This is a genomic window from Mycobacterium nebraskense, from assembly GCF_002102255.1.
Taxonomy (GTDB): domain Bacteria; phylum Actinomycetota; class Actinomycetes; order Mycobacteriales; family Mycobacteriaceae; genus Mycobacterium; species Mycobacterium nebraskense.
This window is the reverse complement of record NZ_LQPH01000126.1, coordinates 1-53838: the sequence shown is the minus strand read 5'-3', so window position 1 is coordinate 53838 and position 53838 is coordinate 1. Positions and strand designations below refer to the sequence as shown.

The window sequence follows — 53838 nt, the reverse complement described above, 5'->3', positions numbered from 1 at the left end:
CAGGATCACGATCAACAGCTCTGCCAACCGGATGAGTAAACCCACACGGCCAGGATGCCACCTGCGGCCGGCCGGTATGCCTCCAAGACGGGCGCCAGGGGCGAATTCCGGGCGGTTGCCGTACGTAGGGCCCACACTCGACGCCACCGGCGGAGGCTCGGATGCGGCCCTCATGTCGCGAGCTGTGGTTCGGGTGCGATCTTGAGCGCGTATGCGGGCCACGCGTCCAGCGCCTGCCTGGTGGGTGCAGACTCGAACACTTCCGCACGCTACCCAGTCCGGCGTGGCAGGCTGGCCTCCGTGACCATGGCCGATGCGGCACGGATTGCCTTCCAGATCAGCCTTTTCGTGGTGATCCTCGGTTACGGGTTGACCGTGCAGTTCGCAGACGTCACCTACCTGCTGCGCCGGCCGCATCTGCTGACCCGTTCACTGCTGTCCGTGCTGGTCGTTGCGCCGGTGATCGCCGCAGTACTGGTGGGCGTGTTGGACCTGCGGTCCGAGGTGGCCATCGCGCTTGTCACCCTGGCGATTTCACCTTTACCGCCGCTGCTGCCGCGGCGGGGAGAAAAGGCCGGCGGGCGCGCTCAATACGGGCTCGGCCTTGTCATGGTGCTCGCCGTTCTTGCCGTTCCGGTGATTTTTGTGGCGGCGTGTTTGATGGGGCGCGCGTTCGGGCGCCAGTATGTCGCAAGCCCTTTGGCCATCGCGGAACTCATGTTGATGTCGGTGTTGGCGCCGCTCGTCGCGGGGATGGTGATCCGAAAGCGCTGGCCGGCGACCGCCGCCCGTATCGAAGGTCCGATCGAGCGCGTGCAGCGGTTGGCCCTGCCGGTGGCCATGGTCGTTCTCCTGATCGCCGCGGCGCCGAGCATGTGGAAGCTCCTGGGCGAATCGACATTGGTGGCGATGGTGCTATTCGTGGGCAGCACGGTCGTCGTCGGGCATGTGCTGGGCGGGCCCGAACGCCAGTCATCCGCGGTGTTGGCATTCGCCAGCAGCTGCCGTCACCCCGCAACGGCGTTGACCATCGCATCGGCGAACTTTCCCAACGCGGACGAACACGGAGCCGTTGCGCTCTACGGTCTGGTCACCGCGGTGATCGGTGCGCTCTACTCCTTCTGGATGCGACGGCACGCAGCCACGCCACCCGCCTGACTACGGGGCTGCTACACAATCCCCAAGCCGCGCAGGGCTTTTATCCCGAACCAGATCCCGAAAATCAGGCCCACCACGATCACGATGGGCCGGTCGTGATCCTGTAGCCAGAGCAAGACGCGGTCCAGCAGGGAGCGTGATCGCTGCGGGAAAACAGCTGCCACACCGACGATGAGCAGGTTCACGGATGCGGCAAGCGCCACGAAAAGAACGTATGAACCGATATTGGCGGGCCGACTCAAATTCGCGTCGCCGATCACGCTAATCGCCGCCAGCGTGAAGACCCAGGCTTTTACCGACACGGTGATGACGCCGGCGCCGATGAAGAAGGCCTTGGTGGGCGTGGCCGAGGTCAGCATGGTCATCCACTTCGGCGGCGGGGTGTTGGGATCGTCATCGCTGAACAGCTCCCGCGCCGCGGTGACCAGAAACAGCACGGCCACCACCAACAGCACGGTGGACACGATCAAGCGGTGCGGATGATTCGCGTCGGCGCTGCGGGCTCCCCAATGCAGAATCGTGCCGAAGATGAGGCCTTGCAGCAGGCGCGTGCTGACGTGCCCTCCGACCCAGGCGCCGGCCGCTCGCACGCGCGACGGGGTGCCCAGCAGCATGATCGTGATGACGATCTCGACCGGTTCTAGTGCGCAACCAAAGATCAACGGGATAAGACTGCTCCACATGGCGAGCATCTACTGCGCCCCCAGCGCCGCGCGCATCTCCGCCTCGGCGATCGCCGCGGCCAGATCGGCGGGTTGCGGACATACGGTGGCGTCGATTCGGTCGATACGCCCCGTGAACCGAAAATCGTGCCCGTACGGCGCAACCGGGGACCCGGTGTCGGTGCCGATGTCCAACGTCTCCCCGCTCATCGAGAATCGGAACGGCACCGTGCGTTCGACGCGGCCGCCGGCCACCTCGAGGCCGTCGACGTGCAGCGACACCGAGGCGCCCTTGCCCAGTCCACCGCCGTCGTAGTCGAACGAAAGCCCCAGCGTGACTGGGCCTTCCGGCAGTGGCTCGGCCGCCGCAACAGTCGTGAGCTCATGCCCGAAATAGTTGTAAACAAAGTGCGGAATGCCATCACGCAGGTACATACTCCACCCGGACATCGCGCCACCGATGCTGATCACCACTCCCTGTGCGCCGCCCGTCGGTATGGCCAGTTGCGCCCGCAGCTCGAAGGACGTGCTGGTGTAGCCCAGCGTCACCGGTTCGGGGATGCGCACCTGCCCGGCGTAGTAGGTGACCGAGGTGCGCTCGGCCAGCAGGCTTGGCCGGTTGACGGGCAGCGCGCGGGCCAGCGTCGCGTCGCTGAGCGGATAGACATCGTATTTGCGCGCCTCGGCCTCGAACACCGCCTTCAGTTCGGCGAGCTTGTCGGGGTGCTGTGCGGCAAGGTCGACGCCCTGGCTGAAATCATCGGCAAGATGGTAGAGCTCCCAGCTTTCGGTGTCGCCGAACGGGGTTGCGCGCTGGGCGCGTACCCAGGGCAGCCGGCCGTGGAAACACGAGGCGATCCACCCATCGTGGTACACCGCGCGATTGCCGAAGATCTCGAAATACTGTGTGGTCCGCCGACTGGCCACGCCGGCGTCGTCGAACGAGTACCGCATGCTGACACCCTCGATCGGCTTCTGTTCGACGCCGTTGACACGCGCGGGCATCTCGATGCCGGCGGCTTCGAGGATGGTGGGAACGATGTCGATGACGTGGTGGAACTGGCTGCGCTGCTCCCCCGCCGCCGTGATGCCCCGCGGCCACGAGATCGCCAGTCCGTTACGGGTTCCGCCGAAATGCGACGCCACTTGCTTCATCCACTGAAACGGTGCGTCGAGCGCCCACGCCCAGCCGACGTTGTAATGGTTTTCGGATCGGGGCGTGCCGAAGTCGGCCACGTGGGCCAGCAGCCATTCGGGGTCTTCGGGCATCCCGTTCTGGAACGCCGGTGAGCTCCAGGCGCCGTGTATCGTTCCCTCCGCGGACGCGCCGTTGTCGCCGCACAGGTAGATGAATAACGTGTTGTCCCATTGTCCTAACCCATCGACGGCGTCGATGACCCGCCCGATCTGGGCGTCGGTGTGGGCCAGGAAGCCGGCGTAGACCTCCATCAGCCGCCGGGCCACCGGCTTGTAGCGGTCGTCGTAGTCGGTCCACGCGGGTATCTGCTCGGGTCGCGGTGTCAGCCTGGCGCCGGAGGGGATGACACCCATTTCGAGTTGGCGGGCATATGTGCGTTGCCGCAAGGCATCCCAGCCGTCGTCGAATTGGCCGGCGAACCGATCGGACCATTCCGGCCACACATGGTGGGGACTGTGGGTGGCGCCGGGCGCGAAGTAAAGAAAGAACGGCTTGTCCGGTGCCGACGTTTTCTGCAGCCGGATCCAGTCGATCGCCTTGTCGGCGAGGTCCTCGGTCAGGTGGTAGTCGTCGCGGCCAAGGTACGGCTCAACGGGTGTGATCTGGTCGTAGAGTGCCGGTTCGTACTGCGAAGTGTCCCCACCCAAGAAACCGTAGAAACGTTCGAATCCGAGCCCGGTCGGCCAGCGGTCGAACGGGCCGGCGGGTCCGGTCTCCCACGTCGGGGTGAAGTGTGCTTTGCCGAACAGCGCCGTGCTGTAGCCGTTCATCCGCAGCACCTGGGCGACGGTCGCGGTGCTCTGCGGTATCACGCTGTCGTAACCCGGGAATCCATAGGCGATCTCGCAGATGGTGCCCATGTGCGCGCTGTGGTGGTTGCGGCCGGTTAGCAGTGCGGCGCGCGTCGGAGAGCACAGCGCGGTCGTGTGGAATTGGTTGTAGCGCAACCCCGCACCGGCGACACGATCCAGCGCCGGTGTCGGGACCGGCCCGCCGAACGTCGATGCGGCACCGAACCCGACATCGTCGAGCAATACCACGACGACGTTGGGCGCGCCGTCGGGCGGATAGACGATCGACGGTCGTAACGGCGTGGAGTCGGCCGCCGACGGGTTGATGACGCCGTCGAACCGTTCGTTCTCGCGGGGCAGGTTGACCATCGCGCCTCCTGGTGCTGGTGAGCGGAATTCCCGGCCGTCCCCCACGCAACTCGGCGCCTTCACCGTAGTGGGCGGCGAATGCTTAGCGGCGTCACGTCTGTGGTCGCACCCCCAGCACGTCGCGAAACAGCGCCTGCCGCAACGCGAGTTCGCGCGGGTCGCTCCATAGGTGAAAGCCCAGCCGGTTCATGACGTACGCGAAGCCGACGCCGGTGTCCGGGTCGGCACAGCCGAACGACCCGCCAAAGCCGGGAGTTCCGAAGGCCTTATCCGAAGAGCCGAATGCGAAGTGCGGCACGGGTTTACAGAAGCCGAGCGAATATGACACGTCGACGTTCATCACCTTGTCGCGAACGCCCTGGCTTGGCGAGAGCGCCGGTGCCGTCAGCGCCTCGAGGGTGTCCCCGCCGAGGCCGAGCTCGGCTCCCCCGGTGGCCGCGCTGCCGTACATGCGCGCCACCGACCGTGCGGTGCCGATGCCGTTGGCAGATGGGATCTCGACCGCCCGCACATCGTCGCGGTTGTAGTCGCCGTTGAACGGATTGACGCCGCGCGGGACGGCGATGGCGCGCGCCGTCAGGCCGACCGGGTTGAGCGAGGCGCCCACGAATCCCGCCGGCATCACGTTCAGATGTAGCAGCGTTTCGGCGCGCACCCAGTTGTGGACGTGGGCGACCCGCTCGCGGTTCACCGAATCCGTCAGGCCGATGTGGAGGTCGAGCCCTAGCGGCCGGACGATCTCGTCGGCCATGAAGCGGCCCAGCGTGCGGCCGGTCGGGTCGGTCCGGCGGATCAGTTCGGATTCGTACCAGCCGAGCGTGATCGCGTGGTAACCGTGCCGCGAACCCGGTCGCCACGCCGGTGCTTGGCCTGCCAGGATCGGCGAGAGCCTGGCGGGGTCGGCGACGTCGGCCAGCGTCGGTTTCGGTTTGAGAGCGCACAGTCCGGCCTGATGCCCCAGGAGTTGGCGGACGGTCACATCGCCCTTGCCCGCCTGCGCGAATTCCGGCCAGTAATCGGCGACCTTGGCGTCATAGGAGACGAGTCCACGGGACACCGCGACGGCCACGACCAGAGCGGCGACCCCTTTGGTCGTGGAGAACATGTTGACCATCGTGTCGGGCTGCCACGGTTGTTTCGCCAAGCCGTCTCGGTAGCCGCCCCACAGGTCGACGACCTTGACCCCGTCGCGGTAGACGGCGACGGCCGCGCCCACTTCGGCGCCATCGCGGAAACTGGCGCGGAAGGCGTCGGCGACCTTTCCATAGCCGGCGTCCACGTCGCCGCCGATCAGGTCCGCCGACACCGCAACCTTGAGAACCATCGTCTTGCCTCCGAATGGAGACTAGGTCAGCCGCTTTCCGCGAGGGCCGCTTTTCGGGCGGTCCCGCCCCGGCCGGGTCAGTGGGCGCCCAGGCCGCCGCTCAGGTACTGGGCGCGGCAGGCCCGGCGCGCCAGCTTGCCGCTGGTGGTGCGAGGGATGGCGCCGGCGGGCAGGAAGCGCACGTCGGCGACGGGCAGCCCGTGGCGGTGCGAGACCGCGGCCCGGATGGCCTCGACGGCCGGCTGAGGGTCGGCGCGGCTGGTGCCCGTCGCCCGTTCGGCGATGATCACCAGTTGCTGATCGGTGTCCTCGCCCGGCACCGCGAAAGCGGTCACATATCCGCGCCGGACGATCGGCGACGCTTCGGCCACGGTCGCCTCGATGTCCTGCGGGTAGTGGTTGTGGCCGTCGACGGTGACCATGTCGGCGATCCGGCCCGTGACGTACAGCTCGCCGTCGAGATAGGTGCCGAGGTCCCCGGTCCGCAGCCACGCGCGTTCGACGGTCGAGCCCTCGGCGTGGCTGCCCTCGGCGAGCCGCGATTGCAGCCGGGCGCCGAATGCACGCCGGGTGTCGTCGGGCAGTCCCCAGTAGCCCCGGCCGACGTTGTTGCCCTGCAACCAGATCTCGCCGACATGACCGTCGGGCAGTTCGACTCCGGTGTCCGGGTCGACGATGACGGCCCATTCGCTGCGGCCCACCTGACCGCAGGAGACCTGCGGCACGGCTGTGGGGGCGTCCGCCGCGACGGCCACCGCGCGGCCGGCGCCCAGTTCGTCGCGGTCGAAGTAGACGGGGGTCGCCTCGGCGGTGGGCGCGATGGTCGCGACGAACAGGGTGGCCTCCGCGATGCCGTACGAAGGCTTGAACGCCGTCGGCGGCAACCCGTACGGGGCGAAGGCCTTGTTGAAGGTGGTGATCGCCTCGATGCTGACCGGTTCGGACCCGATGATCAGCACCACGTTGCTCAGGTCGACATCTTCACCCGGAGCGGGCAACCCCCGCTGGGCCGTCCATTCGTAGGCGAAGTTCGGCGCCGCGGTGACGGCGCGGCCCGCCTGGGCCGACAAAGCTTTGATCCAGCGCTGCGGCCGGCGGACGAACGCGGCGGGCGACATCAGCGTGGAGTGTCCGCCATACACCGCCGGGAAGCCGATCATCGACAACCCCATGTCGTGGTAGAGCGGCAACCAGCTCACACCGTGGGTGTTGCGGTCCAGCAGGTCGATCGAAAGGATCATCTGCACGAGGTTGGTGCCCACCGCTCGGTGCGTGATCTCGACGCCGACCGGGGGCCGCGTCGAGCCCGACGTGTATTGCAGGTGGGAAATGTCGTCGTGGCGCAGCTCGGTGCGGGCGAATGCGTCCCGCGCCGAGTCGGGGATCTCGTCGATGACGATGACGCGCGGCCGGTGCAGCTGCGGGAGGGTGCTCAGGAAATCCTCGACCGCGCCCCGTGCCGCCGTTGTCGTCAGCACGGCCGTCGGCTGCGAATCGCGCAGGGCGGTGTCCAGACGTTCCGCGTGGCCGGGCAACTCGGGGGCGAACAGCGGTACCGCGATGGTCCCGGCTTTGATCGCCGCGTAGAAACCCATCACATAGGCGAGGCCCTGCGGCGCCAGGACCGCGACCCGCTCGCCGTGGCCGGCGACCTGTTGGACGCGCGCGCCGATGGCTTCCAGCCGGACACCGAACTGATTCCACGTCACCTCTTCGACTAGCCCGTCGGCCGAACGGTTGTAGTCCAGGAAGCGATACGCCACGGTGTCACCGACGTTCGCGATGTTGCGGTCGATGAGTGAGATGAGCGTGACGTCCGGCGGCACCATGATATTGCCGTCGGCATCCAGGCAGTCCTCGATCTCGAGCAAGCCGGGGACACCTTTGGCGTGCTGCCGGGAACCGGATTCCATGGATCCCACTGTAGGCAAGGCGATGCGGCGATCGCCGTGCCGCGCGAAGGACGTTCAGTCGGAGGCGAATTGGGAGCCAGTCCGGGCGCGTCGGCGACGATCGTGCGTCCTCTCGCGGCGGCCGCCGAACCCCACCCGGGAGGTGCGCGGCGTGAGCGGTAGCCTACGCGCGAGCGGCATGCAGGGTCGTCGATGGATTTTCACCGGGAGTTGGTCATGTCAGGCAGGACGTTTTCATTCGAGATCAACCGCACCAGCACCGCGCCTGCCGCGACGCTGTTTCGGCTCGTGACCGACGGCGCCAACTGGTCGAAGTGGGCCAAGCCCATCGTTGTGCACTCGAGTTGGGCCCGGCAGGGCGATCCGGCGCCCGGCGGGATCGGGGCCGTTCGCAAGGTGGGGATGTGGCCCGTGTTGGTGCAGGAGGAGACCGTCGAGTACGAGCAGGATCGCCGGCACGCCTACAAGCTCGTCGGGCCCCCGACGCCGGCGAAGGATTACTCGGGTGAGGTGGTCTTCACGCCGAATCCGGCGGGCGGAACCGACATCCGCTGGACCGGTTCGTTCACCGAAGGAGTGCGCGGGACGGGTCCGGTGATGCGGGCCGTCATGGGCGGAGCGGTCCGGTTCTTTTCCGGCCGGCTGGTGAAGGCGGCCGAGCAGGAGTCGGACGGCCAGCGTTAGCTCTCATGCTTTGAGGCAGGGCCTACGGGTTGTTGGCCTGCTGCTCGTCGAGCTGAGCCTGCTGCATGCTCTGCTCGAACTGTTGCTCGGCCTGTTCGTTTTGTTGTTCGGCCTGCTGCATCGACTGCTGCAGCTGCTGCTGGGCGAGCTGCTGCTGAAGCTGGGCTTGGTCGTCGTCGTCATCGGCGGCAAAGCCGCCCCCGCCGGAAAGGTTCGGCGGTGTCTGGGGCGAAACGGCTACGTCCGTCAGGCGCACTGGTCTGTGCGCCGTGCCGATTGGGCCGAGCAGTGCGACGGTCGCGGCTCCCGCGAAAATGACTGGCACCAGTCGCAGCCGGTGGTAGTGAGGGGTGCTGGCGGTCATCCATCAGTCTGGCGCCGAGACTCTAGCTATCACCTGGGAGGCGGCTGTCGCTCGAATATGAATCCCCGCCGCCGCGAACTCCTCTTGGCGGCCACGCCGACGCCGACGAATTGCGCGCACCGCGTGACACCCGTGCGGCGCTTAGGCATCTGAGCCGCTACTTCGAGTCGATCTCGTCCTGGTATTTCTTCGTCATGTGCGCGACCGCGTCCAACTGCGATTGGGCCAAGCTCTCCCGGGCCTGGCCGGCACGCGCGGCGGCATCCAGCGTCGGCTGCGCCTGGCCCTGGAAATGCGGCATCACTTCGGCGGCAAACAATTCGGCGGACCGTTTGGTGGCGGCCGGGGTGGCCCACTCGTGGCCCATCTGCAGCATGCAGCCGAACCCGCCGGATTGATCCCACAGTCGCTGCACCTGTTCGCGGGCCCGCTCGGGCGTGCCGATGACGCCAGCCCCGTTGTCGTTGATGACGTCGATCATCTCGTCGAGCTGCTCACCCGGCATCGTCATCTGCGGGAAGGCGGCCACCTTCTGGAAGTAGCGGAACCACGGCTCGATGCCGAACTTGACCTCTTCGCGGGCCTGCTTTTCGGTTTCGGCGAGGTGGAACAGGCCGACCAGGCTCCAGTTCTTGCGGTCGACCTGGCTGCCGAAGGCCGCCGCCCGCTCCTCGACGATGCCCCAGTGATATGAGAGCGCGTTGAAGCCCTCGACGGTCAACGTCGCCCCGATGGACAGCAGGCCGATGCCGTGCTTGCCGGCCAGCCGCGCGCCCGTCGGCGACGCGACCGCGGCGACCGACAGCGGGATCCCGCCGTCGGAATACGGGGCGAGCTGCAACTTGGCGTCGAACAGCTGGTGCGTGGCCGTCTTGGCGCTCACCGTCTCCCCCGCCAGCAGTCGCACGACGATGTCGAGATTCGTTTCGAGCAGCTCGCGTGTGTCGGTGGGCGTGAGTCCGATCATGGACGAGTCGCTGGGCAGGGAGCCCGGCCCCACGCCGCCGATGATGCGGCCGTGGGTGAGGTGATCCAGCAGCATCAGCCGGTCGGCGACCCAGAGCGGGTTGTGGTACGAGAGCGAAATGACCCCGGTGCCAAAGCGAATGCGCTTCGCGCGCTCGGCCGCGGCGGCGATGAAGATCTCCGGTGAGCTGATGATCTCGCTGCCGGCCGAGTGGTGTTCGCCCAACCACACTTCGTCGAAGCCGAGGGCGTCGAGGTGCTCGATGAATTGGAGGTCACGCTGCAATGCGAGCGTCGGATTCGTGCCCGCCCGGTGGAACGGGGCGATGAAGTATCCAAACCTGAGCTTCGCCATCGAAGTCCCCTTGCATCCGAGTTGGCCAGAACCATAACTCGAATGCGGTGTCCGGCGTAGGCCGTCACGTCAGAACGCTCGGTGGGTATGGGTTTTCAGCCGGCGGGGCCAGGTACTCCCGGCCCCGCCGACTAGGGGGCAAGTCTTTGTTGTGGCGCGTTACCGCTGGCTCAGCGGACCGATCTCAGTAGCCGCCGCAGACGTTGCCGACGCAACCGCCGCCGCCACCCGGGCCGCCACCGCCACCCCCTACACCGGGGATGCTGCCGCTTCCGCCGCCCGGTCCCCCGCCGCCCGTGGGGCCGCCGGGGACGCCGCCGCCACCGCCACCGGGGCCGCCGCCGCCGGTCGGGCCGCCGGGGACGCCGCTACCCGTGGGGCCGCCCGGGGTGCCACCACCGCCGCCGGGTGTGGATGGAGCCACGCTGGACGAGGGCGTGGTCGTCGGCGTGGTGGTGGTGCTGCTTGGCCCCTTGTTGCCGCCGCCACCACAACCGACCGCTAGCACGAGCATGGCCGCACCGCCGAACAGCGCGACCGAGGTCCTGGCTGCCGATCTCATCGAAATCCCCAATCCCCACTTGAACCACGTGCAACTGGTCCACTTCTCCTTACCCCGGCACGAGCCCGTGCAAACGGGATTCGACGCGGGGACTTCTGCCCACGAAATGCCGATGGCCCATCACAGGGATGGGCCGTCGGAGGGCGCGTCTCATCGGCGGCAATCGGTGCGGTGGCAGCTGCGGGTGCAACAGAATCGCGGCGCGTGGGGGGCCGATGGCCCATCTCGGGCTAATGGACCATCGGCGACCAAAATCGTATCCGCAGACAACTGTTGCTATGCGGGAATTTACTTACGCGGCAATAAGAAGTTTTCTTATTCGTAAATGGGACATCGTTTCGCGGCATGACCGGGGCGGCCTCGAGCGCGAAGTGGCCGTACTGTCACAACCTTCGTCACCTGCGAACGGCCTCGGCTCGCGGACCGCTCTCTAGGCCTCCTTGGTGATCAACTTCCGTAGCGCCACCCGGTCCGGTGTCAGCAGCTCGGTGATGCGCGGCTTGTTCACCTCGGCGACGATGATCTCGCCGACCTCCTGATAGACCTCGCTGAAGATGCCGTGGGACTTCATCTTCTCGGTCTGATAGAGGTTGTCCTCGGTCGGCGTCACGTAGTACACCGCGTCCGCCTTGAACCGGTGCACCAGCCAGAGGTGAATCAGCGTCATCAGGCGCTTCTGGCGTAGCTTCTCGGCGAAGGTGTTCTGGTCACGCACCTGCAGGATGCTGCGGCCGTGCCGGTCCTTGATCGGATCGAGGACGACGTTCGCCAGCTGCTCGTCCCCGTTGCCGTAGATCCCGAGCTCGAGAACGTCCGAACCGGCGCGGCGGGGCCGCAGGGTCACCCGCAGCTTTTCGCCGAGCTGGTAGTTCTCGCTCCACAGCGCCAGCCACTCCTCCAGCAGCTTCTTTGGTACCTCGGTCTGCGCGAGGTGCTGATGCTGGGTCGAGCCCTTGCCCATCGCCTTGGTGGTCGCGGTGCGCCCGGAGGACGCCTGCAGCGCCGCGTCGCTGCGTGGCCCGCCGACCAGGGTCTGCGGTGTCCGGTATGGCGACTCGACCAGGCGCATCTTGCGCTGCAGCCGAGCCAGCGCCAGCATGCCGTCCTGCTGCAGCGACGTGGCGAATTCCTCGGCGGCGACGCCGTCGATCTGGTGGCCGCCGTAGGTGATGAAGTTGAAGACGAAGCCCATCTTGCCGAGCTCCTCGGGGAAGCGCTTCATCTCCTCGTCGGTCATCCCGGTGGTGTCCCAGTTGAATGACGGAGAGAGGTTGTAGGCCAGCATCTGGTCGGGGAATTCGGCGTGGATCGCGTCGGCGAACTCGCGGGCGTCGGCGAGATCGGCGGTCTTCGTCTCCATCCAGAGGATGTCGGCGAACGGCGCGGCCGCGAGCGACTTGGCGATCGCGTACGGAATGCCGCCGCGGATCTGGTAGTAGCCCTCCGGGGTCTTCGACAGTTCCGGGTCCCATGGCGGGTCGACGCCCAGTTCCTTCGCCTTCTCCCGGGCGATGAAGAGCGACGCGCGCGCCGCGAACTGTCGCCACTCGTCGGGGGTCAGGCTCGGTTGCTCGTCTTCGTGCTCGTCGAACGCGAGCACCTCCGCCACGGCCTCGCTGTAGGTCATCAGCCCGGCGTCGTCCTCCCACGCCGCCACGAACCGCGACTCGACCTGGTCGAAGAGGTCGTCGATCGAGTCTTGTCCGTCGTCCCGCCGGGCGTTCACGGCGTCGGAGATCAGGCCCTGGATGCCCTGGCGCTCGAGCCAGGCGGTGGCGGCGGCGTACTCGGAGTCGGCGAGAGCGTAGAGCAGGTGGCCGTTGAGCTCCTTGACTCCCAGCTCGTAGAAGCGCCGGACCAGCGCCAGGAAACAGGCCTTGTACGAAGGGATGTCGAGGTTGGTCGCGCCGAGCAGGAACGGCTGGTCGCGCTCGTCGGCGCGGCTGTCGATGAGGTTGGCCGCCTCGGCGTCGGTGCGGGCGACGATGATGCCGGGCACCTTCATGATGTCGAGTTGGAACCGCGCCGCGTTGAGGCGTTTGATCTGTTCGTCCGACGGCACCAGCACCTTGCCGCCCTGGTGGCCGCATTTCTTGGTACCCGGGCGCTGGTCCTCGATGTGGTAGCCCGCGACGCCGACCTCGACGAAGCGGCGGATCAGGTTGCGCACGTGCGGGTCACCGCCGTGGCCGGTGTCCGCGTCGGCGATGATGAACGGCCGGTAGTCGTACGCGGGGGTGGTGGCGCGCTGCCGCTCGCTCATGTGCAGCCGCTGGTACTGCTGGTTGCGGTCGGCGGTGAGCAGGGCGCGCACCAGTACTGCGGCGTCGTCGGGCACCTGGCTCAGCGGATAGCTGGCGAGGTCCGGGCCGGGGTCCTCGGTGGTGGAGCCCTTGGCCGACGTTGCCCAGCCGCCAAGGTAGATGCCCTCGATCCCCATCCGCTTCATGGCCACCGCCTGGCCGGGCGAGTAGGGGCCGAAGGTCGTGATGCTCTTCTTGGCGGCGAACAACTCGCGCAGCCGGTCGTAGAAGGCCGCCGCCGCGTTGCGTGCCACGGTGTAGTCGGCCGGGATGGTGCCGCGCTGCTCCACTACTTGGCGGGCCGTGTATAGGCGGGTGATGCCGGCGAAGCGCGGGCCGTCGATGTATCGCTGCGTGGCGGCGAGGTCGTCTTCAAACGATGTCCGGACTTCGGTGTCCGAGTCAATGATGGCCATGGCCTTATGCTCCTCTTCGCCCACGATTCCCTTGGACGAGAGTCTATCCCCGCAGAGGGCCGTTCAATCAGGGGTCGAAAGACCCGTGCCAAAACTGTTGCCGGACGCCTGAGTCCGATCCGCGTCGGCCGCTGGGACCGTCGGGGCACACAAAACCCTTTTGATCGCTGGCGGGGGTACTGCGGGCGCGGAAGATTCGATTCTGACGGGAAAATGTTGGCAGGCAATGCCTTTCAAAGCCACCCACGACCTGCCCGCGTCGGCCGCCTGAGCCGATTCAAGAAAAATCAGCGAGCCCAGCAAACAAGAGGTATGGTCGAGTGCCATGCCCATGGAATTGCGCTATGAGCGGTGGTACCTCCCCCTTTCGGTTGCCGTCGGACTGGGACCGAAGCGCAGCGAGGTGCGGGTGGAGGCGGGGACCTTACACGTGAAGATGGGCTGGGCATTCGACGCTCATATTCCCCTGGCGTCGATCACCAGTGCCGAAAGGGCGGACGACCGAGCCTTCACCCTGGGCGTGCACTACTCGCACGGGCGCTGGCTCGTCAATGGGTCTGGCAAGGGCCTGGTGGCGTTGACGATTGAGCCACCGGTAGAGGCGAAGGCCGTAACCCGATCGATATCCCTGCGCTCGTTATGCGTCAGCGTCACCGACCCGGACGCCCTCATTGCCGCCTGCAGCGGGCCGCGAGTCTAGCCGGGGTCGGCGGCCGCCCGACGGGTCAACCAATCCCGCTGGCGGCGGACGAACTCCGCGTCGACGACTCTTCCGTGGCCCGGGACGTAGATGGCATCGGGTCCGCCTGCCGCGAGGATCCGATCGAGGGTGGCCGGCCAGGCCGCTAAATCGGAATCGGCATCGATATAGGGGTCGGCGGATTCCTCGACGAGATCACCGGTGAAGAAGACAACCGGGTCATCTTCACCTTCTGCGCTGGGCGCAATGACGACGAGGTCCGCTGTGGTGTGTCCCCGGCCCAGGTGGGCGATCGTTACGGTGCGATCGCCGAGGTCGACAACGGCGTCGTGGATACCGTGCTGCGGCGGCTTCAGTGCCGCGATCGCGCGGTCGATCTCCGCGGCGTCGGCGCCATAACTCAGGGCATGCTCACGAAGGTGATCGACAGCCGACGATAAGTACTCGACAACGTCTGGTGCGCAGTAGATTTCAGCTTCACCGAACGCCGAGGAGCCCAGGACATGGTCGAAGTGCTTGTGCGTCAACACGACATGCGTTACTGGTCGTCCCGCAATCTGGCGGGCGTCGGCGTCGATCGCGTCGGCTTCGGCCAGGGTGGTGCCGGTGTCGACGAGCAGCGCCCCGGTTCGGCCCCGCACCAGCCCGATAGTGACGTCGCAGAACGCCAGCCGACAGCGGTGCACGCTGGGCGTCAGCCGCTCCCAGGCGAAATGCATAGGGAGGAAGATATCGGTCACCAGGGCACGCTGTCAGCACACGTCGGAAATGGTTGACATGTCGGAAATCGCCGACATAGAAACTGCTGGAGACCCTTGTCCTGCGACCGGATGGGCCGGCTGGCGTGACGCCGTCACGCAGGTCTGAGCGGGGAGAGAAGGAATTCGCGATGCGCGCAGTCGTCATCACCAAGCGCGGCGATCCGTCGGTGCTGCGGGTCCAGCAGCGGCCCGATCCGCCGCCGCCGGGCCCAGGGCAGCTGCGGGTCGGGGTGCGCGCGGCGGGCGTGAACTTCGCCGATCATCTCGCCCGCGTCGGCATGTACCCCGATGCGCCAAAACTCCCGGCGGTCGTTGGCTACGAAGTCGCCGGGATCGTTGAGGCGGTTGGCGACGGTGTCGACCCCGGCCGTGTCGGCGACCGGGTGCTGGCGGGAACCCGGTTCGGCGGCTACGCCGAGATCGTCAATGTGGCGGCGAGCGACTCCGTGCCGCTGCCGGACGCGATGACCTTCGAACAGGGCGCGGCCGTCCCGGTCAACTACGCGACCGCGTGGGCCGCGCTGCACGGTTACGGGTCGCTGCGCGCCGGTGAACGGGTGCTGGTGCACGCCGCGGCCGGCGGGGTCGGCATCGCGGCCATCCAGTTCGCGAAGGCCGCCGGGGCCGAGGTGCATGGCACCGCGTCGCCCGCAAAGCATCAGAAGCTGGCCGCACTGGGGGTGGACCGAGCGATCGACTACCGCCGAGACGGCTGGTGGCATGGCCTGGAGCCGTACGATCTGGTGCTCGACGCGCTGGGCGGCACGTCGCTGCGGCGGTCCTACGCGCTGTTGCGGCCGGGCGGAAGGCTTGTGGGATACGGGGTTTCGAACCTTCAGCACGGCGAGAAGCGCTCGCTGCGGGCGGCCGCCCCGCACGCGCTGGCGATGCTGCGCGGGTTCAACCTGATCGACCAGCTCTCCGAGTCCAAGGCCGTGATCGGCCTCAACATGCTGCGGCTGTGGGACGACCGCGGCACGCTCGAGCCGTGGATCACTCCGCTCGCCAAGGCGCTCGGGGACGGGACGATCGCTCCGGTCGTCCACGCCGCGGTGCCATTCGCCGAAGCGCCGGAGGCGCACCGCATCCTGGCGGCGCGGGAGAATATCGGCAAGGTGGTCCTGGTCCCGTGAGTTTTTAGCGGCGCTGCAGTGGTTATCTATCCTCCATGGCTGTCACCGAATCCCGCGAGGTCGTCATCGAAGCGACACCGGATGAGATCCTGGATGTGCTGTTCGACATCGAATCGCTGCCGGAGTGGTCCTCGGTTCATCAAAAGGTGGAGGTTCTCGAGCGGGACGATCAGGGCCACCCCACCAGGTCGAAGCAAGTGGTCAAACTTGTCGGGGTCAGCGACGAGCAGGAGCTGGCGTACACCGCTCACGACGACGGCGTGAGCTGGACTCTGGTCAGCGCCAAACAGCAACGCGCGCAGGATGGCCGCTACACGCTGACGCCCGACGGCGACTCCACCCGGGTGAGCTTCGATCTCACCGTCGACCTGTTGATGCCAGTGCCCGGGTTCTTGATCAAGCGCGGGTCCAAAAGCCTCATGGACACCGCCACCAAGGGACTGCGTAAACGGGTACTGGAGTTGAAGAAGCGCGGCTCGTAGCGGCAAATTAGGTGCTTCCGGACGGCCGCTGCGCGCGCCACACTGTCCTTATGGAATCGACACCCGTGAGCTATTTCCACCGGGTCGCATCGGTCATCGGCGGGCTGGCGGTCCTCGTCGCGCTCGCCGGCTGCGGCGGCCACGGCGACACCCGCATGACGGCGCCGTCGACGCCGAAGGTGACGACCCTCGGGCGCACGGCCCCGGCCGCGCCCGCCGGCGGGCCGTTGACCATCAGCAGCCCGGCGTTCACCGACGGTGCGCCGATCCCCGTGCAGTACACCTGCAAGGGGGCCAACGTCGCGCCGCCGCTGACATGGTCGGCGCCGTTGGGCGCGGCACTCGTACTCGACGACCCGGACGCCGTCAACGGGCTATACGTGCACTGGGTCGTGATCGGAATCGCGCCCGGTTCGGGCAGCACAAGCGATGGTCAGACACCGGCCGGCGCGACGACGCTGCCGAACACAGGCGGGCAGCCCAGATACCAAGGACCCTGCCCGCCGACGGGAACCGGCACGCACCACTACCGGTTCACCCTCTATCAGCTTCCCAACGATTACCAGTTGCCCGGCGGCCTCGCCGGCGTCCAGGCGGCGCAGACGATCGCCGGCAGCGCGACCGCGCAGGCACAGCTCACCGGAACCTTCGGAGGCTGAGGCCGCGTTTTCAGGCCTTGTCGTCGAGCGCCTGATAAGCGGCGTTGTAGCCGGGGGTGAACGTGATTCCCGGCCCGCCGTGACATCCCGCGCCGCCGAGGTAGAGGCCGTCGATGGGAATCTGGAAGTCGAGGAATCCCTTCGGCCCGGGCCTGTTGGGACCCATCAAGTCTGGGTGCAGCAGGCCATGGCAGAAGTCGCCGGCGGGCGCGCCGAACATCGTGTTCATGTGGTAGGGCGCGAAGGTGATGTGGCGGATCACGATGTCTTTGAAGTTCGGGGCCAGCCGGGTGATCTTGTCGATAACACGTTGTGCCATCTCGTTTTTGAGTCGACCATGATCTTGGCGGTCGCTTTCGACCGGGAAGGCGTACGCGTACGCGCTGGCGGCGTGCTTACCGGGCGGGGCCATGCTCGGATCGTGGACGGACGGGATTTGCATTCCCATCGACGGGTTGTCCGGCACAATGCCCCGCCGGCAATTCTCCCAGTGCAGCTGTTGTTCTTCCGGGGCGCCGAAAATCCCGACCGACTGTTGCATGCCTTCTTCGTTCAAAAACTCATAGGGTGCGGCGAATTCGGGCAGTCCGTCGAGGGCGAAGTGGATCTGCACGAAGGAGGCCCGGTGATCGCGACCCGACAGTCGCGAGAGCAGCTCCACCGGAACATGTTCCGATGCAATGAGATCGGTGAGCGTGACGTCCGGCGCGAGGTTGGAGACCACAATCGGGGCGGTGATGGTCGACCCGTCGCGTAACCGCACCCCGGTCACCGCGCCGTGGTCGACGAGGATCTGCTCCACCTTGGCGCGGAAGCGGATCTCGCCGCCGTGGGAGACGAATTGCTCACGCAGGTGTTCGGTGAGCGCGCCGATGCCCCCCTTGAGTTTGGTCATCATCGCCGTGCTACCTGCTTCGTTCTGGGGCACGGCCAGGGCGAACGCCAGGCACGTGGCGCTGCCCGGCGTATAGGGGCCGCGGTAGGTGGAGTTGATCGCGAGGAACGCGAGCATCCCGCGCATGACCGCGTGCTTGTCCTTGTCGGGCAGGTACCGGTCGATGACGTCCATCGCCGAGCCGAACAACATTTCGTGAACGGCCCGTCGCTCGGCGTCGTTGGCCGCGCAGGCATACATCTCGTCGAGGGTCTTGGGTGGTGTGCGGACGTCGAAGCGGCCCAGGGCCTTTGCGGGGCCCTGGCTCCAGCCGATCAATTCGGCCATGCCGGTGACGGCTTCGATGCCGTGCTTCTCGGCCAGGTGCGTCATCAGCTGCATCGGGTCGCGGTAGAAGACCATCGGCTCCTCACCGTGGTCGCCGATGTTGGTGGACATCACCTCCGGCTCGACCGTGGGCAGGGTGTCCAGCCCGAGGTCCTTGGTGATTTGGCTCGCCGTCGGGAACTGGACGGAACCGGCGATCTCGTACCGGAAGCCGTCGATCAATTCGACGGTCGCCGCCATGCCGCCCGCATAGGTGTTGGCTTCCAGGCACAGCGTCCGCACCCCCGCGCGCTGCAGAACAGTCGCCGCGGTCAAGCCGTTGTGGCCCGCTCCCACGACGATCGCGGCATAGTCCGGCATGGTTTTCTCCCTCAGTTGGCGCGTGACAAGAATATGTCAGTACTGACATGATTGGAAGATGTCAGTCCTGACGAGTTCTGGCCGGCTGGGATACCATTCCGGTGGGATGACCGCGCCGACGAACCGCCATGAGCTACGCCGACGATCGACGCACGAGGCACTGCGCCAAGCTGCGCTGAAAAGCTTTGCGCGCAAGGGATTTGCCAACGTCACCGTGACCGAGCTGGCCCGGGAGGCCGGCGTCACCGAACGGACCTTCTTCCGCCACTTTCCCACCAAGGAGGCGGTGCTCTTCCGGGACTACGAAACGCAGCTGGAATGGCTGGCTGAGGCGCTCGCCGGCCGCCCCGCCTCTGAATCGCTCTTCGATGCGGTGCTGGCGAGCGTCGCGGCCTTCCCGCACGACCTTGAAGTGGTCCGTCAGGCCGCGACGGCCCGCGCGGAGTTGATCAGCGCCGAACGCATCGCGAGCCATCTGCGCGTCGTGCAATCGTCGTTCGCGCAAGTGCTGACCGACTTCGTCAGGGGCCGCAACCCGGACGTGCCGAACATCGATCTGCTCGCCGAGGTCACCGGCTCGGCTATGGCCGCCGCCCTCGTTGTGGCAGTGGAGCATTGGGGGCGCAACGGCGCCACCGGCGACCTCGGCGAACTGGTGGCGTCCAGCCTGGAGCTGCTGCGTTCCGGTTTGGCTCTCCCCCCGCGCTGAGTGTGCATTGAGGGCGACACGCCGACGGATGCCGCCGTGTGCGCACACTCAAATGCTTTGCGCCGCTCTCAGGGGCTCTCCAGGGCTGCCTCGACGAAGCGGCGCAGCACGGCGTTGCGGACGCGTGGCAGAAAGGCAAGCGACACCGGGCTCTCGGGTGCTCCCCGCAGCGCGACGAACCGGACGCCGGGGTGGATGTTGCGCCGCACGGCGACGTCGGGGATCACGCCGATGCCGCGGTCGGCCGCGACGGATTCCAGCCATTCATCGAAATTGGTCGTCTCCACGATGTTTTCCGGCCCCTCGCCCGCCGGCCACGACCATGGCCCGGTGGTCCCGCTGGCGGTGTTGACGACCAACGGCCACTGCGGGACCTCGCCCCAATCCAATTCCGACCTGGTGGCCAGCGGCGAGTGGACCGAACACACCGCCACCCGGGACTCGTCGAAGAGGTGCACCACCCGCACGGTGGTTGACGTGACCTGCCCGCGGACCACGGCGACGTCGACCCTGCCCTGCTGCACCGCGCTCAGCGCATCGTCGGTGCGGACCAGCCTGACCGTGGTCCCGGTGACCCGCTCGAAACGGGCGACGGTTTCCTGCGCCCACGGGTCGGGCAGCAACCAGCTGAATCCGAGGGCGATGCTCGCCTGCCGACGTACGGCGCCGAACGCCCGCTCCAGCTCCGCGAGTACCCGCTCGACGTGGTCGAGGAACGTCTGCCCGGCCCGGGTCGTCTCGACGCGCCGCGAAGTGCGGTCCACCAGCGTCACGCCGAGCGCGTCTTCCAGCTGCCGGACGGTGCGGCTGAGCGCCGGTTGGGTGATGCGGAGTTCGTCGGCGGCCTGGGTGAACGACTTGAGTCGTGCCACCGCCTCGAACGCGCGCCCATGCCTGACAAGCATAGATCGATTACAGCAGGCATTTCACACCCGATCTCGACGGACCTAACGTCGTAGCCAAGGACATAGCTCAGAGGAGACGACATGCCGCTGCTTTACATCGACCTCATCGAGGGCCGGACGCCGTCGGAGGTCGGGGCGTTGCTCGACGCGATTCACGAGTCCGTGGTCGAAGCGTTCGGGGTGCCGCCGCGGGACCGCTATCAGGTGGTGCGCACCCACCCCGCCCACGAAATCGTCGCTCTGGATACCGGTCTCGGCATCACCCGCTCGCCGCAACAGGTGATCGTGCACATGGTGAGCCGGCGGCGCACGCGGGCGATGAAGGAGAAGTTCTACGAGCTGATGGCCGGCAACCTGGCCGACCGGTGCGGGCTCGACCCGGCCGACCTGATCGTCTCGATCAGCGAAAACGGGGACGAGGATTGGTCTTTCGGCCTCGGCCGGGCGCAGTTTCTCACCGGGGAGCTGAAATGAGCCTCGGCACTCGACTCACGAAGTCCTTCGGTATCGAACACCCCGTTGTGCTCGCCCCGATGGCGATGATCTCCGGCGGCCGGCTGGCGGCGGCGGTGACGGCGGCCGGTGGCCTGGGCCTCATCGGCGGCGGCTACGGCGACGCGGAATGGCTGCGGCGCGAATTCGACCGAGCCGAAGGGGCAAACGTCGGATGCGGGTTCATCACCTGGAGCTTGGCCCGCCAACCCGAACTGCTCGACGCGGCCCTGGCCCGGCGGCCCGCCGCGATCATGCTGTCCTTCGGTGAACTGCAGCCGTTCGCCGACCGCATTCGCGCCGCCCGCGTCCCCGTCATCGCGCAGGCGCAAAAGCTCGACCACGCGCGCCAGGCCCTGGACGCCGGCGCGGACGTCGTCGTGGCCCAGGGCGGCGAGGCCGGCGGTCACGGCATGACCGCCCGGTCCACCTTCACGCTGGTGCCCGACGTCGTCGACCTCGTCGCCGAACGTTCACCGGACACCCTGGTGCTGGCGGCGGGCGGGATCAGCGACGGGCGCGGGCTGGCCGCCGCGCTGGCGCTCGGTGCCGACGGCGCGCTCGTGGGCACCAGGTTCTGGGCGTCGCCGGAGGCTTTGGTGTCGCCCCGCGCCCACGAGCGGGCGCTGGCGGCCGGTGGGGACGACACCTTCCGCACGCGCGCCTATGACCTTGTGCGGCGGCTGGATTGGCCGGCTGAATACAACGCGCGGGCGCTGGGTAACGCCTTTCTCGACAGGTGGCATGGCAACGAGGACCAGCTGGCGGCGGCGCTGCCCGAAGCGGCGGCCGACTACGAAAAGGCAATCGCCGCTGAGGATTTCGACACCGCCGCCGTACTCGTCGGCGAGGGTGTGGGGCTGGTCCGCCAGGTGCGGCCCGCGGCCGACATCATGGTCGACATGGTCGAGCAGGCCGCCCGCATCCTGAATCGCGCGGCCGGGCCGGGCTCAGTACAGCGGTGACCAGTCCGACGTCCGCAGCAGGCGGCTCTGCCACTGGTCGCGGTACTGCAGGGCGTCGAACATGTAGCTGCCCGGCGCCCGGTGCTCCGGCGGGATCTCCTTGGTCAGCAGGTGGACCAGTGCCGCATAGTTGTTGGAGTCATCGATCTTCTGCCACAGCATGGCCTCTCGTCGCCGATGGCTTCCATGCGCCACCTGGAAGCATGCCTGAATGTCGAGGATGCGCATCCTGGCCGACGCCTGGGACAGCGGCCGATAGTAGATCTCGTCCCAGGAGCGGATGTAATCGTCGAGCGGTGCGTACGGCCAGCCGGTGTCCTCCATGAACATCGTCAGCGGGTGGGTCTCAGCGGTCGTCGGCACGCTGTTGAGGTCGACGGCCTGCAGCGGTGACCAGGCAACCGGCAGCAGCAGCTTGCCCGTCACTTCGTGGCGCAGGTTGTCGAGTTCACGCATCCACGGCCGGAGGTCACCGCTTTGGGCTCTGCGCGCGAGCCTTTCCCAGGCCGCTCCGTCGACGATGCCGGTGATGGTGACCACGTTGTAGGACAACCCCGACCCGTGGGCCTGGTTGGTGTACCAGAGCAGTCGCGCGTTGTCCTCCTCGGCCAGCGTGGGCATCCAGCCCTCGCGGTAGGCGGCCTCGAATTCGTCCTGCCGCGCGCCGACCACTTTGTGGGTCTCGTGAAGGAACAGCATCGGGACTCCTTGCCTTCAAGCTTCTTTGGCGATCAGCGCGGCGAGCTGGCGGCGGCTGACCTTGCCGGTCGAGTTGTAGGGGATGTTGTCGACGATTGCCAGCCGCTCGGGCAACTTGAAGTAGGCGATCAACTCGCGACAGTGTGATCGCAGCTCCTCGAGAGTCACTGGGGCGCTTGCCACCACCGCGACCCCCACTCGCTGGCCCAGTTCGTCGTCGGCGATTCCGGCGACCGCCACGTCACGCACCGCCGGGTGGGAACGAAGCGCTTCCTCCACTTCGACCGGCCCGAACTTCTCTCCCCCGCGGTTGATGGTGTCGCTGAGCCGTCCGCTCGGAAAGATGTAGCCGTCGGAGTCTTGGCGGGCGAGATCACCGGTGCGCAGCCAGCCTTCGGTGACGTTCTGGGTGGTGTTCACCCACAACTCGCCGACCGTCCCGGGCTTCACGTCCTCTCCCGTTTCGGGGTCCACCACTCGCACGTCGACTCCGGGCAGCGGCCGGCCGACCGACCCCGCCCGGGCGGGGTCGCGATGATCGGCCGGCATCAGCGTCGTATACGCGCCGAGGGTCTCGGTCTGACCAAATACGTTGGCGAAAGCCACGTGTGGGAAGGCAGCCATCGCCCGGCGGACCAAACTGATGGGCGCGGCGGCGGCCCCGTAGGCGATGGCGAGCAGAGACGACAAGTCGGCGTCGGCGAAGTCGGGATGGTCGAGGATGCGCTGCAGCATCGTGGGAACCAGGAAGGTGGTGGTCACCCGATGCTCGGACACCAGGCGTAACCACTCGCCGGCGTCGAATCGCCGCTGTACCACCGACGTATTGCCCGAGTACAAACTGCCGAGCGTGCCCAGTGCGCCCCCGACGTGGAAGAACGGCACGCACATCATCCCCACCGAGGGTTTGGCGTCGGGCCGCAACGGTGCCGCCATCCCCTTGATCCGCCTTGCCAGCTGCCGGCCGCTGATGCCGACGGCCTTCGGCAGTCCCGTTGTCCCGCTGGTGAACAGGACCAAGGCATCGCGGTCAGCGTCGTCGCCGGGCGGCGCTGACGAACTGACGCCTTCCAGCAGATCGGCGTCCGTCAACACCGTCGGCGCGCCGGCCTCGCGGAGCCGGTCGACGTACGGCTCCCCCGCGACGGCCACCTCGGCACAGCCCGCACTCGTCAAAAGCCCGTGCAGCTCAGGCGGGGTCAGCGCGGGATTCATCAGCGTGGCCGCGGCACCGATGCGAGCCGCCCCCAGCACGGCCGCGATCGAGAGCACACTTCCGCCGTCGACAACCGCGACGCGTTGGCCGGGCGCCACGCCCCGGTCGGCCAGGCCGGCGGCGCACTGACGCACGGACGCCGCCAGTTCGCCGTAGCCGAGCGAGCGCCCATCGATGATCAGCGCAACGCGAGCGGGATCGGCCGTCGCGGCGGCCTCGAGCATCGTTCCGATATTCATCGTGCGGCTCAGTACAGGGGTGACCACGCGGAGGTGCGCAGCAGCCGACTGGTCCACTGGTCCCGCAAGTCGAGGGCATCGTGCATCCAGGTCCCCGGGGCGCGGTACTCGGAGGGGATCGGGGTCCGCAGCAGTTCGAGCAGCTGCTCGGGCCGTTGAATGCGCTGCATCAGAATCACCTCGCGGCGAAGGTGGCTGCCCAGGACGGGCTGAAAAGCCGCCTGGATCACCAGCATTGACGATGGTCGTTGCAGGCTTTGGGCATACACGTCGCCGCTGCGATCGATGTATTCCTCGAACTTGTCCGGGTAGGGCCACATGGTGTCTTCCATGTAGAGGCTGAGTTCGTGCTCACGCCCGTCGACCGGTACCTCCCCCAACGGCAGCTGCTGGAGCGGCGACCACGGCAGGGGCGCCAGCAGTTTCGCCTCGACGTCGTAGCGCAGTTCGTCCAGCTCGCGCATCCACGCCTGCAGGTCACCCTGTTGCACCCGGAGCGCAAGGCGCTCCCACGCCGGCCCGTCGCAGACGGCGGTGACGGTCACGACGGTGTAGGACGGGCCGCTGCCCTGGGCGTGGTCGGCGTACCAGAGCAGCCGGGCATCGTCACCGGCGGCAAGCATGGGCATCCAGCCCTGCCGGAACGCGGCCTCGAAGTCGTCTTCGCAGCGGCCGCGCACCTTGTGCACCTCGTGCATGAACAGCATGCCGAGACCTCCCACCGACGGCGCCCGGCCTTGGACGCCCTCGTCCAACGGACGCTAACCCCGACCGGTTGCCATGTCCATGGGTGGTTGCCCGTGCGGATCTGGGGCCCTGGACACCCGACTTGCGAACTGGTTTGCTCGACTCAGTAATTACTTCGTCGGGCAGGAGTCGCCGATGGGCCGCCTCAACGTGCCGGATGGTCCGGGTGGCGAAGCCGCCATGATCTGGACGCTGCGACCGCAACTCGGCGACATGGTGGAGCGGATGATCCGCGGCGCATACCAGCAGAGCGTTCTGCCGGCCGACGAGCGCGAGCTGGCCAGGATGCGCATCGCGCAGATCAACGACTGCGTTGCCTGCTCCGACTTTCGGGCCCAGTCCGTGCTGGACGCCGGCGTCGCGCCCGAGCTCTACGACAACGTCGCCGCGTACGCCAGCTACCCGGGCTACACGCCGCGCCAGCGGCTGGCCATCGAATACGCCGAGCGGTTCGCCACCGATCATGCGTCGCTGGACGACGCCTTCTTCGGGCGGCTGCGGGAGTCGTTCTCCGACCCCGAGATCCTCGATCTCACCCTGTGCGTCGCGGTGTTTCTGGGCTTGGGCCGCTCGTTGACCGTGTTGGGTGTCGATCAGTCCTGCGCAATCGATCTCTAGTAAGGAACCGAATGGACCTAGCCACCGTCGACGAACTGCTGACGACGACGCGGTCGGTGCGTAAGCGCCTCGACTTGGACCGGCCGGTCGGTCGCGAGGTGATCCTCGAGTGCGTCCGGCTGGCGATGCAAGCGCCCACGGCGAGCAACACGCAGGACTGGCGGTGGCTGGTGATCACCGATGCGGAGAAACGCGCCGCGATCGCCGAGATCTACCGCAGCGTCGGCGCCGAGTATCTCGCGTACGCCGCCAAGGACGCGTCCGACCCGCAAACCCAGCGGGTGTACGCGAGCGCGTTGAGCCTGACCGACACGCTGGGCAAGGTTCCCGTGCACGTGATCCCCTGCCTGGCGAACCGCATCGACAACTCCAACCTGTTGGTCGCCGCGTCGGCCTGGGCGTCGATCATCCCGGCCGGCTGGAGCTTCTTGCTCGCGCTGCGGTCGCGGGGGCTGGGATCAGTGTGGACGACGATCCATCTGGCCAAGGAACGAGAAGTGGCCGAGTTGCTCGGCATCCCGGACACGGTTACGCAGGCCGCGCTGTTCCCGGTGGCCTACACGATCGGCACCGACTTCCGGCCGGCCGCGCGGCCGCCCGCGGAAACCGTGACGTTCTGGGATAGCTGGGGAGACGGCTGATGCAGTCCTACACCGTGCGATTTCACGTCGATGCACCCCCGGCGAAGGTATGGCGGGTGCTGCATCCGCCCGCGCCGCCCAACGCGCCGCGGCCTCGACGACTCGAATGGCCGGGCGGCAGCATGGAGATCCTCAACGAGGGCAACGAAGCGGGCGAGGGTCTGGTCCGCACCTGCATCTACGAAGTGCCCAAGTACCTGCTGTCGGGCGGCCGGGCGCGGTCGTGGGAAACCGTCACGGAGGCCGAAACCAACAAACTGTCGCGCTATGTGGCCGTCGGCGCGCCGCTCTGGTCCCGGGCCGAGGGCTACCACCAACTCGAGGAGCAGCCGGACGGGACCACCATGCTGACCTTCCACGAGACCTACCACGCCTACAACCCGGTGCTGCGCTTCCTTCTCGAACGGCCGGTGCACGCGAGGATTTCTCGCGACAACCTCAAAACGTACGAGCATGCGCTCGGCTATGCCGGCCGCGTGCGGCGGCTCGCTTAGGGGTTCGTTGGCGCCGTGACCACGGGATACGCGTCCCGGGGCAGTGGCCGCCGGATGCCGCTTTACGTGAATTCGGCTGCTCAGCCCGGTACGCTGGCGTGCTATGGGGTTTGAGGCTGGTTTACCTACCGCGGCGCGGTTGACCGTCGCGGGACTGATGATCGCGGGCTGGGCAGTGTCGGCGGGCGTTGCGGGGGCCGATCCGGACCAGACGCCGCCACCCTCACCATCGCCGGCCGCGTCGCAGGGGCCCCCACCCGGACCCCCACCGTCGTCAGCCTCACCGGCACCCTCGCCCGCAGCCTCGTCGGCGCCGTCACCGGGAGCTACCCCCGGACCGGGACCGAAGACGACCATCGACAAGGACGGCATCTACAACGTCGGGACCGACATCGTGCCGGGCATCTACAGCTCGGGCGGACCCGTCAACAACGGCACCTGCTACTGGAAGCGGACGGGAAATCCCGACGGCAACCTCATCGACAATTCGATGAGCAAGAAGCCGCAAGTCGTGCAGATCGACCCGACGGACAAGGCGTTCAAGACGTCGGGTTGCCAGCCCTGGCAGCTGACCCCGGACGCCACCCCACCGCCCAATACACCGCCCGCCGGGGTGCAGGGCGCGCTCGGCCTGCTCAACGGGTTGCTCGGCGGCCAGGGTGGGCAGCAGCCGCCTTCGCCTCCCCCTCCCCACTCCTGACGGGAACTGACGCTGGACGGCCGCGACCCCGCGATCCGTCCGTTTTCGCTACGGTGGCGCCGTGGCCAGTGCGCAACAGATCGTCGTCGTCGGTGCCGGAGTCAGCGGACTGACGTCGGCGGTGTGCCTGGCCGAGGCCGGCTGGCCGGTGCGGGTCTGGACCGCCGCCATGCCACAGCACACGACCTCGAAGGTGGCTGGCGCGGTATGGCTGCCGCCGCGGCCTGCCGAACGTGCCAGCGACACGCTCGATTGGACCGAGCGCTCGCTGGGTGTCTTCCGCGAACTCGCCGACGATCCCAGCTCGGGTGTTCAACTGGCGCCGGCGCTGGCCGTCGGCGAATTGACTGCGACCGATGCGATGTCGTCCGCCGCGGCATTGATTCCCGGCCTGCGGCCGGCCGACCGGGCCGACCTCCCCGACGGCTTTCGCAACGGCTTTTGTGCCACGCTGCCGATGGTTGACATGCCGCAGTATCTCGACTACCTGACCCGGCGGCTGACCGAGGCAGGCGGCCAAATCGAGGAGCATCCGGTGCGGTCACTGGCCGAGGCCGCCGACGCCGCGCCGATCGTGGTCAACTGCGCCGGCCTCGCGGCGCGACCGCTGACCGGCGACGACACACTGCGCCCGCTGTTCGGCCAGCACGTCGTGCTCACCAATCCCGGTCTGCGGCAACTGTTTCTGGAGATCAACGGCGGCCCGGAATGGACCTGCTACTTCCCCCACCCGAAGCGTGTGGTGTGCGGCGGCATCAGCATTCCCGGCCGCTGGGACACCGCTGCCGACCCCGACGTGACCGAACGAATCCTGCACCGCTGCCGTCAGATCGAGCCGCGGCTCGCCGAAGCCGAGGTGATCGAGACCATCACCGGGCTGCGTCCCGACCGTCCCTCGGTGCGGGTGGAGGCCGAGCCGCTCGGACGGGCACGGTGCATCCACAACTATGGCCACGGCGGCAATGGCGTGACCTTGTCGTGGGGATGCGCGCGCGACGTGGTCCGCCTGGCCGGTCAGCGGGAGGCGCGGTGAGCATCGACTACGCGCTGGACGCTCACATCGCCACCATCACGATCAACCGTCCCGAGACCCGCAACTCGCTGGACATGGAACATTTCCGCGACCTGGCCCACGCGTGGGCGGCGTTCCGCGACGACACCAGCGCCTGGGTGGCGGTGATCACCGGTGTGGGGCAAGACTTTTGCACCGGCGCCGACCTGAAGAAGTTCATCCCCGAACTCACCGGGGACCTGCCGCAGCCGGAGGGATGGAACAAGGACGACGCCATCCACGCCGTCCTGCACCGCTTCCCCGTCTACAAGCCGATCATCGCGGCGGTCAACGGCACCTGCGTGGCGGGCGGCTTCGAGATGCTGAGTTCCACCGACATCCGAGTCGCCGTACCCGCCGCGCGATTCGCGGTGATGGAGCCCAAGCGGGGCCTTTTCGCCGGCGGCGGGAGCACGGTGCGGCTGCCACGGCAGATGCCCTACCCGCTGGCGATGGAGCTGCTGCTGACCGCCGACATGGTGGACGCGGAGCGAGCGCTGGCGATGGGACTGATCAATCGCGTGGTCCCGCCGGAGCGGCTGATGGACACCGCGTACGACTACGCCGAGCGCATCGCGGCGAACGCGCCGCTCGCGGTCTTCGCGACGAAGCAGTCGGCCGTCGAGGGTTTGGCGCTGGACCTGGAGTCGGCATACGACAACGAAACCCGGCACAGCGACCGCATTTTCGAGACCCAGGACGCAAAGGAAGGCCCGCGGGCCTTTGCCGAGAAGCGTCCGCCGCGGTGGGAGGGCCGCTAGCGGCGGCTGACGTCCCGAATGATCAGCGACAGCAGCCAGCTCACGATGGACAACACGATCGCGGCCCAGATCGCGGTCCACCAGAAATGATCGATCTGCAAACCCCAATGGGTGGTGTGCTCGGTGATCCAGGCGGTGATCCACAACATCAGCGCGTTGACGACGACATGGAACAAGCCAAGCGTCAGGATGTACAGCGGGATAGACAAGAGCTGGACAATCGGCTTGATGAACGCGTTGACCAGACCGAAGATGACGGCGACGACGAAGATGATGCCGAGCCGCTCCAGCTTCGTGTCACCGCCGACGAACGTGATCCCGTGGACGAACTTCGTGACCAGCCATAGCGCGAAACCGGTCAGTGCGGCGCGCAGCAGAAAAGGGCCCATGCTCACGATCCTCTCACCAGGCGGCCCGTTTTAGTTCAAGTTGTAGAAGCGCTGCGCGTTCAATCCGCCGATCTTTTCGCGGGCCTCTTCGCTGATGTCCGCGCGGGTCCGCAGGTGCTTGGTGCTTTCCGGCCATTCGCCGTCCCAGTGCGGGTAGTCGCTGGCGAACATGATGAAGTCGGCGCCGAGCACGTCGATCACCCCGGGCAGGATCGGCTCCTCCGGCTCGCACGTCACCCAGATGTTGCCCGCGGCCAGGTATTCGTGCGGGTCGCGGCGCCAGCCGCGTTCGACCCAATCGCCGCGCTTCTCGTAGTGCTCGTGCAGGCGATCCATGAAGAACGGGACCCAACCCGCGCCCGCCTCGAGGAAGGCGACACGCACTTGTGGGTGGCGCTCGAAGACGCCGCCGGAGACCAGCGCGGTCATGGCCGTCATCTGGTCGAACGGGAAACTGATGCAGTGCACCTGAATGTAATTGGTGAAGCGGTCCACACCGATCTTCGGCAGGTGAATGCCCGGGGCGCCATGAATGCCCAGCGGCATCTCCAGGTCGACCGCGGCGGCGTAGAAGGGGTCGAGGTCGGGGTGGTCGAGGTTACGGGTCTTGAGTGCCGGCGGGACCAGAGTAGCCACCAGCCCAAGGTCTTTCGCTTCGGTCATGACGTCGATCGCCGCCTGGCCGTGCTCGATCGGGGTGACAGCGACACCCTTTAGCCGGCCGCCCGACGGGGCGCAGTAATCCGCGATCCACTGGTTGTAGAGGCGGGCGAACCCGGCGGCGAACTCGGGGTCCTCGAGGCTGGGCGCGCACAGGCCGAGACTCGGATACAACACCATCGTGTCGATGTGGTCGCGATCGGCATCGCCCAGCACGCCCTCGGTCGAGCGGCAGTTGATGTCCGGCGCCTTGCTGATGCCGTGCTCGGGCGGACAACCGGCACCCGGGCCCTGGTCCTCCGGGTAGTTGCGGCCTTCGAACGTCAACCGCAGCCGCCCGTCGGTGCTGGGCTTGACGTGCTGCGGCCAGCGTTTGATCGCTTCGATTGCCAGCGAGGAGTTCTCGGCGACGTGTCCGTCGGCGTCGATGATGCGCATGTATTCGCAACTTACTCTCGCGGATTGCATGTTGAAACGGTTCACGCGATCGCATCGGCGCGCAGACGAGTGCGATCGACGCCGATCCAATTCTTGACAATTGCTGGATAGCGCCCGCCGTTGTCTCCCCGTGGACTGCTGAACCGAAAGGGTTATGAGCATTCTACTCTCGGCTCGCCTACGCGCGCGTCGATTTCGAAATAGTGACAGAAGAACAACGGTTCAAGACTACGACGATTTGTCCCGTACCGTATTCATGGCAAACCTAGAAAGGAAATCGATGAGCGATTCTCTTTCGAGGGGAATGGCGCGGCGCGACTTCCTGACAAAAGCAGCTTTACTGGGCGGCTCCGCAATTATCGCGCCATGGATCTCCCCGGTGAACGTGAACGCTGCTCCGATTGGCGCGGCCGCGCAGTCTTCGACGGGATTCGACCCGGCTTTCGCCCTCAATGTGGCCATTCCCTTGGCTTTTTCCGCGTACAACGCAATGTCCGGCAGCCCGTTGAACCTTCCGCCGGGCTACCAAGCGACCGCGCAGATCCAAGGCGACCGTGCTCTCGCGGCGGCATTGGCTGCCCAACATCCTGTGGCGGCAAAAATGGTGCTGCGAAACAACATCTTCGGCCTCATTGGCAATAACCTCTCCACCGGCACCGCATTCGTGGCGTTTCGTGGCACCACCGACCTCGACGACGTGCTCACGGACTTGGACATCATTCCCACGCCCTACGGATTCGTTCCCAAGTTCGGATGCGTGCAGGGTGGCTTTCACGCCGTCTATCGCATGGTCCGCGCCAGCATCATGGCCAACCTGGGCGCAGCGTGCGCGGGGTGCAATAACCTCCTGATCGTCGGACACAGCCTGGGCGGGGCGCTTTCCGTTGTCTCCGCGCCCGATATCTTCGTGAACATCCCGCCGAATCTTGCGCCTCGCCTCATCACCTTTGCCGGGCCAAAGTCCGGGTTCACCGATTTCGTCAACCCGTTCAATGAGACCATCAGCTCCTGCTACCGAGTGGTGAACTATTCCGATCTCATTCCGCTGCTACCGCCTTGCCCCTACGAGCACGTCGGCAGCGCGATCTACATCAACAGCGGCGGTCTCGGCGCAGTATGGCGCCACAGCCTCTATGCCTATCGGCTGGGAATGCAAAAGCTGGTGGGATGAGCGCCGGGGCCCCCGCCGTGATGGCACGCGGGGAGAAGACTCGCCATCCCGCGCCGGGTAGGCCACGATGCTGACGTGACCACACAACGGTTGACCGCCGATCAGCGAAACTCGTTCATCGCGGCGTTGTTGGGCTGGACGATGGACGCCTTCGACTATTTCATCGTCGTGCTCGTCTACGCCGACATCGCCAAGACTTTTCACCACAGCAAGGCCGAGGTCGCGTTCGTCACCACCGCCACCCTGGTCATGCGGCCGGTCGGCGCGCTGCTGTTCGGGCTGTGGGCCGACCGCGTCGGTCGGCGGCTGCCGCTGATGGTGGACGTGATTTTCTACTCCGTGGTCGGCTTCCTGTGCGCGTTCGCACCCAACTTCACCGTGCTGGTGATCCTGCGACTGCTCTACGGCATCGGCATGGGCGGTGAGTGGGGCCTGGGCGCCGCGCTCGCCATGGAGAAGGTTCCGGTCGAGCGACGCGGCTTCTTCTCCGGGCTGCTGCAGGAGGGCTATGCGTTCGGCTACTTGTTGGCGAGCGTCGCGTCGCTGGTGGTGATGAATTGGCTTGGGCTGTCGTGGCGCTGGCTCTTCGCTTTGAGCATCATCCCCGCGCTGGTCAGCCTGATCATCCGCTACCGGGTGGAGGAGTCCGAAGTCTGGGAAGCCGCGCAGGATCAGATGAAACTGACCAGCACCAGAATCCGCGATGTGTTGCGCGACGGGGCGATCGTCCGCCGGTTCTTCTACTTGGTGCTGCTGATGACGGCATTCAACTGGATGAGCCACGGCACCCAGGACGTCTACCCGACGTTCCTGACGTCGACCGCCAACCATGGCGCCGGCCTGTCCAGCGCGACGGTCAAATGGATCGTCATCGTCTACAACCTGGGCGCCATCATCGGGGGGCTGGTCTTCGGCACGTTGTCGCAGCGTTTCAGCCGCCGCTACACCATCATCTTTTGTGCGCTGTTGGGACTGCCGATCGTTCCGCTGTTCGCCTACTCGCGCACGGCGGCGATGCTGTGCCTCGGCTCGTTCCTGATGCAGCTGTGCGTGCAGGGAGCCTGGGGGGTGATTCCCGCCCACCTGACCGAGATGTCGCCGGACGCCATCCGTGGTCTCTACCCGGGCGTTACCTACCAGTTGGGGAACCTGCTGGCTGCCTTCAACCTACCCATTCAGGAGCGCCTGGCGGAGTCACACGGTTATCCCTTCGCCTTGGCGGCGACGATCGTGCCCGTGCTGATCGCCGTGGCGTTCCTGACGCTGATCGGTAAGGACGCCACGGGTATTCGCTTCGGAACCGCCGAAAGCGCCTTTCTGCCAACCGAAATGACGTGAGCCCTAGTTGGTGGCGCCCAGCAGGCGCCGCAGCAGGTGCATCGCCACCGTCGTGGAGCGCTCCCGGATATCGGAGCGGTTGCCGGGCAGCCGCAACGTGCGGGTGTCCTTACGGCCGTCCGCGAGCATCGCCGTGAAACACACTGTGCCCACCGGCTTTTCGGGAGTGCCGCCACCCGGACCGGCGATTCCGGTGATCGCGACGGCGGTGTCGGCGCCAAAGCGGCGCAGCGCGCCGGCCGCCATCGCCTCGGCCACCGGCTCGGACACCGCGCCGTGGGCCTCGATCAGCGCCGGGTCGACGCCGAGCAGCTCCGCCTTCGCATCGTTGGAGTAGGCCACCACACCGCCGGCCACGTAGTCCGACGATCCGGGCCGGTCGGTCAGCCGCGCCGCCAACAGCCCGGCGGTGCAGGATTCGGCGGTCGCTATCCGGCGCCCGGCCAGCGACAGGGCGACCAGATCGTCCACCGTGGTTCCATCCTCGGAGAAGAGCTGCTGTCCGTGTCGGTCGCGGATCAGCTGCACCAGCTTCCCGTAGCTGGCGGCGGCGTCGGGCTCGTAGCGCGTGACCATCTCGACCTCGCCCCGCCGCAAGCAGGTGGTGATCTCGAGCGACTCGAAGCCGGGAACCGACGTCTCGGCGTCGCGCAGCGTCTCGGCCAGACCCGATTCGGGCAGCCCGAACATGCGCACGGTCTCCTGCCGATAGAGCGTGCGGCCGGCGATGGCCTGCTGCGCCGCAGGCGTCTCGATGGCCCGGCGCCACATCGGCTGCAGCTCGCGCGGCGGCCCCGGAAGCACGATGACCGTCGGCTTGCCGGGGACGACCACACCGGGCGCGGTGCCGACCGGGTCGAGCACCTGCGCTCCGGCGGGAATCATCGCCTGCTTGCGGTTGGCGGCGCGCACGGCCTCGAAGTCGACACCTTCGAAGCGCACCATCAGCTTTTTGAGGATGTTCGCGATCTTGTTCTCGGTCTCGTCGTCCAACACCAGCTCGCGCCCGCAGAACCGCGCCACGACCTCAACCGTCATGTCGTCGGCCGTCGGCCCCAGGCCACCGCTGGTGACGATCAGATCCATGCCCTGTTCCGCCATGAAGCGCAGCTGCGCCTCGATGTCGGCGGGACGGTCGCCGCAGATGGTGATGTGCGCCAGCTCGACGCCCAGCTCCAGAAGACGATCGGCGATCCACGGGCCGTTCGCATCATGGACGCGCCCGGTGAGGACTTCGGTTCCGGTGACGACGATGCCTGCGCGTGCGCTCACCGCCATGAGCCTACTGGCAGGCCTGGGCGACAATGAGCCGATGATCGAGCTAGAGGTTTTGCAGGCGGACGTCACCAAGCTCGACGTCGACGCGATCACCAACGCGGCCAACACACAACTGCGGCACGCGGGCGGTGTCGCCGCGGCGATCGCGCGCGCCGGTGGCCCGGCGGTGCAGCGCGAGTCGACCGAGAAGGCGCCCATCGGGCTCGGGGACGCCGTCGAGACCACGGCCGGCGACATGCCGGCGCGCTACGTCATCCACGCCGCGACCATGGAGCTCGGCGGCCCGACCTCGGCGGAGATCATCGCCCGGGCCGCCGCCTCAACGCTGCGGAAGGCCGACGAGCTCGGCTGCCGGACGCTGGGGCTGGTCGCCTTCGGTACCGGCGTCGGCGGTTTCCCGCTCGACGAGGCGGCGCGGTTGATGGTCGACGCCGTCCGGCTACACCAGGCGAAGTCGTTAGAGAAAGTGGTGTTCGCGGTCCATGGCGACGCGGCCGAGCGGGCGTTCCGGGACGCCGTAGCGGGCTAACCCTCTTCGAGGTAACGCTCGACGGAGGCGACCTTGTGCGTCATCGCGTCGCTGACGCCGGCCCGCAAATCCGCCTTGATCACCGTGCTGACCCGGGGTGCGCGAGCGGCCACCGCCTCGACCGCGCGCTGCACGACCGCCATCACTTCTTCCCAGGTTTCGCCCTCGATCACGGTGAACATCGAATCCGTCTTGTTGGGCAGGCCGGAATCGCGAACCACCCGAACCGCTTCGGCGACGATCTCGCCGACGCCCTCGCCCACACCCATTGGCGTGACGGAGAACGCGACGAGCACGGACACTCAACGAGCGTACCCAACCTTTTCCGCGGCCGGCCTGGCAGCATCAAGGCCCATGCGCGTTTTGGTGCAACGGGTCGCGTCGGCGACGGTGTCGGTCGGCGGCGAAGTGGTCGGGGCCATCCGGCCCGACGGTCAGGGCCTGCTTGCCTTCGTCGGCGTCACCCACAGCGATGACCTCGACAAGGCGCGACGCCTCGCTGAAAAGCTCTGGTATTTACGCATTCTCGCCGACGAACGGTCCGCCGCCGACGTCAACGCGCCGATCTTGGTTATCAGTCAGTTCACCCTGTACGCCGACACCGCCAAGGGCCGGCGGCCGTCGTGGAATGCGGCGGCACCGGGCGCGGTCGCCGAGCCGCTGGTCGCGGCGTTCGCCGAGGCGTTGCAGCGGCTGGGCGCCGAGGTCCAGACCGGGGTGTTCGGCGCGAACATGCAGGTCGAATTGGTCAACGACGGCCCGGTCACCGTGTTTCTGGAGCTCTGAGCACGCGACTGCGGGTACGTTGGATATCTCGGTTCTTCGTGACCGATTGCTGGCGGGAGGGCGACCATGAGCACGACGCCCGAATTCGGCTCGCTCCGTTCGGACGATGACAACTGGGACATCGTCAGCAGCGTCGGCTACACCGCCCTGCTGGTGGCCGGCTGGCGTGCGCTGCATGCCATGAGCCCGCAGCCGCTGGTCCGTGACGACTACGCGAAGGTCTTCATCGCCGCGTCGCAAGACCCGTATTTGGCGGCCACGCTTGCCAACCCGGGCACCTCCGAAGACGAGATGGCCTTCCCCCGCCTCTACGGCGTACAGACCCGGTTCTTCGACGACTTCTTCGTCGACGCCGGCGCCGCGGGCATACGCCAGGCGGTGATCGTCGCCGCCGGACTGGACTCCCGGGCATATCGACTCGAATGGCCGCAGGAGACAACGGTTTTCGAGGTCGACCTGCCGAAGGTGCTGGAATTCAAGGCGCGCGTGCTGAACGAGCAGGGTGCCGCACCCAAGGCCCGCAGGGTCGAGGTCGCCGCCGATCTGCGCACCGACTGGTCAAGGGCATTGGAAGCGGCGGGTTTCGACGTGGAACGCCCCAGCGCCTGGTCGGTGGAGGGGGTGCTGCCCTACCTGACTGACGACGCCCAGAACACGCTCTTCACCCGGATCAGCGGGCTCAGTGCGCCCGGCAGCCGAATCGCTATCGGTGCGCTGGGGTCTCGCCTGGACCACGACCAGCTCGAGGCCCTGGAGACGGCGCATCCCGGCGTCAACATGTCCGGCGACGTCGATTTCTCCGCCCTGACCTACGAGCCGCAGACCGATCCCGCGGAACGACTGGCCGCGCACGGATGGGTGGTCGAACCCGTCCGCAACACCCTCGACCTGCAGGCCGGTTATGGGATGACCCCGCCGGAAGTCGACGTCAAGATCGACAGTTTCATGCGATCCCAATACATAATGGCGACACGGTAAGAGGGGGTGGTCCGCATGGCGCCGGTCACCAAGCTCTCCCCTGTCGACGCCATCGCGGAGATCCGCGCCAGCACGGCGGGCCCCGGAATCGGCGCATTCTTCGACCTGGACGGCACGTTGGTCGACGGCTTCACCGCGGCGGTGCACGTCGGTGATCGAATCCGGCGCCGCCAGGTGGGGATTGGCGAGTTGCTCGGCGTCTTCGAAGCCGCACTCCGGTATCGGTTCGGCCGCCTGGAGTTCGAGCGCCTCATCGTCCGGGCCGCGGGCTACCTGCGCGGCGAATCACTCACCGAGCTCGACGAATTGGGCGAGCGCCTGTTTGTCGAACGCGTCGCATCGCGCCTGTACGGTCACATGCACGAGATCGTGCAGGCGCACCAGGAGCGCGGACACACCGTGGTGATGAGTTCGTCGGCGCTCTCCATCCAGGCGCTGCCCGTCGCGCGTTTCCTCGGCATCACCAATGTGCAGTGCAACCACTTCGAGCTAGACGAGCACGGGCGGCTGACCGGCGGAATCGTCAAACCGATCGTGTGGGGAACGACCAAGGCCGCCGCGGTGGAGCAATTCTGCGCCGCCAACGGCGTTGCGGTGCATCGTAGTTACTTTTACGCCGACGGTGACGAGGACGCGGCTTCGATGTCGCTCGTCGGGTATCCCCGGCCGGTGAATCCACGGTCGGGACTCGCGGCGGCGGCCGCGGCGCACGGCTGGCCGGTCATGTGCCTGGCCTCGGGTCGCCACGGGCCGGCGCGGACCGTCCGTTATCTGGCGAAGCACGTGCGCCGCGACAGAGGCTGACCACAGCTAGGGCGTCAACAGGATTTTCACGTCGTCGCCGGACCGCGACGCCGCGGTGGCGTAGCCCTTGGACGCTTCTTCCAACGGCAGCGTCGTGGTGAAGATGCCGTCGACGTCGAGCCGCCCGGACTGCAGCAGCGGGATCAATTCCGGCCAAGTGCGCTGCACCGGCGCTGTCGTCATCCGCAGCGTGATGCTGCGGATCAGGCAGCCCAGGGCGTTGAGGGGGAACGGATTCATGTCGTGCACACCGACAACCGAGACGGTGCCGCCCGGCCGCACCGCGTTGAGCGCGTCCGTGAGGGACGCGTCCGTGGCGACGGCATCGATCACCGCGTCGGCGCCGCGGCCGCCGGTGGCGGCGAGGATGGCCTCGACCGCCGGCGCCTTGAGAGGGGTTGCTCCCCACTGTGCGGCGCGGTCCAACCGCCCGTCGACCTGATCGACCGCGAAAACCGTTGCAGCGCCTTGAAACAGCGCGCTGCGCAGCGAACACAGACCGACAGCACCCAAGCCGATGACCGCCACGGTGCCGCCGAGCGGAATGTCGGCGCGTTGCGCCGCCGCCCAGCCGGTGGCGAGGTTGTCGGTGAGCAGCAGCGCCTGCTCGGTGCTGATCGCTTCCGGCATTTTGAGCAACTGGAAGTCCGCCGCCGGCACGGCCAGCAGATCGGCCTGCGCGCCGCCGAGCACGCCTCCGCCGAAGATCTGGAAGCCGTTGTGGCACATGACCGGGTCGCGGGTGGCGCAACCGGCGCAAGCTCCGCATCCCGTCACCGACGACACCATCACCTGGTCCCCGACCTTGACCGTGCGCACGTCGCGCCCGGCCTCCACAACGGTGCCGATCGCTTCATGTCCCAGCGCAATCGGGTCGGGCATCGGAAAATCGGCCTCGTAGAAATGCAGGTCGGATCCACAGATGGCGGCGGCGCTGACCTCGACGATCGCCCCGTCGGGGCCGGGAAGGGCGGGATCGGGCCGAGTGTCGACCCGGATGCTGTGGGGTCCGTCTACGACTACCGTACGCATATCGGCGAGCTCACTTCCTTTGCCGCACAACAAATTGTGACCAGTCGGGCTCGCGCACCGCGGACCAGTACTCGTTGAGGCGCCACGGACTGACGGTGTGGATCTCCCCGTCGGCGTTCTTGAAGTAGGAGTGTTTGACCGCAGGGTGCGCCCACACCATCTTCTTGATTTCGGTCTGCGTCCGCTGATGCCAATCGGTGGCCGCGTCGGCCTTCGGTTCCAGCGAATGCACGTCCGCCTCGGCCAGCCGCGCCAGGCACTGGTCGATGTAGCGCATCTGCAGTTCGGACTGGAAGATCAGGCTGCCCCCGTGGGCGAGGTGGGTTCCGGGCCCGTAGATGATGAACAAGTTGGGGAACTTCGGAACGGTGATGCCGAGGTAGGCGTACGGCCGGCTCCCCCACAACTCGTGCAGGTCGATTCCGTCGCGGCCGGTGATCTTGAGCGGCCACAGCACGTCGGTGTGCCGGAAACCGGTGGCGTACACGATGACGTCGACGTCATGCGTCACGCCGTCTTCGGTGACGATGCCGCGTGGGGTGATCTGCCGGATCGGTGTGCGCACCAACTCGACGTTGTCCCGTTGCAGCGTTTGCAGCCAGCTGCCGTTGTCCTGCAGGGTCCTTTTGCCACAGGCGGGATAGTCGGGCATGACCTTGCTCAACAGCTCATGGCCTTCACCGACCTGGCTGGTGATCCACTGGGAAAACATCATCTGGGCGGCGGCGTTGATGTCGCTGACCGCGTGGTCCTGGTCGGCATAGTCCGGGTCGCTTTCCGCGGCGTCCAGGCCTTTGTCGGAGCCGGGCCAAAGGACAAGAAAGCGGTACCACCGTCCGTAGAACGGCAGGTGGCGCATGGCCCACCGCATGCCCTCGCCGACCTCGTCGTGATACATCGGATTGGGGAACATCCACTGCGCGGTCCGCTGAAACACCGTGAGGTGCTCGACATCCGGGGCGATGGTGGGGGCGATCTGGAAACCGCTGGCGCCGGCGCCGACGAGCGCGACCCGCTTGCCGCTCACATCGACGGAGTGGTCCCAGGCGGCAGAGTGGAACGACGGGCCCGCGAAGCTGTCGGCACCCTCGAAGTCGGGAATGTTGGGCCGGTTCAACTGACCGACCGCGGTGATCAGGGCCCGGGCGCGCACGGTGCTCGTCTGGCCCCCCGCGCCCCGCAGTTGGATGCTCCAAGTGGCGTCGTCGTCGACCCACTCGGCGGCCAGCACCTCGGTATTCCACAGCACGTGCTCGGCCAGGTCGTGCTTCGCCATGACCTGGGTGAAATAGTCCTGCAGCTCGTGCTGCTCGGCGAAGAAATGCGTCCAATCGTTGTTGGGTTCGAAGCTGTAGCAATAGAAGTGGTTTGCCACGTCGACGCGGGCACCGGGATAGCTGTTCTCCCACCACGTTCCGCCCGGACCGGCGTTCTTCTCCACGATGGTGAAGGGAATGTTGGCCTGCTTGAGCCGGATTCCGGCCAGAATGCCCGATTCGCCGCAGCCGACGACGAGGACCGGAACGTCGGCCGCGCTTTCGGCCGGCAGGGCCGGCGGGCGGCGCGGATCGACCCCGTCGAGGTCCATTTCTTCCAGGACCAGGGGCAGGTAGTCGTCGGCCACGTGCTCGCAGGCCGCCCAGTCCATCATTTCCCGAATGAGGTCGAGGCTCAGCGGCTTTGGCTCGGGACAACCGCGGTCCCGATAGTCGGTGATCACTGGCAAGGCCGCCGCGCGGGCCCGGGCCTTGTCCTCCTCGGACATGAACCCCTGAATCTCGTTGAGGAAGACGCCCATCTGCTTGAAGTCGCGGATGAAGCGCGGGTCGCCGGTGATGTGGACGAGCGAAAGGAGCAGCGTAGGGATGCTGACATCGGTGAGGGCGGCTTCGATCTCCGCCGTGGGCGTGGTGAAGGGATCGCCGGCGTAGGCGCTGCGCATCGAGCCGATCCTCTCGGTGAATGGGGGTCCTAATTACGCTACCTACCGTTTCGTAATTGGCAGCACTACGCTACCCGCTGGCGAGGGAGCGGATCAATAGCCTGATCGCTACGGCGCGCCGTCATCGTCGTAGTCGACAAATACCGTGACCACAGTTGCGTGTTGGGAAACAATGGGTTCACGTCGACGAGTGCTCCCGGGTGAGCCGGAGAGGGAGAAGCGTCATGGCCTCGTTGCTCACGGCCTGCGGCGGATTCCTGTTCGCCGTCGTATGGATGGATCTGATATTCGATGTGCAAGTTCTCCGGTTTCGTTCTGCGCCAACGGATCTGCCCGAGGCCGTGCTTGCTTCCATCGCGGCTTACTACCATCGGGCGACGACCACGTCCCGCCCGATGAGCCGGCTGATCGCCGTCGTCATGGTGGTGCTGTTGGGGGCGTTGACCTACCAGTCCGCGCGCGGGCAGGAGCCCTGGTGGCTTCTGGTGCTGTCGGCCTTCCTCGCGGGGACGCCGATCATGCTGGCTGTGACGCAGACGGTTCCCGACGCGCTGCGACTCGGACGCCGCGTGGACGGTCCGCCCGAGCAGACGCGCCTGGCGCGGTCCGTCTGCCGGGATCACGTCGTGTGCGCCGGCTGCATGTTCGCGTTCGTGGTGCTCTGGCTGGCACGCAGCGTGGCGGTCTGAGCAGCCTGTGAGCGACCGTGGTGACGGGTCGTAGTGACTAAACGCAGGTCAGGACCGGCTGGCCACGTCAGTGCCGTCCGTACTAAACTAGAACACGTTTCAATTCGGCCGCGCCCCAGGAGTAGGCATGCACACCGCCATCTGCGATGAGCTTGGTATTGAGTTCCCGATCTTCGCGTTCACCCATTGCCGTGATGTCGTGGTCGCGGTCAGCAAGGCCGGTGGTTTCGGCGTGCTGGGCGCGGTGGGCTTCACCCCCGAGCAGCTCGAGATCGAGCTCAATTGGATCGACGAGAACATCGGCGACCACCCGTATGGCGTCGACATCGTCATCCCGAACAAGTACGAGGGCATGGATTCGCACCTGTCCGCCGAGGAGCTGGCCGACACGCTGCGCAAGATGGTGCCCCAAGAGCACCTCGACTTCGGCAAGAAGATCCTTGCCGACCACGGGGTGCCGATCGAGGACAGCGACGGCGACAGCCTGCAACTGCTCGGGTGGACCGAGGCGACGGCCACACCTCAGGTCGAGGTAGCGCTCAAGCACCCGAAGGTGAAGATGATCGCCAACGCGCTCGGCACTCCCCCGGCCGACATGATCAAGCACATCCACGACGCCGGACTGAAGGTGGCCGCGCTGTGTGGGTCGCCCTCGCAGGCGCGCAAGCACGCCGACGCCGGCGTCGACATCATCATCGCCCAGGGCGGCGAGGCCGGCGGGCACTGCGGTGAGGTGGGCTCGATCGTGTTGTGGCCCCAGGTCGTCAAGGAAGTCGCCCCGGTGCCGGTGCTGGCCGCCGGTGGTATCGGCAGCGGCCAGCAGATCGCGGCGGCACTGGCGCTGGGTGCCCAGGGGGCATGGACCGGCTCGCAGTGGCTGATGGTCGAGGAATCCTCGAACACGCCGGTTCAGCAAGAGGCGTACGTCAAGGCGGGCAGCCGGGACACCGTCCGCAGCCGATCATTCACCGGCAAGCCGGCCCGCATGCTGCGCAACGACTGGACCGAGGCATGGGAACAGCCGGACAACCCGAAGCCGCTCGGTATGCCGCTGCAGTACATGGTCTCCGGCATGGCCGTGCGGGCCACGAACCGATACCCGAACGAGAGCGTGGACGTCGCGTTCAACCCGGTCGGTCAGGTCGTCGGCCAGTTCACCAAGGTGGAGAAGACGGCGACGGTCATCGAGCGCTGGGTGCAGGAGTACCTGGAAGCGACCAACAGGCTCGACGAGCTCAACGAGGCTTCCTCGGTCTGACGACCTTTAGACGTCGTCGTCGACCTCGTCGCGACCGGTGAACATCTCCCTCGTCCTCTCCACCGCGTAGGTGCCGATGTCGATCGAGTTCTGAACGATGCCGCTGGCACCGCCGGCGATGTCACCGCGGATGATGTCGCTGGCGTGTTCGACGATGTCGGAGGCCTTCTCGACCGCGTTGGTCGTGATGTCCCTGGCCGCGTCGACCGCATCTTTCGGATTGAAGCCCATTCGAGTCTCCTTTTGTCGCCGGACAGTTCCCAACTCTAGACCGGGGCCGCGGGCTAGTAATTCACCAAGGTGCGCCAGTAGGATTCGGGGATTTCGGCCCCGGACCGCAATATTCGGGCCAGTCCGACGGCCATCGCGATACCCAAAAGGCCCAGCCAGAGCCCGGCCAGCCCGATGGCCGCCCACAGCACGGCGGTGACGACGGGCCACGGCGACAGCACGGCGAGAACCGGTGCGAAAAAGAATCCGGTCCCGATGTACCACGCCGAGCCGGCGCGATCCGACGCGAGGACGAAGCGCAGCCAGCGCGGGACCGGGGTTTCGCCGGGCTGACCGTCGTTCATGACTCAGCCGGTCATCCCGCCGGGGGGAAGAACCCCGCCCCGGTGAACCAGCCTTCTTGCCAACCCCGCTCCCCTAGGCAAAGCATGGGCAGCCCGGCATCCGACTGCGCCGCGGCTTGCGGCCCGGGGCACTTCGCGCCGGCCTGCTGTACCCCGTACAGCGGGTAGGAGATGACCCAGTATCCGGTGGTGGCCGCCGGGAACTGGTTGGGCGGGGGGAAGTGGCAGGCCTCGGCCTGGCCGCTGGGGCCCCGGCCGAAAATGAAGCGCTCATAGTTGTCGCACGGCGCGCCCAACGACGCCTGATAGTTCATGCCCGGCACGTCGCCGTCGTACCCGGCCGCCGCGCACGGCGCCACGCCAATCGCGATGCCCGCTATCGAAGCGGCGCTGAGCAGTTCCCGAATCATGTTCCACCCCGCCTGTCGTCACCGGTGACCTGCACCAAAGCATATCCACCGGGCCGTCGGCCACAAGTGCGTATTGGCGGGGCGGATGGGAAACAAAGAACACGTTCCAATTCGCCTCCGGCGATCTTGCGTCAACGCTTCCCAACCGTGGTGCGGCAATGGTTTATTTGCACAAAGACGACTAGACCACTTCGTATCGAGGAGCGGGCCATGCCAACCGTCGAGCCAACCGCCAAGCCGGTCCCCAATCTCCCGCCCGGATTCGACTTCACCGATCCGGACGTCCACGCCGAGCGGCTGCCGGTGGAAGAGCTGGCCGAATTGCGCCGCACCGCGCCGATCTGGTGGAACGAGCAGCCGATCGGGGTGGGCGGATTTGACGACGGCGGCTTCTGGGTGGTGTCCAAGCACAAGGACGTCAAAGAGATCTCGCTGCGCAGTGACGTGTTCTCCAGCCTGCAGAAGACTGCGCTGCCGCGCTATAAGGACGGCACGGTCGGCGAGCAGATCGAACGCGGCAAGTTCGTCCTGCTCAACATGGATGCGCCGCAGCACACCCGGCTCCGCAAGATCATCTCGCGGGCCTTCACTCCCCGCGCCATCGAGCGCCTGCGTGGCGACCTCGCCGACCGCGCCCGGCGCATCGTCGAGGAAGCGGCCGCCGAGGGCCGGGGTGATTTCGTCGAGCAGGTCTCGTGCGAGCTGCCGTTGCAGGCCATCGCCGGGCTGATGGGTGTGCCACAGGAAGAACGCAAGAAACTCTTCCACTGGTCCAACGAGATGGTCGGCGACCAGGACCCCGAGTTCGCCAACAACGACGCCATGACCGCCTCGGTCGAACTCATCATGTACGGCATGCAGATGGCCGCCGATCGGGCGAAGAACCCCGGAGAAGACCTCGTCACCAAGCTGGTCCAGGCCGACATCGACGGTCACAAGCTCTCTGACGACGAGTTCGGCTTCTTCGTCATCCTGCTGGCCGTGGCCGGCAACGAAACCACCCGCAACTCCATCACCCAGGGCATGATGGCCTTCACCGACTTTCCCGATCAGTGGGAGCTGTTCAAGAAGGAGCGTCCCGCCACCGCGGCCGACGAGATCGTCCGGTGGGCAACCCCGGTGACCTCATTCCAGCGCACCGCACTCGAGGACTACGAGCTGTCCGGCGTGCAGATCAAGAAGGGCCAGCGAGTGGTGATGGTCTACCGCTCAGCCAATTTCGACGAGGACGTCTTCGACGACCCGTTCACCTTCAACATCCTGCGCGACCCCAACCCGCACGTCGGATTCGGAGGCACCGGCGCGCATTACTGCATCGGGGCGAACCTGGCGCGGATGACCATCGACCTGATGTTCAACGCGATTGCCGACGGCATCCCGAACCTGGAATCGATCGCAAAGCCCGAACGGCTACGGTCGGGCTGGCTCAACGGCATCAAGCACTGGCAAGTCGACTACCACACCGACGGCGCGACGAAATGACCTGTCGCGCATAGGCTAAGCCGATGCCAAAGCATCAAGCTGTCCGGATCCAGTCCGCGGGCGGCTCCCTGGAGCTCGCCGACGTCGACACGGAGCCGCCCGGTCGCGACGAGGTGCGGATTGCGGTTACCGCATGCGGGATATGCGGCACCGACCGCGAATTCGTAAACGGTGGCTTTCCGAACATGTCGTGGCCGTTGACCCCGGGGCACGAAATCGCCGGGACGATAGCCGAACTCGGCGACGGCGTCGAAGAATTTGCGGTCGGAGACCGTGTCGCGGTCGGATGGTTCGGCGGCTGCTGCTACCAGTGCGACCCCTGCCGCAAGGGGATCTTCATCCATTGCGTGAATGGCAAGGTACCCAGCTGGCACTACCCCGGCGGGTACGCGGAGTCGGTGACGGTACCGGTCAGCGCGTTGGCGCGGATTCCATCGGAACTCTCGGATGTGGAAGCCGCCCCGATGGGCTGCGCGGGGGTCACCACCTACCACGCGCTGCGCCAGACCAATGCCTTGCCCGGTGACCGGGTCGCCATTCTGGGCGTCGGCGGGCTCGGCCACCTCGGGGTGCAGTTTGCTCGCGCGATGGGTTTCGAGACCGTCGCCATTGCCCGTGGTACCGCCAAAGCCGAAGACGCCCGAAAATTGGGGGCCCATCACTACGTCGACTCCACCAGTGGTGATGTCGCAAAAGCGTTGCAGGCCCTGGGCGGAGTCGCCGTTGTCCTGGCCACCGCCAACAACTCTGCGGCCATGGCGGACACGGTTGGCGGGTTGCTGCCGCAAGGTCAACTGGTCACCATCGGTGTGACCGCCGACCCCCTGCCCATCAGCCCGGCACAACTGATAATCCCGGGGCTCAGTGTGATCGGTCATCCTTCCGGCACGGCGAAAGACGTTGAAGAAACGATGCATTTCGCCGTCCTGTCCGGTGTGCGGGCGTGGACCCAGGAATTGCCGCTGTCCCAAGCCGCCGACGGCTACGCGGCATTGGAGCAAGGACGCGCGCACTACCGCACGGTCTTGACCATGTGATTACAGTCGGTCTATGACCGACGAGTGGAGCATGGACGCAGCCGACGGCGAGCTACTCCTTGGCACCGGCGTCCGGGGCCGGGCCGCCCGAATGGGTCATCGTCTCACGATCGCGATGACCCGCTGGCATGCCACCGTGAGCTGGGCCGGCTCGGAACCCACCGCCGTGCAGCTTGTGGTCGAAACGGATTCGTTCGAGGTGCTGCGCGGCGAGGGTGGCGTTAAGGGATTGTCCGGGCCCGAGAAGACTTTGGTGCGGTCCAACGCCTTGAAGTCGTTGGACGCCGGCCGGTTTCCCGAGATCCGCTACGCCGCACGGGCCATCGACAAGACCGGCGACGGGTATCGGCTCACCGGCCAACTCGAAGTACGGGGAAAGTCACGGGATCACGTAATCGAACTGCGCACAGAGGATCTCGGGGACAAGTGGCGCATGTCCACCGAATCCACGGTCCGGCAGACCGACTACGGCGTCAAGCCGTATTCACTGCTGATGGGTTCGGTCCAGGTCGCCGATGACGTTTCGGTGTCCTTCACCGCGATCCACGCGAAAGACGCCTGAGCGACCGGCCCGCCGCGGGACGTCAGGGCCGCGGCTGAGCGGGCGCCTGCGGCGCCGAGTCACCCGTCGGGTCGCTGGCGTCGCCCGGTATGTGCTCGAGCATTCGCGTCAAGTAGGGCTGCCGGCCACCGGGGTCCGGCTGCTGCTGCTCCTCCGGGGTGGTGGGTTCCGCGATCGGTTCACCGATGGGAACCTTCGCCTGCGGGGTCAGCGGCGCGACGACCGGGGACGGCGCCACGGCCTCGGCGACTTGCGGCGTCGGCTCAGGCACCGCGTGCCGGGGGGCCGGGTTGCCGGCCGGAGCCAGCTGCAGACCCACGGCAAGCGATATCGAGGAGACGAAGGTGACCACACCGGCAGCCAGAGTGGTAGCGGCCCCGGCGTACGACAGCTTCCGCGGCGCCGTGGGCGTGGCCGCGGGTTCGCTGGAGGGCAGCACCAGCTGGTCGTCGGTGAACTCAGTGCTTCGGGCGGCGGCCAGCGCCGCGCCCCGCGCGATGGTCACCTGCGCCATCGTTTGCACGAAAACCGGTACCGGCAGCGTCTTTTCGAGATGCCAGGAGAAACCGTCGATGTCGCTGTGCGCGCCGACGACCACAACTCCGCCCGGCTGCCAGCCATTGCGATCGAACATGCCGGTCAACCAGCGAGTCAGGCCGTCGAAGCCGCCGTGCACCTGCTTGGTCGCCGTCTGCGTTTCCCCGTCGTGGGTGTCGACCATGACCACGGTTGTCGCGTCGTGTTCGGGGACGCAGACCGCGGTCTGCTCGTAGCCGATGACCGGCGCGATGGCCTGCGCCAATGTCTCGACAGCCTCGAGTTGCCGGACCGGCACGACGTTGTCCAAGCCGGCGTCGGTCAAAGCCTCCAGCAGCAGAGCGGCCTGCGCGGATGCTTCGTCGTTCCAGGTCACCCCGATGATTCGCAGCCGATGGTCGCTGGCGGCCGCCTGCGCCTCCACCCGCAATATCTCGTCCGCTACTTGCTCGGTGGTACTGACGGCGCGTGCGCCCCGGCCGGCGTGCAGCTCCAGCTCCTGATGATCCAGGATGGTGCCGTCCGCGCCGTGTCCCTCAGCGAGGACCCACCCAATGGCGGTCGGCGTCACTGATAGCCCAAGTACCGTGTCCAAACTTATGCCCCAATCGATCCCGGACCTCCGATGCCCTCAGCCGCACCGACGCGCACCAGAAAACCCTGGTGAGCTGGTTCGTGAGAGCCGGAACGGACCGGGATAACGTGGTCTCCATCGGCTTGCTCCGTGAGAGCCTACGCGGTCGGCGCAAGACCGGCTGCGCCGGTTCAACATCACCGGACAACCAGCCAGCCGACAAACCACCGGAAGCGTTCACTGGACGCGCAGGTGGGGGAACGGCCGTCGGGGCCGCGAAACGATGCCTTCCTCTCGCGGGGATAAAAGTCTTGCGTACTGAATCGACTTTTTCGGCCGCCGTTCGGCGTCGCGGAGCCGGTCGCCGTCATGGCGGGGTCGAAAATGGGGGCTTTGTGCATTACGGCCACCCGTCTCTGGCCCTGCTGCCTGCCGTTTTGGGTCGCCCAGTCGTGATGGCGGGTTGCGGGACAACCGGCGTGAACGCCGCGGCGCTCTTATCCCGGGCACGAAATTGGTGGAAAAAAGCGATACCAAACTGAGATGTCCTCGCGTCCCGATCGACATTCGGCCTATTCGCACGGTAAATTCCAGCCTGAGACGACGATCACATGCGACAAGGGGCAGGTATGACAGATCTGAGCAAGAAGGTCCGGGCCTGGGGGCGCCGGCTATTAGTCGGTACGGCAGCGGCTGTCACCCTGCCGGGCCTGATCGGTCTTGCCGGCGGCGCGCCGACCGCGGGAGCGTTTTCGCGCCCGGGCCTGCCCGTCGAATACCTGCAGGTGCCGTCGGCGGGTATGGGCCGCAACATCAAGGTCCAATTCCAAAGCGGTGGCAACGGCTCCCCCGCGGTCTATCTGCTCGACGGGTTGCGGGCCCAGGACGACTACAACGGCTGGGACATCAACACCCCCGCGTTCGAGTGGTACTACCAGTCGGGCCTGTCGATCGTCATGCCTGTCGGTGGCCAGTCCAGCTTCTACAGCGACTGGTACAGCCCGGCCTGTGGCAAGGCCGGCTGCTCGACCTACAAGTGGGAAACCTTCGTCACCAGCGAGCTGCCGCAGTACCTGGCCTCCAACAAGAGCGTCAAATCCACGGGCAGCGCCGCGGTCGGTATCTCGATGGCCGGTTCTTCGGCACTGATCCTGGCCGCCTACCACCCGAACCAGTTCATCTACGCCGGTTCGCTGTCCGCCTTGATGGACCCCTCGCAGGGGATGGGGCCCTCCCTGATCGGCCTCGCGATGGGCGACGCCGGCGGATATAAGGCCAACGACATGTGGGGCCCGTCGAGCGACCCGGCGTGGCAGCGCAACGATCCCTCGCTGCAGATCCCCAAGCTGGTGGGAAACAACACCCGGCTGTGGATCTATTGCGGTAACGGCACACCGTCGGAGTTGGGCGGGGCCAACATGCCCGCGGAGTTTCTGGAGAACTTCGTGCGCAGCAGCAACCTGAAGTTCCAGGATGCCTACAACGCGGCCGGCGGCCACAACGCGGTGTTCAACTTCAACGCCAACGGCACACATAGTTGGGAGTACTGGGGAGCCCAGCTCAACGCCATGAAAGGCGACCTGCAGGGCACCCTGGGTGCCACCCCCGGCGGCGGCGGATAGCCTCACCTGCCCCGAGGTCGCTACTGCGCCTGACGACGACGCCGTCAGGCGCAGTAGTGCGTTACGGGTCCGTTTGGTGTCAGTCGATCAACTCGTCTTCGGGAATTGATCGGTGATATCGGTCCATGTCGTCGCGTCCCTGCGATGGTCGTTCATGTTCCGGCACTGACCGTAGACGCGTAGGACGCCCAGGCGGGGTTCGTCGTCGTGGCGGTAGACGATCGCCGTGACGGCGTCCTTGGTGAGGGTCTTGGCGAACGCATGATTGTTGGGCGGTAGGCCCTCGGTCCAGCCGTGCTCGGCCAGCGTCGCGGCAATTCGGGAGAAATAGGTATCGGCCCGTGCCGCGGCGGGAACCGAGAACGTCAGGTAGATCGAGCCCTGATACGGCGGGTCGTCGCGGTCCTTGCAAGACATCAGCGAGTAGCCGGCCGACGACGTCTGCAGGCCCGTCGTGCTGGCGATGTTCTGGGCCGATTGGACGACCTCAGCCCTCGACTGGTCGTCGCTCACCGGACTGGCGGGACGGTCGAGGGCGTCGGCGGGCGTCGAATGGAGGCGATCCACCAGAAGGAACGCCGCACCCAGCAATAGAGGAATCGCCAGCGCAACGGCGAGCAGCGCGCGAATCTGCTTCGTGCGCAACGACTTCGCCCGCTTTCCGCCAACGCGGCGCGGTCCGCGACTGTCCATGGTCGACGACATCAGCACCTCAGGCTAACTCCGAAATGCCCACTCGCCCGGGGCTGCCGCAGAATCATGGTCATGACCAATCGCCGCATCACCCAGATTGCCCGTTGCGGCGGCGTGATCGGCGGGCTGGCGATCCTGGTCGCATCGCCGGCGCGAGCCGACACGAGCCCACTCACCGAGTTGGTCGACGCCGCCGCCCAGCGGTTGCAGATCGCCGAGCCCGTGGCCGCCTTCAAGTGGAGCACCCACGGGGCCATCGAAGACCAGGGCCGCGTCCAGCAAGAGCTCGCGAAAATGGCCGCCCAGGCCTCCGGCCGGCAGATCGACCCCGATTACGTCACCCGGGTATTCGGCGACCAGATCAGCGCTACCGAAGGCGTCGAATACAGCCGGTTCGCGGATTGGAAGCTGAACCCCGGGGGCGCCCCGACCGAGTCGGCGGACCTGTCGGCGTCGCGCTCGGCGATCGACGACCTCAATCAAACGATGCTGACCCAGTTCGTGGCCAACTGGGACCTGCTGCATTCGCCGGCGTGCCCCGCACAGCTCGACCTCGCCAGGCGCGGCGTCATTCGCGGGCGCCAGCTCGACGGTCTCTATCAACGGGCGCTGGCGTTAGCAACGCAGTCATATTGCCAGCAATAATTTAGTTTTTCCTCATCGGTTTCTAACATTTTCTTTTTGCGCTGCGAAAAGGCCGTTTCTGCAGATAGAAGGCATATCTCGCGGCATTTTCGAATAGGTAACGCTTTGGCCACAGCGGCCGAAATCCATGACATGAAAATCCTCTGCAAGTCTCTCGTCAAGTCCCTGGCGGTCGGCGGGTTCGTTGCAGCGTCGATAGCTTCGTCCACCGGCGTGGTCAGCGCCGCCCCCACCCCCAACTGGGACGCGATCGCCCAGTGCGAATCCGGTGGCAACTGGCACGCCAACACCGGAAACGGCGAATACGGTGGGCTCCAATTCAAACCGGGCACCTGGGAACGATACGGCGGTGTCGGCAACCCGGCGGCCGCCTCCAGGGATCAGCAAATCGCCGTAGCCAACCGGGTTTTCGCCGACCAAGGGGTAGAGGCGTGGCCGAAGTGCGGCACTCAATCGGGCCTGCCGATCGGTTGGTACTCTCACCCCGCGCAGGGCATCAAGGAGATCATCAACGGGCTGATCCAGGCGGCGGCCCCGCACTGACGATTAACTGGCCTTGCGGTCTATGACCGAACGGGAACCTGTGTTTGGATCAGGCCATGGAAGGTTCGGCGACTGTTCACATGGCAGCGTCTGCGGACAAGATCTGGGATCTCATCGCAAACGTTCGCAACACCGGACGGTTCTCCCCGGAAGTGTTTGAGGCCGAGTGGCTGGGCGACGCAAATGGCCCGGCCCTCGGCGCCAAATTCCGAGGTCACGTGCGACGCAACGAGATCGGGCCGGTGTATTGGACGACATGCGAGGTCACCGCGTGTGAGCCCGGCCGCGAATTCGGATTCGCGGTCATGCTCGGCGATCGGGCGGTCAACAACTGGCACTACCGATTGGCGCCCAGCGGCGGCGGCACCGACGTGACCGAGTCTTTCCGACTCAACCCGGCACCCTGGCTCGGCCTCTACTGGCTGTTCGGTGGTTTCCTGCGCAAGCGACGCAACGTCCGCGACATGACCAAGACCCTCAACCGCATCAAAGATGTGGTCGAGGCGGGCTGACGCACCGTGAAATCGATCTTCATCACCGGCGCGGGCAGCGGCATGGGCCGGGAGGGGGCAAAGCTGTTCCACGCCAAGGGCTGGCGAATCGGCGCCGTGGACCGCAACGGCGACGGCTTGACGACTCTGCAAGAAGAATTGGGTAGCGACCGGCTGTGGACCCGCCAAGTTGATGTGACCGACAAGGCGGCGCAGGAGGGCGCCCTGGCCGACTTTTGCGCCGGCAACGGCGACGGCGGTCTCGACATGATGTGGAACAACGCCGGCATCGGCGAAACGGGGTGGTTCGAGGACGTGCCCTACGAGGCCGCCATGCGCGTCGTCGATATCAATTACAAGGCGGTGCTGACCGGCGCGTACGCGTCGTTGCCCTACCTGAAAAAGACTCCGGGCAGCCTGATGTTTTCAACGTCGTCGTCGGCGGGGACGTACGGCATGCCCCGCCTCGCCGTTTATTCGTCGACCAAGCACGCGGTCAAAGGCTTGACCGAGGCGCTCAGCGTCGAATGGCATCGGCATGGCGTCCGCGTCGCGGACGTGCTCCCCGGCCTGATCGACACCGGGATCCTCACCACGACGACCAACCACTCCCACGATGGTGGGGCGCCGAGAACCGCCGACGAGGTTCGGGCCACCGCGCCTAAGAAGGGCTTGTTCCGGCTGATGCCGGCGAGCAGCGTGGCCGAGGTGGCCTGGCAGGCCTACCACAACCCGAAGCGGCTGCACTGGTACGTGCCCAAGGGCATTCGCTTGATCGACTTGTTCAAGGGTCTGAGTCCGGAATTCGTGCGGCGCAGCATCGTCAAATCCCTGCCCGGAGTCATGCCGGCGCGGCAGTGAAGGAGGTGAACCGGTGCGAAACCGGTTACTCGCGGTTGTGTGCCTGCTGATCGCCGGTGTCGGCGTCGCGGGGTGCGGGCAGGCCCAAACCACGCCCCTGAAACCCGCCCGCCTGACCATCGACGGCGCGACTCACACGACACGCCCGCCGGCGTGCAGCCAAAACCAGCAGTACCGCACCATCGACATCAAGGACCGCGACGGCGTGGTCGAGGCCGTGGTGCTGACCAGTGGGTATCGGGTGATGCCCCAGTGGGTGAAGATCCGCAACGTCGACGGGTTCACCGGCAGCTTCTGGGAAGGCGGGGTGGGCGACGCGCACGCCGACGTCACCAACGACGCGTACACGATCACCGGCAGCGCGTACGGCATCAACAGCAGCAATCCCGACAAAGTGGTGACGACCGAGTTCAAGATCATCGCCGAGTGCTGACCCTGTCCGGGGTCCGGGCCTAGGCTCGGTGACATCGATCGATGGAGGGGCCGGTGAAAGAACGATTGCACTGGTTGGCGATGCACGGGTTCATCCGGGGCGTCGCGACGCTCGGGGTCCGGCGGGGTGACTTGCACGCCAGGCTGATCGCCGATCCCGGGGTGGCCGCCAATCCGGTGCCCTTCTACGACCAACTCCGGGCCGCGGGGCCGCTGGTCAAGGGCCGCGTCAGTTATCTGACGGCCGACCATGCGCTCGCCCATGAACTGCTGCGCTCCGACGACTTCCGCGTGCTGGTATTCGGGGCGAATCTGCCGGGGCCGTTGCGATGGCTGGAACGGCGCACCCGCGACGATCTGCTGCATCCGCTGCGTGCGCCGTCGCTGCTCGCCGTCGAGCCGCCGGACCACACCCGCTATCGCAAGACGGTGTCGGCGGTGTTCACTCCCAGGGCGGTCGGGGCGTTGCGAGATCGCGTCGAGCAGACCGCCGCCGACCTGCTGGATCAGCTGGCCGCCGAGTCCGGCGCCGACCGGGTCGTCGACATTGTGCGACGGTACTGCTCGCAACTGCCCGTCGCGATCATCAGCGACATCCTCGGCGTCCCCGAGCGAGAGCGGCAGCGCGTTTTGGAGTTCGGCGAACTCGCCGCGCCGAGCCTGGACATCGGCCTGACATGGCAGCAGTACCGCAGCGTGCAGCGAGGGCTGGTCGGCTTCAGCTCCTGGCTCGCCGAGCACCTCAGCCAGTTGCGACGCACCCCGAGCGACAACTTGATGAGCCAGCTGATCCAGATAGCCGAAAGCGGTTCTGCCGAAACATATTTGGATGAGAACGAACTCCAAGCGATCGCCGGGCTGGTATTGGCGGCCGGGTTCGAGACCACGGTCAACTTGCTGGGCAACGGGATTCGCATGCTGCTGGACGCTCCCGACCACCTCGACACGTTGCGCCAACGGCCCGAGCTGTGGCCCAACGCCGTTGAGGAGATATTGCGGCTGGAGTCTCCGGTGCAGCTGACCGCGCGGATGGCGCTGGGTGACGTCGAGCTGGCCGGCGAGCAGCTTCGGCGCGGCGACCTGGTGCTGGTCTATCTGGCCGCCGCCAACCGCGACCCGTCCGTTTTCTCTGAGCCGCACCGCTTCGACATCGAACGGTCCAACGCGGGAAGGCATCTCGCGTTTTCCGGGGGCCGGCACTTCTGCCTGGGCGCCGCGCTGGCGCGCGCGGAGGGCGAAGTCGGGCTCCGCACCTTCTTCGAGCGTTTCCCCGAGGCCCGCGCCGCGGGTGCGGGAAGCAGGCGCGACACGCGCGTGCTGCGGGGCTGGTCGTCGTTGCCGGTGGCGCTGGGGCCGGCCCGGTCGATGGCTCGCATAGACGGCTAGCCTCGATTTTGCATGGTAGTTGGTGTGGGCTGGGTCTGATGCCGAGTTGTGGTGCGGGGTGGTGATTTTCGTGTGGC

At 66.7% G+C, this 53838-nt stretch carries 59 protein-coding genes (1 of these 59 only partly in view); 33 read left to right on the top strand and 26 right to left on the bottom strand.

Translation table 11 applies throughout. The annotated features are described in order from the left end of the window. Nucleotides 1–45, bottom strand: partial view of a hypothetical protein gene (locus tag AWC17_RS16095; protein ID WP_046185274.1) — the start only. 624 nt of this gene lie to the left of the window's left edge; the window shows 45 of its 669 coding nt (coding positions 1–45); it begins with the start codon at nt 43–45; its stop codon lies off the left edge, out of view. 261 nt (nt 46–306) lie between these two features. Between AWC17_RS16095 and AWC17_RS16090 the strand changes: the two genes are divergently transcribed. Then, nucleotides 307–1158 carry a bile acid:sodium symporter family protein gene (locus AWC17_RS16090; RefSeq protein WP_231588624.1) on the top strand — a complete coding sequence of 284 codons (852 nt, stop codon included), beginning with the start codon at nt 307–309 and terminating at the stop codon, nt 1156–1158. An 11-nt stretch (nt 1159–1169) separates the two neighbouring features. On the opposite strand, the gene AWC17_RS16085 is transcribed toward AWC17_RS16090, so the two are convergent. From AWC17_RS16085 to AWC17_RS16070, 4 genes are all read right to left on the bottom strand, one after another. Further along, nucleotides 1170–1850 carry a GAP family protein gene (locus AWC17_RS16085; protein WP_046185276.1) on the bottom strand — a complete coding sequence of 227 codons (681 nt, stop codon included), beginning with the start codon at nt 1848–1850 and terminating at the stop codon, nt 1170–1172. Beyond that, nucleotides 1851–4178 (bottom strand): arylsulfatase, encoded by a 2328-nt coding sequence (locus tag AWC17_RS16080; protein ID WP_046185277.1) that lies wholly within the window; start codon nt 4176–4178, stop codon nt 1851–1853. It abuts the gene before it with no gap. Between the two features lie 91 nt (nt 4179–4269). After that, nucleotides 4270–5502 (bottom strand): EstA family serine hydrolase, encoded by a 1233-nt coding sequence (locus AWC17_RS16075; RefSeq protein WP_046185278.1) that lies wholly within the window; start codon nt 5500–5502, stop codon nt 4270–4272. A 77-nt stretch (nt 5503–5579) separates the two neighbouring features. Next, entirely contained in the window at nt 5580–7415 is a 1836-nt protein-coding gene (locus tag AWC17_RS16070; protein WP_047323321.1) for a fatty acyl-AMP ligase, read from the bottom strand. 216 nt (nt 7416–7631) lie between these two features. Here AWC17_RS16070 and AWC17_RS16065 point away from each other — a divergent pair, with 216 nt between their 5' ends. Then, on the top strand, nt 7632–8099 hold the full coding sequence (locus AWC17_RS16065) for an SRPBCC family protein (protein WP_046184422.1): 468 nt from the start codon (nt 7632–7634) through the stop codon (nt 8097–8099). Nucleotides 8100–8121: 22 nt separating this feature from the next. Here the strand turns inward: AWC17_RS16065 and AWC17_RS16060 are convergent, their stop codons facing one another. The 4 genes from AWC17_RS16060 to aceA all read right to left on the bottom strand — a co-directional run bounded on the left by AWC17_RS16060 (nt 8122) and on the right by aceA (nt 13065). Then, nucleotides 8122–8463, bottom strand: coding sequence for a hypothetical protein (locus tag AWC17_RS16060; RefSeq protein ID WP_046184409.1), 342 nt, complete (start codon nt 8461–8463; stop codon nt 8122–8124). A gap of 157 nt (nt 8464–8620) precedes the next feature. Next, nucleotides 8621–9784: an LLM class flavin-dependent oxidoreductase gene (locus AWC17_RS16055; RefSeq protein WP_046184410.1), complete on the bottom strand. Its 1164-nt coding sequence runs from the start codon at nt 9782–9784 to the stop codon at nt 8621–8623. Between the two features lie 184 nt (nt 9785–9968). Then, nucleotides 9969–10346, bottom strand: a complete 378-nt coding sequence (locus tag AWC17_RS33555; RefSeq protein WP_197083429.1) for a hypothetical protein — start codon at nt 10344–10346, stop codon at nt 9969–9971. 430 nt (nt 10347–10776) lie between these two features. After that, a complete protein-coding gene (gene aceA / locus AWC17_RS16045; protein ID WP_046184412.1) occupies nt 10777–13065 on the bottom strand; it encodes an isocitrate lyase ICL2 in 2289 nt (762 codons plus the stop codon). Between the two features lie 325 nt (nt 13066–13390). Between aceA and AWC17_RS16040 the strand changes: the two genes are divergently transcribed. Then, nucleotides 13391–13765: a hypothetical protein gene (locus tag AWC17_RS16040; protein ID WP_046184413.1), complete on the top strand. Its 375-nt coding sequence runs from the start codon at nt 13391–13393 to the stop codon at nt 13763–13765. Here the strand turns inward: AWC17_RS16040 and AWC17_RS16035 are convergent. After that, on the bottom strand, nt 13762–14484 hold the full coding sequence (locus tag AWC17_RS16035) for an MBL fold metallo-hydrolase (protein WP_046184414.1): 723 nt from the start codon (nt 14482–14484) through the stop codon (nt 13762–13764). The two genes, AWC17_RS16040 and AWC17_RS16035, sit on opposite strands and share 4 nt — an antisense overlap. A gap of 170 nt (nt 14485–14654) precedes the next feature. On the opposite strand from AWC17_RS16035, the gene AWC17_RS16030 reads away from it, so the two are divergent. From AWC17_RS16030 to AWC17_RS16020, 3 genes are read left to right on the top strand one after another with little or no spacing between them, the layout of a single operon-like run. Further along, entirely contained in the window at nt 14655–15659 is a 1005-nt protein-coding gene (locus AWC17_RS16030; RefSeq protein ID WP_046184415.1) for a zinc-binding dehydrogenase, read from the top strand. 35 nt (nt 15660–15694) lie between these two features. Further along, nucleotides 15695–16141: an SRPBCC family protein gene (locus AWC17_RS16025; protein WP_046184416.1), complete on the top strand. Its 447-nt coding sequence runs from the start codon at nt 15695–15697 to the stop codon at nt 16139–16141. Nucleotides 16142–16191: 50 nt separating this feature from the next. Continuing rightward, nucleotides 16192–16800: a YbhB/YbcL family Raf kinase inhibitor-like protein gene (locus AWC17_RS16020; protein ID WP_046184417.1), complete on the top strand. Its 609-nt coding sequence runs from the start codon at nt 16192–16194 to the stop codon at nt 16798–16800. Nucleotides 16801–16810: 10 nt separating this feature from the next. On the opposite strand, the gene AWC17_RS16015 is transcribed toward AWC17_RS16020, so the two are convergent. Continuing rightward, complete coding sequence (locus tag AWC17_RS16015) at nt 16811–18382, bottom strand: phytoene desaturase family protein (RefSeq protein ID WP_046184418.1); 1572 nt, start codon at nt 18380–18382, stop codon at nt 16811–16813. 106 nt (nt 18383–18488) lie between these two features. Here AWC17_RS16015 and AWC17_RS16010 point away from each other — a divergent pair, with 106 nt between their 5' ends. Further along, nucleotides 18489–19091, top strand: coding sequence for a TetR/AcrR family transcriptional regulator (locus AWC17_RS16010; RefSeq protein WP_046184419.1), 603 nt, complete (start codon nt 18489–18491; stop codon nt 19089–19091). Between the two features lie 68 nt (nt 19092–19159). Here the strand turns inward: AWC17_RS16010 and AWC17_RS16005 are convergent, their stop codons facing one another. Beyond that, nucleotides 19160–19996: a LysR family transcriptional regulator gene (locus AWC17_RS16005; RefSeq protein ID WP_046184420.1), complete on the bottom strand. Its 837-nt coding sequence runs from the start codon at nt 19994–19996 to the stop codon at nt 19160–19162. An 81-nt stretch (nt 19997–20077) separates the two neighbouring features. Between AWC17_RS16005 and AWC17_RS16000 the strand changes: the two genes are divergently transcribed. Together AWC17_RS16000 and AWC17_RS15995 are read left to right on the top strand one after the other, a co-directional pair. Continuing rightward, the gene (locus tag AWC17_RS16000) at nt 20078–20470 is read left to right on the top strand and encodes a tautomerase family protein (RefSeq protein WP_046184421.1); all 393 of its coding nucleotides are present in this window, start codon (nt 20078–20080) and stop codon (nt 20468–20470) included. Then, nucleotides 20467–21453, top strand: coding sequence for an NAD(P)H-dependent flavin oxidoreductase (locus AWC17_RS15995; RefSeq protein ID WP_047323325.1), 987 nt, complete (start codon nt 20467–20469; stop codon nt 21451–21453). The genes AWC17_RS16000 and AWC17_RS15995 overlap by 4 nt, the downstream gene beginning before the upstream one ends. On the opposite strand, the gene AWC17_RS15990 is transcribed toward AWC17_RS15995, so the two are convergent. From AWC17_RS15990 to AWC17_RS15980, 3 genes are read right to left on the bottom strand one after another with little or no spacing between them, the layout of a single operon-like run. After that, nucleotides 21439–22152 (bottom strand): hypothetical protein, encoded by a 714-nt coding sequence (locus tag AWC17_RS15990; protein WP_046187158.1) that lies wholly within the window; start codon nt 22150–22152, stop codon nt 21439–21441. The two genes, AWC17_RS15995 and AWC17_RS15990, sit on opposite strands and share 15 nt — an antisense overlap. A gap of 15 nt (nt 22153–22167) precedes the next feature. Continuing rightward, a complete protein-coding gene (locus tag AWC17_RS15985; protein WP_047323326.1) occupies nt 22168–23607 on the bottom strand; it encodes a class I adenylate-forming enzyme family protein in 1440 nt (479 codons plus the stop codon). An 8-nt stretch (nt 23608–23615) separates the two neighbouring features. Beyond that, nucleotides 23616–24314, bottom strand: coding sequence for a hypothetical protein (locus tag AWC17_RS15980; RefSeq protein ID WP_046185171.1), 699 nt, complete (start codon nt 24312–24314; stop codon nt 23616–23618). Nucleotides 24315–24489: 175 nt separating this feature from the next. Here AWC17_RS15980 and AWC17_RS15975 point away from each other — a divergent pair, with 175 nt between their 5' ends. The 6 genes from AWC17_RS15975 to AWC17_RS15945 all read left to right on the top strand — a co-directional run bounded on the left by AWC17_RS15975 (nt 24490) and on the right by AWC17_RS15945 (nt 28619). Next, nucleotides 24490–24972, top strand: a complete 483-nt coding sequence (locus AWC17_RS15975) for a carboxymuconolactone decarboxylase family protein (RefSeq protein WP_046185170.1) — start codon at nt 24490–24492, stop codon at nt 24970–24972. Between the two features lie 11 nt (nt 24973–24983). Then, nucleotides 24984–25613, top strand: a complete 630-nt coding sequence (locus tag AWC17_RS15970; RefSeq protein WP_046185169.1) for a nitroreductase family protein — start codon at nt 24984–24986, stop codon at nt 25611–25613. Then, the gene (locus AWC17_RS15965) at nt 25613–26107 is read left to right on the top strand and encodes an SRPBCC family protein (RefSeq protein ID WP_046185168.1); all 495 of its coding nucleotides are present in this window, start codon (nt 25613–25615) and stop codon (nt 26105–26107) included. The genes AWC17_RS15970 and AWC17_RS15965 overlap by 1 nt, the downstream gene beginning before the upstream one ends. A 103-nt stretch (nt 26108–26210) precedes the next feature. Beyond that, nucleotides 26211–26807 carry an Rv1352/Rv1906c domain-containing protein gene (locus AWC17_RS32755; protein WP_047323327.1) on the top strand — a complete coding sequence of 199 codons (597 nt, stop codon included), beginning with the start codon at nt 26211–26213 and terminating at the stop codon, nt 26805–26807. A 61-nt stretch (nt 26808–26868) separates the two neighbouring features. Next, the gene (locus tag AWC17_RS15950; protein WP_046185167.1) at nt 26869–27840 is read left to right on the top strand and encodes an FAD-dependent oxidoreductase; all 972 of its coding nucleotides are present in this window, start codon (nt 26869–26871) and stop codon (nt 27838–27840) included. Next, nucleotides 27837–28619, top strand: a complete 783-nt coding sequence (locus AWC17_RS15945; protein ID WP_046185166.1) for an enoyl-CoA hydratase/isomerase family protein — start codon at nt 27837–27839, stop codon at nt 28617–28619. Before AWC17_RS15950 ends, AWC17_RS15945 begins: the two co-directional genes overlap by 4 nt. Here AWC17_RS15945 and AWC17_RS15940 read toward each other — a convergent pair. Both AWC17_RS15940 and AWC17_RS15935 read right to left on the bottom strand, forming a co-directional pair. Next, nucleotides 28616–29008, bottom strand: a complete 393-nt coding sequence (locus AWC17_RS15940; RefSeq protein WP_046185165.1) for a phage holin family protein — start codon at nt 29006–29008, stop codon at nt 28616–28618. The two genes, AWC17_RS15945 and AWC17_RS15940, sit on opposite strands and share 4 nt — an antisense overlap. A gap of 30 nt (nt 29009–29038) precedes the next feature. Then, the gene (locus AWC17_RS15935; RefSeq protein WP_046185164.1) at nt 29039–30106 is read right to left on the bottom strand and encodes an amidohydrolase family protein; all 1068 of its coding nucleotides are present in this window, start codon (nt 30104–30106) and stop codon (nt 29039–29041) included. Nucleotides 30107–30386: 280 nt separating this feature from the next. Between AWC17_RS15935 and AWC17_RS15930 the strand changes: the two genes are divergently transcribed. Both AWC17_RS15930 and AWC17_RS15925 read left to right on the top strand, forming a co-directional pair. Then, the gene (locus AWC17_RS15930) at nt 30387–31277 is read left to right on the top strand and encodes a lipase family protein (RefSeq protein ID WP_197089791.1); all 891 of its coding nucleotides are present in this window, start codon (nt 30387–30389) and stop codon (nt 31275–31277) included. A 75-nt stretch (nt 31278–31352) separates the two neighbouring features. Continuing rightward, nucleotides 31353–32615 (top strand): sialate:H+ symport family MFS transporter, encoded by a 1263-nt coding sequence (locus AWC17_RS15925; RefSeq protein WP_167385591.1) that lies wholly within the window; start codon nt 31353–31355, stop codon nt 32613–32615. Between the two features lie 3 nt (nt 32616–32618). On the opposite strand, the gene AWC17_RS15920 is transcribed toward AWC17_RS15925, so the two are convergent. Continuing rightward, on the bottom strand, nt 32619–33887 hold the full coding sequence (locus AWC17_RS15920; RefSeq protein WP_462498408.1) for a competence/damage-inducible protein A: 1269 nt from the start codon (nt 33885–33887) through the stop codon (nt 32619–32621). 40 nt (nt 33888–33927) lie between these two features. Between AWC17_RS15920 and AWC17_RS15915 the strand changes: the two genes are divergently transcribed. Next, nucleotides 33928–34422: a macro domain-containing protein gene (locus AWC17_RS15915; protein WP_197089792.1), complete on the top strand. Its 495-nt coding sequence runs from the start codon at nt 33928–33930 to the stop codon at nt 34420–34422. On the opposite strand, the gene AWC17_RS15910 is transcribed toward AWC17_RS15915, so the two are convergent. Beyond that, the gene (locus AWC17_RS15910) at nt 34419–34724 is read right to left on the bottom strand and encodes an MTH1187 family thiamine-binding protein (RefSeq protein ID WP_046184960.1); all 306 of its coding nucleotides are present in this window, start codon (nt 34722–34724) and stop codon (nt 34419–34421) included. The two genes, AWC17_RS15915 and AWC17_RS15910, sit on opposite strands and share 4 nt — an antisense overlap. Nucleotides 34725–34776: 52 nt before the next feature. On the opposite strand from AWC17_RS15910, the gene dtd reads away from it, so the two are divergent. From dtd to AWC17_RS15895, 3 genes are all read left to right on the top strand, one after another. After that, nucleotides 34777–35208, top strand: coding sequence for a D-aminoacyl-tRNA deacylase (dtd, locus tag AWC17_RS15905; RefSeq protein ID WP_046184959.1), 432 nt, complete (start codon nt 34777–34779; stop codon nt 35206–35208). Between the two features lie 66 nt (nt 35209–35274). After that, the gene (locus AWC17_RS15900; protein WP_046184958.1) at nt 35275–36186 is read left to right on the top strand and encodes a class I SAM-dependent methyltransferase; all 912 of its coding nucleotides are present in this window, start codon (nt 35275–35277) and stop codon (nt 36184–36186) included. 15 nt (nt 36187–36201) lie between these two features. Beyond that, nucleotides 36202–36990 (top strand): HAD-IB family hydrolase, encoded by a 789-nt coding sequence (locus AWC17_RS15895; protein ID WP_046184962.1) that lies wholly within the window; start codon nt 36202–36204, stop codon nt 36988–36990. A 6-nt stretch (nt 36991–36996) separates the two neighbouring features. Here the strand turns inward: AWC17_RS15895 and AWC17_RS15890 are convergent, their stop codons facing one another. Together AWC17_RS15890 and AWC17_RS15885 are read right to left on the bottom strand one after the other, a co-directional pair. After that, nucleotides 36997–38022, bottom strand: a complete 1026-nt coding sequence (locus AWC17_RS15890; RefSeq protein WP_046184957.1) for an alcohol dehydrogenase catalytic domain-containing protein — start codon at nt 38020–38022, stop codon at nt 36997–36999. Nucleotides 38023–38032: 10 nt separating this feature from the next. Further along, nucleotides 38033–39964: a flavin-containing monooxygenase gene (locus AWC17_RS15885; protein WP_046184956.1), complete on the bottom strand. Its 1932-nt coding sequence runs from the start codon at nt 39962–39964 to the stop codon at nt 38033–38035. Nucleotides 39965–40188: 224 nt separating this feature from the next. Here AWC17_RS15885 and AWC17_RS15880 point away from each other — a divergent pair, with 224 nt between their 5' ends. Together AWC17_RS15880 and AWC17_RS15875 are read left to right on the top strand one after the other, a co-directional pair. Continuing rightward, nucleotides 40189–40653 (top strand): hypothetical protein, encoded by a 465-nt coding sequence (locus tag AWC17_RS15880; protein WP_046184955.1) that lies wholly within the window; start codon nt 40189–40191, stop codon nt 40651–40653. Nucleotides 40654–40780: 127 nt separating this feature from the next. Continuing rightward, nucleotides 40781–41911 (top strand): nitronate monooxygenase, encoded by a 1131-nt coding sequence (locus tag AWC17_RS15875; RefSeq protein ID WP_046184954.1) that lies wholly within the window; start codon nt 40781–40783, stop codon nt 41909–41911. A 6-nt stretch (nt 41912–41917) separates the two neighbouring features. Here the strand turns inward: AWC17_RS15875 and AWC17_RS15870 are convergent, their stop codons facing one another. The 3 genes from AWC17_RS15870 to AWC17_RS15860 are packed head-to-tail and all read right to left on the bottom strand — an operon-like array spanning nt 41918 to nt 42896. After that, nucleotides 41918–42142: an Rv1893 family protein gene (locus tag AWC17_RS15870; RefSeq protein ID WP_046184953.1), complete on the bottom strand. Its 225-nt coding sequence runs from the start codon at nt 42140–42142 to the stop codon at nt 41918–41920. A 53-nt stretch (nt 42143–42195) separates the two neighbouring features. Further along, entirely contained in the window at nt 42196–42486 is a 291-nt protein-coding gene (locus tag AWC17_RS15865; RefSeq protein WP_046184952.1) for a hypothetical protein, read from the bottom strand. Between the two features lie 11 nt (nt 42487–42497). Then, the gene (locus tag AWC17_RS15860) at nt 42498–42896 is read right to left on the bottom strand and encodes a hypothetical protein (RefSeq protein WP_047323332.1); all 399 of its coding nucleotides are present in this window, start codon (nt 42894–42896) and stop codon (nt 42498–42500) included. 210 nt (nt 42897–43106) lie between these two features. On the opposite strand from AWC17_RS15860, the gene AWC17_RS15855 reads away from it, so the two are divergent. From AWC17_RS15855 to AWC17_RS15845, 3 genes are read left to right on the top strand one after another with little or no spacing between them, the layout of a single operon-like run. Next, on the top strand, nt 43107–44378 hold the full coding sequence (locus AWC17_RS15855; protein ID WP_046184950.1) for a cytochrome P450: 1272 nt from the start codon (nt 43107–43109) through the stop codon (nt 44376–44378). Between the two features lie 23 nt (nt 44379–44401). Next, nucleotides 44402–45415, top strand: a complete 1014-nt coding sequence (locus AWC17_RS15850; RefSeq protein WP_046184949.1) for an alcohol dehydrogenase catalytic domain-containing protein — start codon at nt 44402–44404, stop codon at nt 45413–45415. Between the two features lie 13 nt (nt 45416–45428). Beyond that, nucleotides 45429–45977, top strand: a complete 549-nt coding sequence (locus tag AWC17_RS15845; protein ID WP_046184948.1) for a YceI family protein — start codon at nt 45429–45431, stop codon at nt 45975–45977. A 22-nt stretch (nt 45978–45999) separates the two neighbouring features. Here the strand turns inward: AWC17_RS15845 and AWC17_RS15840 are convergent, their stop codons facing one another. Then, nucleotides 46000–47109 (bottom strand): DUF7159 family protein, encoded by a 1110-nt coding sequence (locus tag AWC17_RS15840; RefSeq protein ID WP_047323333.1) that lies wholly within the window; start codon nt 47107–47109, stop codon nt 46000–46002. A 608-nt stretch (nt 47110–47717) separates the two neighbouring features. Between AWC17_RS15840 and ag85B the strand changes: the two genes are divergently transcribed. Continuing rightward, a complete protein-coding gene (gene ag85B, locus AWC17_RS15835; protein WP_046185518.1) occupies nt 47718–48710 on the top strand; it encodes a diacylglycerol acyltransferase/mycolyltransferase Ag85B in 993 nt (330 codons plus the stop codon). Between the two features lie 87 nt (nt 48711–48797). Here ag85B and AWC17_RS15830 read toward each other — a convergent pair whose 3' ends face one another. Further along, complete coding sequence (locus AWC17_RS15830) at nt 48798–49415, bottom strand: hypothetical protein (protein WP_197083469.1); 618 nt, start codon at nt 49413–49415, stop codon at nt 48798–48800. Nucleotides 49416–49475: 60 nt separating this feature from the next. Between AWC17_RS15830 and AWC17_RS15825 the strand changes: the two genes are divergently transcribed. From AWC17_RS15825 to AWC17_RS15800, 6 genes are all read left to right on the top strand, one after another. Beyond that, entirely contained in the window at nt 49476–50048 is a 573-nt protein-coding gene (locus tag AWC17_RS15825; RefSeq protein ID WP_082123118.1) for a chorismate mutase, read from the top strand. Nucleotides 50049–50180: 132 nt separating this feature from the next. Then, nucleotides 50181–50591: a resuscitation-promoting factor RpfC gene (rpfC, locus tag AWC17_RS15820; RefSeq protein WP_231588635.1), complete on the top strand. Its 411-nt coding sequence runs from the start codon at nt 50181–50183 to the stop codon at nt 50589–50591. A 38-nt stretch (nt 50592–50629) separates the two neighbouring features. Further along, entirely contained in the window at nt 50630–51103 is a 474-nt protein-coding gene (locus AWC17_RS15815) for an SRPBCC family protein (RefSeq protein WP_197083470.1), read from the top strand. A 6-nt stretch (nt 51104–51109) separates the two neighbouring features. Continuing rightward, a complete protein-coding gene (locus AWC17_RS15810; protein ID WP_046185514.1) occupies nt 51110–51943 on the top strand; it encodes an SDR family oxidoreductase in 834 nt (277 codons plus the stop codon). 13 nt (nt 51944–51956) lie between these two features. Beyond that, nucleotides 51957–52376, top strand: a complete 420-nt coding sequence (locus AWC17_RS15805; protein WP_046185513.1) for a lipoprotein LpqH — start codon at nt 51957–51959, stop codon at nt 52374–52376. Between the two features lie 53 nt (nt 52377–52429). Next, nucleotides 52430–53761 (top strand): cytochrome P450, encoded by a 1332-nt coding sequence (locus AWC17_RS15800; RefSeq protein ID WP_047323335.1) that lies wholly within the window; start codon nt 52430–52432, stop codon nt 53759–53761. The last annotated feature ends 77 nt before the right edge of the window (nt 53762–53838 follow it).

Bases quoted from the DNA above. Each gene is read 5' to 3' on its own strand.
- AWC17_RS16090 (WP_231588624.1), top strand. From the start codon at position 307: ATGGCCGATGCGGCACGGATTGCCTTCCAGATCAGCCTTTTCGTGGTG.
- AWC17_RS16085 (WP_046185276.1), bottom strand. From the start codon at position 1,850: ATGCTCGCCATGTGGAGCAGTCTTATCCCGTTGATCTTTGGTTGCGCA.
- AWC17_RS16080 (WP_046185277.1), bottom strand. From the start codon at position 4,178: ATGGTCAACCTGCCCCGCGAGAACGAACGGTTCGACGGCGTCATCAAC.
- AWC17_RS16075 (WP_046185278.1), bottom strand. From the start codon at position 5,502: ATGGTTCTCAAGGTTGCGGTGTCGGCGGACCTGATCGGCGGCGACGTG.
- AWC17_RS16070 (WP_047323321.1), bottom strand. From the start codon at position 7,415: ATGGAATCCGGTTCCCGGCAGCACGCCAAAGGTGTCCCCGGCTTGCTC.
- AWC17_RS16065 (WP_046184422.1), top strand. From the start codon at position 7,632: ATGTCAGGCAGGACGTTTTCATTCGAGATCAACCGCACCAGCACCGCG.
- AWC17_RS16060 (WP_046184409.1), bottom strand. From the start codon at position 8,463: ATGACCGCCAGCACCCCTCACTACCACCGGCTGCGACTGGTGCCAGTC.
- AWC17_RS16055 (WP_046184410.1), bottom strand. From the start codon at position 9,784: ATGGCGAAGCTCAGGTTTGGATACTTCATCGCCCCGTTCCACCGGGCG.
- AWC17_RS33555 (WP_197083429.1), bottom strand. From the start codon at position 10,346: ATGAGATCGGCAGCCAGGACCTCGGTCGCGCTGTTCGGCGGTGCGGCC.
- aceA (WP_046184412.1), bottom strand. From the start codon at position 13,065: ATGGCCATCATTGACTCGGACACCGAAGTCCGGACATCGTTTGAAGAC.
- AWC17_RS16040 (WP_046184413.1), top strand. From the start codon at position 13,391: ATGCCCATGGAATTGCGCTATGAGCGGTGGTACCTCCCCCTTTCGGTT.
- AWC17_RS16035 (WP_046184414.1), bottom strand. From the start codon at position 14,484: ATGCATTTCGCCTGGGAGCGGCTGACGCCCAGCGTGCACCGCTGTCGG.
- AWC17_RS16030 (WP_046184415.1), top strand. From the start codon at position 14,655: ATGCGCGCAGTCGTCATCACCAAGCGCGGCGATCCGTCGGTGCTGCGG.
- AWC17_RS16025 (WP_046184416.1), top strand. From the start codon at position 15,695: ATGGCTGTCACCGAATCCCGCGAGGTCGTCATCGAAGCGACACCGGAT.
- AWC17_RS16020 (WP_046184417.1), top strand. From the start codon at position 16,192: ATGGAATCGACACCCGTGAGCTATTTCCACCGGGTCGCATCGGTCATC.
- AWC17_RS16015 (WP_046184418.1), bottom strand. From the start codon at position 18,382: ATGCCGGACTATGCCGCGATCGTCGTGGGAGCGGGCCACAACGGCTTG.
- AWC17_RS16010 (WP_046184419.1), top strand. From the start codon at position 18,489: ATGACCGCGCCGACGAACCGCCATGAGCTACGCCGACGATCGACGCAC.
- AWC17_RS16005 (WP_046184420.1), bottom strand. From the start codon at position 19,996: ATGCTTGTCAGGCATGGGCGCGCGTTCGAGGCGGTGGCACGACTCAAG.
- AWC17_RS16000 (WP_046184421.1), top strand. From the start codon at position 20,078: ATGCCGCTGCTTTACATCGACCTCATCGAGGGCCGGACGCCGTCGGAG.
- AWC17_RS15995 (WP_047323325.1), top strand. From the start codon at position 20,467: ATGAGCCTCGGCACTCGACTCACGAAGTCCTTCGGTATCGAACACCCC.
- AWC17_RS15990 (WP_046187158.1), bottom strand. From the start codon at position 22,152: ATGCTGTTCCTTCACGAGACCCACAAAGTGGTCGGCGCGCGGCAGGAC.
- AWC17_RS15985 (WP_047323326.1), bottom strand. From the start codon at position 23,607: ATGAATATCGGAACGATGCTCGAGGCCGCCGCGACGGCCGATCCCGCT.
- AWC17_RS15980 (WP_046185171.1), bottom strand. From the start codon at position 24,314: ATGCTGTTCATGCACGAGGTGCACAAGGTGCGCGGCCGCTGCGAAGAC.
- AWC17_RS15975 (WP_046185170.1), top strand. From the start codon at position 24,490: ATGGGCCGCCTCAACGTGCCGGATGGTCCGGGTGGCGAAGCCGCCATG.
- AWC17_RS15970 (WP_046185169.1), top strand. From the start codon at position 24,984: ATGGACCTAGCCACCGTCGACGAACTGCTGACGACGACGCGGTCGGTG.
- AWC17_RS15965 (WP_046185168.1), top strand. From the start codon at position 25,613: ATGCAGTCCTACACCGTGCGATTTCACGTCGATGCACCCCCGGCGAAG.
- AWC17_RS32755 (WP_047323327.1), top strand. From the start codon at position 26,211: ATGGGGTTTGAGGCTGGTTTACCTACCGCGGCGCGGTTGACCGTCGCG.
- AWC17_RS15940 (WP_046185165.1), bottom strand. From the start codon at position 29,008: ATGGGCCCTTTTCTGCTGCGCGCCGCACTGACCGGTTTCGCGCTATGG.
- AWC17_RS15935 (WP_046185164.1), bottom strand. From the start codon at position 30,106: ATGCGCATCATCGACGCCGACGGACACGTCGCCGAGAACTCCTCGCTG.
- AWC17_RS15930 (WP_197089791.1), top strand. From the start codon at position 30,387: ATGAGCGATTCTCTTTCGAGGGGAATGGCGCGGCGCGACTTCCTGACA.
- AWC17_RS15915 (WP_197089792.1), top strand. From the start codon at position 33,928: ATGATCGAGCTAGAGGTTTTGCAGGCGGACGTCACCAAGCTCGACGTC.
- dtd (WP_046184959.1), top strand. From the start codon at position 34,777: ATGCGCGTTTTGGTGCAACGGGTCGCGTCGGCGACGGTGTCGGTCGGC.
- AWC17_RS15900 (WP_046184958.1), top strand. From the start codon at position 35,275: ATGAGCACGACGCCCGAATTCGGCTCGCTCCGTTCGGACGATGACAAC.
- AWC17_RS15895 (WP_046184962.1), top strand. From the start codon at position 36,202: ATGGCGCCGGTCACCAAGCTCTCCCCTGTCGACGCCATCGCGGAGATC.
- AWC17_RS15890 (WP_046184957.1), bottom strand. From the start codon at position 38,022: ATGCGTACGGTAGTCGTAGACGGACCCCACAGCATCCGGGTCGACACT.
- AWC17_RS15885 (WP_046184956.1), bottom strand. From the start codon at position 39,964: ATGCGCAGCGCCTACGCCGGCGATCCCTTCACCACGCCCACGGCGGAG.
- AWC17_RS15880 (WP_046184955.1), top strand. From the start codon at position 40,189: ATGGCCTCGTTGCTCACGGCCTGCGGCGGATTCCTGTTCGCCGTCGTA.
- AWC17_RS15875 (WP_046184954.1), top strand. From the start codon at position 40,781: ATGCACACCGCCATCTGCGATGAGCTTGGTATTGAGTTCCCGATCTTC.
- AWC17_RS15870 (WP_046184953.1), bottom strand. From the start codon at position 42,142: ATGGGCTTCAATCCGAAAGATGCGGTCGACGCGGCCAGGGACATCACG.
- AWC17_RS15865 (WP_046184952.1), bottom strand. From the start codon at position 42,486: ATGAACGACGGTCAGCCCGGCGAAACCCCGGTCCCGCGCTGGCTGCGC.
- AWC17_RS15860 (WP_047323332.1), bottom strand. From the start codon at position 42,896: ATGATTCGGGAACTGCTCAGCGCCGCTTCGATAGCGGGCATCGCGATT.
- AWC17_RS15855 (WP_046184950.1), top strand. From the start codon at position 43,107: ATGCCAACCGTCGAGCCAACCGCCAAGCCGGTCCCCAATCTCCCGCCC.
- AWC17_RS15850 (WP_046184949.1), top strand. From the start codon at position 44,402: ATGCCAAAGCATCAAGCTGTCCGGATCCAGTCCGCGGGCGGCTCCCTG.
- AWC17_RS15845 (WP_046184948.1), top strand. From the start codon at position 45,429: ATGACCGACGAGTGGAGCATGGACGCAGCCGACGGCGAGCTACTCCTT.
- ag85B (WP_046185518.1), top strand. From the start codon at position 47,718: ATGACAGATCTGAGCAAGAAGGTCCGGGCCTGGGGGCGCCGGCTATTA.
- AWC17_RS15830 (WP_197083469.1), bottom strand. From the start codon at position 49,415: ATGTCGTCGACCATGGACAGTCGCGGACCGCGCCGCGTTGGCGGAAAG.
- AWC17_RS15825 (WP_082123118.1), top strand. From the start codon at position 49,476: ATGACCAATCGCCGCATCACCCAGATTGCCCGTTGCGGCGGCGTGATC.
- rpfC (WP_231588635.1), top strand. From the start codon at position 50,181: ATGAAAATCCTCTGCAAGTCTCTCGTCAAGTCCCTGGCGGTCGGCGGG.